47 protein-coding genes (1 of these 47 running past the window's edge) are annotated in these 57,671 nt (G+C 44.9%); 16 read left to right on the forward strand and 31 right to left on the reverse strand.

Annotated features, from left to right (window positions below; all coding sequences use genetic code 11):
- Positions 1-282: 282 nt before the first annotated feature.
- The 5 genes from ACX5KA_RS10755 to ACX5KA_RS10775 form a co-directional block, all read right to left on the reverse strand.
- Entirely contained in the window at positions 283-1,350 is a 1,068-nt protein-coding gene (locus tag ACX5KA_RS10755) for an MBL fold metallo-hydrolase (protein ID WP_084081741.1), read from the reverse strand.
- A gap of 243 nt (positions 1,351-1,593) precedes the next feature.
- Positions 1,594-4,641 (reverse strand): efflux RND transporter permease subunit, encoded by a 3,048-nt coding sequence (locus tag ACX5KA_RS10760; RefSeq protein ID WP_458731114.1) that lies wholly within the window; start codon positions 4,639-4,641, stop codon positions 1,594-1,596.
- Between the two features lie 3 nt (positions 4,642-4,644).
- Entirely contained in the window at positions 4,645-5,778 is a 1,134-nt protein-coding gene (locus ACX5KA_RS10765; protein WP_458731115.1) for an efflux RND transporter periplasmic adaptor subunit, read from the reverse strand.
- Positions 5,779-6,017: 239 nt separating this feature from the next.
- On the reverse strand, positions 6,018-7,982 hold the full coding sequence (locus ACX5KA_RS10770) for a monovalent cation:proton antiporter-2 (CPA2) family protein (RefSeq protein ID WP_458731116.1): 1,965 nt from the start codon (positions 7,980-7,982) through the stop codon (positions 6,018-6,020).
- Position 7,983: 1 nt separating this feature from the next.
- Entirely contained in the window at positions 7,984-8,622 is a 639-nt protein-coding gene (locus ACX5KA_RS10775; RefSeq protein ID WP_052235368.1) for an NAD(P)H-dependent oxidoreductase, read from the reverse strand.
- Positions 8,623-8,853: 231 nt separating this feature from the next.
- Here ACX5KA_RS10775 and ACX5KA_RS10780 point away from each other — a divergent pair, with 231 nt between their 5' ends.
- Entirely contained in the window at positions 8,854-9,348 is a 495-nt protein-coding gene (locus ACX5KA_RS10780) for an acyloxyacyl hydrolase (protein ID WP_458731117.1), read from the forward strand.
- A gap of 109 nt (positions 9,349-9,457) precedes the next feature.
- Here ACX5KA_RS10780 and ACX5KA_RS10785 read toward each other — a convergent pair whose 3' ends face one another.
- Both ACX5KA_RS10785 and ACX5KA_RS10790 read right to left on the reverse strand, forming a co-directional pair.
- The gene (locus tag ACX5KA_RS10785; RefSeq protein WP_458731118.1) at positions 9,458-11,755 is read right to left on the reverse strand and encodes a xanthine dehydrogenase family protein molybdopterin-binding subunit; all 2,298 of its coding nucleotides are present in this window, start codon (positions 11,753-11,755) and stop codon (positions 9,458-9,460) included.
- Positions 11,752-12,243, reverse strand: coding sequence for a (2Fe-2S)-binding protein (locus tag ACX5KA_RS10790; RefSeq protein WP_458731119.1), 492 nt, complete (start codon positions 12,241-12,243; stop codon positions 11,752-11,754). The genes ACX5KA_RS10785 and ACX5KA_RS10790 overlap by 4 nt, the downstream gene beginning before the upstream one ends.
- 232 nt (positions 12,244-12,475) lie before the next feature.
- Between ACX5KA_RS10790 and ACX5KA_RS10795 the strand changes: the two genes are divergently transcribed.
- A complete protein-coding gene (locus ACX5KA_RS10795) occupies positions 12,476-12,835 on the forward strand; it encodes a winged helix-turn-helix transcriptional regulator (RefSeq protein ID WP_039216197.1) in 360 nt (119 codons plus the stop codon).
- Positions 12,836-12,920: 85 nt separating this feature from the next.
- Here ACX5KA_RS10795 and ACX5KA_RS10800 read toward each other — a convergent pair whose 3' ends face one another.
- On the reverse strand, positions 12,921-13,196 hold the full coding sequence (locus ACX5KA_RS10800; RefSeq protein WP_458731120.1) for a putative quinol monooxygenase: 276 nt from the start codon (positions 13,194-13,196) through the stop codon (positions 12,921-12,923).
- Positions 13,197-13,493: 297 nt separating this feature from the next.
- Here ACX5KA_RS10800 and ACX5KA_RS10805 point away from each other — a divergent pair, with 297 nt between their 5' ends.
- A complete protein-coding gene (locus ACX5KA_RS10805; protein ID WP_458731121.1) occupies positions 13,494-14,801 on the forward strand; it encodes a diguanylate cyclase in 1,308 nt (435 codons plus the stop codon).
- Between the two features lie 45 nt (positions 14,802-14,846).
- On the opposite strand, the gene ACX5KA_RS10810 is transcribed toward ACX5KA_RS10805, so the two are convergent.
- From ACX5KA_RS10810 to xdhA, 7 genes are all read right to left on the reverse strand, one after another.
- Positions 14,847-16,136, reverse strand: coding sequence for a urate hydroxylase PuuD (locus ACX5KA_RS10810; RefSeq protein ID WP_458731122.1), 1,290 nt, complete (start codon positions 16,134-16,136; stop codon positions 14,847-14,849).
- A gap of 48 nt (positions 16,137-16,184) precedes the next feature.
- On the reverse strand, positions 16,185-17,477 hold the full coding sequence (guaD, locus tag ACX5KA_RS10815; RefSeq protein ID WP_342339439.1) for a guanine deaminase: 1,293 nt from the start codon (positions 17,475-17,477) through the stop codon (positions 16,185-16,187).
- 5 nt (positions 17,478-17,482) lie between these two features.
- Positions 17,483-17,809, reverse strand: a complete 327-nt coding sequence (uraH, locus tag ACX5KA_RS10820) for a hydroxyisourate hydrolase (protein ID WP_342339440.1) — start codon at positions 17,807-17,809, stop codon at positions 17,483-17,485.
- Between the two features lie 81 nt (positions 17,810-17,890).
- Positions 17,891-18,394, reverse strand: a complete 504-nt coding sequence (gene uraD, locus ACX5KA_RS10825; protein WP_342339441.1) for a 2-oxo-4-hydroxy-4-carboxy-5-ureidoimidazoline decarboxylase — start codon at positions 18,392-18,394, stop codon at positions 17,891-17,893.
- Entirely contained in the window at positions 18,384-19,283 is a 900-nt protein-coding gene (gene xdhC / locus ACX5KA_RS10830) for a xanthine dehydrogenase accessory protein XdhC (RefSeq protein ID WP_458731123.1), read from the reverse strand. The genes uraD and xdhC overlap by 11 nt, the downstream gene beginning before the upstream one ends.
- Complete coding sequence (gene xdhB, locus ACX5KA_RS10835; protein ID WP_458731124.1) at positions 19,280-21,646, reverse strand: xanthine dehydrogenase molybdopterin binding subunit; 2,367 nt, start codon at positions 21,644-21,646, stop codon at positions 19,280-19,282. Before xdhB ends, xdhC begins: the two co-directional genes overlap by 4 nt.
- Positions 21,639-23,084 carry a xanthine dehydrogenase small subunit gene (gene xdhA, locus ACX5KA_RS10840; protein ID WP_458731125.1) on the reverse strand — a complete coding sequence of 482 codons (1,446 nt, stop codon included), beginning with the start codon at positions 23,082-23,084 and terminating at the stop codon, positions 21,639-21,641. Before xdhA ends, xdhB begins: the two co-directional genes overlap by 8 nt.
- A gap of 408 nt (positions 23,085-23,492) precedes the next feature.
- On the opposite strand from xdhA, the gene ACX5KA_RS10845 reads away from it, so the two are divergent.
- From ACX5KA_RS10845 to ACX5KA_RS10855, 3 genes are all read left to right on the forward strand, one after another.
- A complete protein-coding gene (locus tag ACX5KA_RS10845) occupies positions 23,493-24,137 on the forward strand; it encodes a TetR family transcriptional regulator C-terminal domain-containing protein (RefSeq protein WP_458731126.1) in 645 nt (214 codons plus the stop codon).
- 1 nt (position 24,138) lies between these two features.
- Positions 24,139-25,068, forward strand: a complete 930-nt coding sequence (gene puuE / locus ACX5KA_RS10850; protein WP_458731127.1) for an allantoinase PuuE — start codon at positions 24,139-24,141, stop codon at positions 25,066-25,068.
- Between the two features lie 100 nt (positions 25,069-25,168).
- Positions 25,169-25,426: a lipoprotein gene (locus ACX5KA_RS10855; RefSeq protein WP_039216306.1), complete on the forward strand. Its 258-nt coding sequence runs from the start codon at positions 25,169-25,171 to the stop codon at positions 25,424-25,426.
- A gap of 121 nt (positions 25,427-25,547) precedes the next feature.
- Here the strand turns inward: ACX5KA_RS10855 and ACX5KA_RS10860 are convergent, their stop codons facing one another.
- The gene (locus ACX5KA_RS10860) at positions 25,548-26,879 is read right to left on the reverse strand and encodes an NCS2 family permease (protein WP_458731128.1); all 1,332 of its coding nucleotides are present in this window, start codon (positions 26,877-26,879) and stop codon (positions 25,548-25,550) included.
- 324 nt (positions 26,880-27,203) lie between these two features.
- On the opposite strand from ACX5KA_RS10860, the gene ACX5KA_RS10865 reads away from it, so the two are divergent.
- Positions 27,204-28,205, forward strand: coding sequence for an adenosine deaminase (locus ACX5KA_RS10865; RefSeq protein WP_458731129.1), 1,002 nt, complete (start codon positions 27,204-27,206; stop codon positions 28,203-28,205).
- Between the two features lie 56 nt (positions 28,206-28,261).
- On the opposite strand, the gene ACX5KA_RS10870 is transcribed toward ACX5KA_RS10865, so the two are convergent.
- Positions 28,262-28,624 carry an Hpt domain-containing protein gene (locus tag ACX5KA_RS10870; protein WP_458731130.1) on the reverse strand — a complete coding sequence of 121 codons (363 nt, stop codon included), beginning with the start codon at positions 28,622-28,624 and terminating at the stop codon, positions 28,262-28,264.
- 186 nt (positions 28,625-28,810) lie between these two features.
- Between ACX5KA_RS10870 and ACX5KA_RS10875 the strand changes: the two genes are divergently transcribed.
- The 4 genes from ACX5KA_RS10875 (at position 28,811) to ACX5KA_RS10890 (ending at position 34,214) form a co-directional block, all read left to right on the forward strand.
- Positions 28,811-29,257, forward strand: a complete 447-nt coding sequence (locus ACX5KA_RS10875; RefSeq protein WP_458731131.1) for a response regulator — start codon at positions 28,811-28,813, stop codon at positions 29,255-29,257.
- Positions 29,254-30,915 carry a putative bifunctional diguanylate cyclase/phosphodiesterase gene (locus ACX5KA_RS10880; RefSeq protein WP_458731132.1) on the forward strand — a complete coding sequence of 554 codons (1,662 nt, stop codon included), beginning with the start codon at positions 29,254-29,256 and terminating at the stop codon, positions 30,913-30,915. Before ACX5KA_RS10875 ends, ACX5KA_RS10880 begins: the two co-directional genes overlap by 4 nt.
- A gap of 198 nt (positions 30,916-31,113) precedes the next feature.
- The gene (locus tag ACX5KA_RS10885) at positions 31,114-32,034 is read left to right on the forward strand and encodes a diguanylate cyclase (protein ID WP_458731133.1); all 921 of its coding nucleotides are present in this window, start codon (positions 31,114-31,116) and stop codon (positions 32,032-32,034) included.
- A 176-nt stretch (positions 32,035-32,210) separates the two neighbouring features.
- Positions 32,211-34,214 carry an ATP-binding protein gene (locus tag ACX5KA_RS10890; RefSeq protein WP_039216182.1) on the forward strand — a complete coding sequence of 668 codons (2,004 nt, stop codon included), beginning with the start codon at positions 32,211-32,213 and terminating at the stop codon, positions 34,212-34,214.
- Between the two features lie 178 nt (positions 34,215-34,392).
- On the opposite strand, the gene ACX5KA_RS10895 is transcribed toward ACX5KA_RS10890, so the two are convergent.
- From ACX5KA_RS10895 to ACX5KA_RS10945, 11 genes are all read right to left on the reverse strand, one after another.
- The gene (locus tag ACX5KA_RS10895; RefSeq protein ID WP_458731134.1) at positions 34,393-35,559 is read right to left on the reverse strand and encodes a purine nucleoside permease; all 1,167 of its coding nucleotides are present in this window, start codon (positions 35,557-35,559) and stop codon (positions 34,393-34,395) included.
- A 128-nt stretch (positions 35,560-35,687) separates the two neighbouring features.
- A complete protein-coding gene (locus ACX5KA_RS10900; protein WP_458731135.1) occupies positions 35,688-38,105 on the reverse strand; it encodes a TonB-dependent siderophore receptor in 2,418 nt (805 codons plus the stop codon).
- Between the two features lie 241 nt (positions 38,106-38,346).
- On the reverse strand, positions 38,347-39,933 hold the full coding sequence (locus ACX5KA_RS10905; protein ID WP_458731136.1) for a uracil-xanthine permease family protein: 1,587 nt from the start codon (positions 39,931-39,933) through the stop codon (positions 38,347-38,349).
- Between the two features lie 214 nt (positions 39,934-40,147).
- Positions 40,148-40,513: an AraC family ligand binding domain-containing protein gene (locus tag ACX5KA_RS10910; RefSeq protein WP_039216179.1), complete on the reverse strand. Its 366-nt coding sequence runs from the start codon at positions 40,511-40,513 to the stop codon at positions 40,148-40,150.
- A gap of 36 nt (positions 40,514-40,549) precedes the next feature.
- Positions 40,550-41,794 carry an allantoate amidohydrolase gene (locus tag ACX5KA_RS10915; RefSeq protein WP_458731137.1) on the reverse strand — a complete coding sequence of 415 codons (1,245 nt, stop codon included), beginning with the start codon at positions 41,792-41,794 and terminating at the stop codon, positions 40,550-40,552.
- Positions 41,787-43,055, reverse strand: a complete 1,269-nt coding sequence (locus ACX5KA_RS10920; protein ID WP_458731138.1) for a pyridoxal-phosphate-dependent aminotransferase family protein — start codon at positions 43,053-43,055, stop codon at positions 41,787-41,789. The genes ACX5KA_RS10915 and ACX5KA_RS10920 overlap by 8 nt, the downstream gene beginning before the upstream one ends.
- A 10-nt stretch (positions 43,056-43,065) precedes the next feature.
- Complete coding sequence (locus ACX5KA_RS10925; protein WP_458731139.1) at positions 43,066-43,884, reverse strand: sulfite exporter TauE/SafE family protein; 819 nt, start codon at positions 43,882-43,884, stop codon at positions 43,066-43,068.
- Between the two features lie 148 nt (positions 43,885-44,032).
- Positions 44,033-45,610 (reverse strand): gamma-glutamyltransferase family protein, encoded by a 1,578-nt coding sequence (locus tag ACX5KA_RS10930; protein WP_458731140.1) that lies wholly within the window; start codon positions 45,608-45,610, stop codon positions 44,033-44,035.
- Between the two features lie 192 nt (positions 45,611-45,802).
- Entirely contained in the window at positions 45,803-47,086 is a 1,284-nt protein-coding gene (locus tag ACX5KA_RS10935) for an amidase (protein ID WP_039216174.1), read from the reverse strand.
- A 262-nt stretch (positions 47,087-47,348) separates the two neighbouring features.
- Positions 47,349-47,912, reverse strand: a complete 564-nt coding sequence (locus ACX5KA_RS10940; protein WP_039223719.1) for a DUF924 family protein — start codon at positions 47,910-47,912, stop codon at positions 47,349-47,351.
- 155 nt (positions 47,913-48,067) lie between these two features.
- A complete protein-coding gene (locus ACX5KA_RS10945; RefSeq protein WP_458731141.1) occupies positions 48,068-48,901 on the reverse strand; it encodes a MurR/RpiR family transcriptional regulator in 834 nt (277 codons plus the stop codon).
- Positions 48,902-49,326: 425 nt separating this feature from the next.
- Between ACX5KA_RS10945 and ACX5KA_RS10950 the strand changes: the two genes are divergently transcribed.
- Both ACX5KA_RS10950 and ACX5KA_RS10955 read left to right on the forward strand, forming a co-directional pair.
- Entirely contained in the window at positions 49,327-49,953 is a 627-nt protein-coding gene (locus tag ACX5KA_RS10950; protein ID WP_458731142.1) for a CPBP family intramembrane glutamic endopeptidase, read from the forward strand.
- Between the two features lie 47 nt (positions 49,954-50,000).
- Positions 50,001-51,347 carry a mechanosensitive ion channel family protein gene (locus ACX5KA_RS10955; RefSeq protein ID WP_458731143.1) on the forward strand — a complete coding sequence of 449 codons (1,347 nt, stop codon included), beginning with the start codon at positions 50,001-50,003 and terminating at the stop codon, positions 51,345-51,347.
- 134 nt (positions 51,348-51,481) lie between these two features.
- On the opposite strand, the gene ACX5KA_RS10960 is transcribed toward ACX5KA_RS10955, so the two are convergent.
- The 3 genes from ACX5KA_RS10960 to ACX5KA_RS10970 all read right to left on the reverse strand — a co-directional run bounded on the left by ACX5KA_RS10960 (position 51,482) and on the right by ACX5KA_RS10970 (position 54,482).
- Positions 51,482-52,669, reverse strand: coding sequence for a DUF3080 family protein (locus ACX5KA_RS10960; protein ID WP_458731144.1), 1,188 nt, complete (start codon positions 52,667-52,669; stop codon positions 51,482-51,484).
- Complete coding sequence (locus ACX5KA_RS10965; protein ID WP_458731145.1) at positions 52,666-53,427, reverse strand: pteridine reductase; 762 nt, start codon at positions 53,425-53,427, stop codon at positions 52,666-52,668. Before ACX5KA_RS10965 ends, ACX5KA_RS10960 begins: the two co-directional genes overlap by 4 nt.
- Positions 53,428-53,597: 170 nt before the next feature.
- Positions 53,598-54,482: a fructosamine kinase family protein gene (locus ACX5KA_RS10970; RefSeq protein WP_458731146.1), complete on the reverse strand. Its 885-nt coding sequence runs from the start codon at positions 54,480-54,482 to the stop codon at positions 53,598-53,600.
- 484 nt (positions 54,483-54,966) lie between these two features.
- Between ACX5KA_RS10970 and thrS the strand changes: the two genes are divergently transcribed.
- The 3 genes from thrS to rpmI all read left to right on the forward strand — a co-directional run.
- The gene (thrS, locus tag ACX5KA_RS10975) at positions 54,967-56,883 is read left to right on the forward strand and encodes a threonine--tRNA ligase (protein WP_458731147.1); all 1,917 of its coding nucleotides are present in this window, start codon (positions 54,967-54,969) and stop codon (positions 56,881-56,883) included.
- A gap of 111 nt (positions 56,884-56,994) precedes the next feature.
- Complete coding sequence (infC, locus tag ACX5KA_RS10980) at positions 56,995-57,534, forward strand: translation initiation factor IF-3 (RefSeq protein ID WP_239246306.1); 540 nt, start codon at positions 56,995-56,997, stop codon at positions 57,532-57,534.
- 118 nt (positions 57,535-57,652) lie between these two features.
- Positions 57,653-57,671, forward strand: the start of a protein-coding gene (gene rpmI, locus ACX5KA_RS10985; RefSeq protein ID WP_012518091.1) for a 50S ribosomal protein L35. It continues 179 nt past the right edge of the window; only the first 19 of its 198 coding nucleotides appear in the window; the start codon lies at positions 57,653-57,655; its stop codon lies beyond the right edge, outside the window.

Here is a 57,671-nt window from a genome sequence, read left to right on the forward strand (position 1 = left end):
ATGTACAGCAAAGATCAACAGACCCTAGCAGTTATCTCCTTTAACTGAGAAATTTAGGTTTGCTCAAACGGTTATTAGCAATAACATGTAACCATTTGAATAATTAAGTGACATTTAAGCTTCGTAGCGTTCCTCTTCTCACCGCTATTCGACGGAAGCGCAACGTATTATAAATGTAGCCTACAGAATATGTGAGTGCCACTTACACAATATAATCACAAATGTATAGCAAAACATAAAGTTAAGCGAGTGGTAATGAAGTCTTTATATTACCTTTACGCTTTATCTGTTATCTAACCACCAGGTTTTATTTGGGGCTTCGCCTGCACCCTTAACTGGAACAACTTCACCAAAGATAGGAATGCTGGTGGGAACACCCTTAGCACCAGCAAGGTCTGTGATTTTTATTAAAGGCTCATTCCAATTATGTAGTGCTAAATCAAAGGTACTGTTGTGCACGGGCATCATGACACTAGCTTGAATATCAATATGGGCTTGCAAGCTCTCTTCAGGCAGCATGTGAATGTCAGACCATAGCTCGTTGTACGCGCCGGTTTCAATCATAGATAAATCAAACGGACCGTACTTTTCACCAATGGCTTTAAATCCGTCAAAATAGCCCGAGTCACCGCTGTAAAAGATGTTGGTATTTGCAGATTTGATAACCCAACTTGCCCAAAGGGTTTCGTCTCTATCAAATAAACCCCGCCCTGAGAAATGCTGAGACGGTGTGGCTACTACTTCGATGTCGCTCACTTTTGTACTTTGCCACCAATTTAGCTCAATAACTTTATTTGCATCCACACCCCAGTCACGTAAATGATTGCCTACTTTTAGCGGTGTAATAAACACGTCGACCTTATTTTTTAGTATTTCAATACTGCCCTTATCTAAATGGTCGTAATGGTCGTGACTTATGATAACGGCATCTAATTTAGGCAAGTCTTCCAGTGAAATTGGCGCTTGGTGGAAACGCTTGGGTCCCATCCATTGGACGGGGGAAGCACGCTCACTAAAGACCGGATCGATCAATATATAACGCTCGGCAAGTTTCAATAGGGTAGTAGAGTGGCCCAGCTTTATCACGCTGTCTTCTGCAACTGCGTCAAGCATTTGTGGTGTAAGTGCCGACACGGGTATGTCAAACGTTGGCGTTGCAGCATCTCTATTGTCACGAAAATACGCTTTGGTGACTTTCCATATGTCTCGCCATGTCGTTTTATATTCAATAGAAGTATTAGTGAATTTTTCAGGTTTCGACGCGCTTCCAGCAAGGGTGTTTGAAGAACCACAGAAAGATGTCATAAATAAAACTCCAACAAGAAAGCGTGTGCGATTAAAAACGGGCATGCTCTCACCTTAAATAAAAAGTATACTGCACAGTGTAGTTTACTCATAATAAACTAATTAAGTTAAAAGTAAACTGGTGGGTGTAGTTTTTGTTGGGAAGGTTAGATTGCAGTTAAGCGATGTTATGTAGCCAGCATGAGTAGACTCTCCTCATGCTGGCTGTTAACAATATTAGGTCCGCCCCGTTTTTGCGCTACCTACACGAACTAGCGCACAACTAATCAAAATTGTTGCGCGTACTTTTTATTCTGACTTTATACCGTGGAACGTACAGTGCAGCACAGGCAATATGAGTAGTGTAAGCACGGTGGCGACGGTCAGGCCAAATACAATGACGACTGCCATTGATGCGAAGAACGCGTCAGAAAACAGCGGGATCATACCCAGTATGGTGGTGATGGCAGCCATTGAAACGGGACGTACACGAGATACTGACGCGGCTACTACGGCATCGAATGCGCCACTGTTACCCTTTGCCTGTACGTTTATTTCTTCCATCAATACAATACCGTTTTTAAGCACCATACCGATAAGACTTAAGCTGCCCAGCAGCGCCATAAAAGTAAAAGGTGCACCAACTAATACCAAGCCACCAATAATGCCGATGGTAGTAAGCGGTATTATGCCCCATATGGCTAACGCTTGGCGAAGCTTGCCAAACAACAATACGGTGATAATGAACATTCCCAATATACCAATAGGCATGCTGGCGAAGAGGGCACTTTGCGCGTCGGTTGAGGTTTCGTATTCGCCGCCCCATTCAATGCGATAGCCATCTGGCAGTTTAAGTTCTTCTACAAGAGGACGAACTTTCGCTTGCACGCTCGCTGCCGTCTCGCCTGACAAAGGCATGGGCTCAGCATAAACCGCCAGCATGCGCACCCGGTTACGGCGTTTGATGATAGGGTTATCCAGCGATACATCCACATTGCTAACAACGTCAGCCATGCTTATGTATTTACCTTGCTCTTGGCTCCATACGTTGAGTGAGGCAAGATTATCAATGTCGTAGCGCTGGTTTGGATCGTTGCGCATTACGATAGGAATTAAATCGCTGCCTTCTCGATAAAGGCCAACAGTTTCACCTTCATTGTTAAGTAAAAACGCAGTGTGAACAGCATCTCGCGTTACACCGATACGTCTGGCTTGTTCTTCCAGAAACACAGGTTCAATAAATGGGACTTTGTTGCTCCACGACAGTCGCACGCTGTCCATGGTTTTCTCTGCTTGAAATATGGCTTCAATGTCGCTGCTTATCTCACGCAAAACATCAGGCTCTGGCCCGTAGATTCTTGCTTCAATTGCCGCTTTTGCAGAAGGGCCTACTTGAAGTGCTTTTACCTTGTATTGCACATTAGGGAAGTCTTCTCGCACCAGCTCGATAATTTCGCGCATACGAGCATCACGAGACTCAACCGTGTTAGTTTCAACAATAAGCTGGCCATAACTGGCGTATCTGTCTTCTGGCGCATAGGTGAGGGTAAGGCGTTGTGCACCACCGCCTATCACGCTTGTAACGTTGGCGATATCTTCCATGCTTAACACATTGCTTTCTAAGCGGCGAATAGAACGCTCGGTGGTTAAGATGTCGCTTCCTTCGGGCAGCCACAAATCGACGAAAAACAGTGGAGTGGATGAATCTGGGAAAAACGCATTTTTTACGAATTTCCCTGACGCCATACTGCCTACTAATGCAACAAGTACTAGTACAATTGTCACGTAGCGATGATTGATGGCAGCAGTAAGTACACGCTTGTATACGGTGAAAATAATGCCTTTGTATGGGTCGTCGTCTTCATCACTGTTGCCGCGTTCTTTTTCAGTTTTAAATAACAAGTCGAAGAAGAAAGGCGTTATGGTAAGCGCGGTGATCCAACTTAAGAAAAGCGAAAAGCACAGTACCCAAAACAGCGAGCCGACGAATTCACCTGTGGCATCTGGCGATAGACCAATTGGCGCAAAAGCGGTGATGGCAATCACAGTCGCGCCGAGCAGCGGTAAACCGTTTTGCGACACCACGTCTTTTGCTGCCTGAAGCTTGGTTTGCCCTTTTCTCACACCAATCAACATGCCTTCGGTTACCACGATGGCGTTGTCGACCAACATGCCAAGAGCAATAATAAGCGCACCCAAGGAGATTTTTTGCAACTCAATGCCTTTTACCGACATCAATATAAAGGTGCCAAGAATGGTAAGCACAAGAATGAGCCCCATCAGCACGCCACTACGCCAGCCCATGAAAAGCAGCAGCACGAAAATAACGATGGCCACGGCTTCAGCAAGGTTAATCAAGAATCCGGTAACAGAATCGTCGACCACGGTAGGCTGGTTGTAAACGGTGTTGAGGCTCATGCCAAGGGGCATACGCTGCTCTAGCTCGGCAATTTTGCTATCAAGCCGTTTACCTACATCAACTACATTTACTGCCGATGCGAACGACACACCAATTGACAGGGCCGGCGTGCCAGAACTGTGATAAAGAATTGAAGGGGTATCGTTAAGCTTGCGCTCAATAGTCGCGATATCTGTTAAGCGAATAAGGCCGCTTGCAGGTGAGCCAATTACCACCTGACCTAACGCCTCTAGGTTATCAAATTCGCCAGTGGGCTGTATGGACAGGCGCTTGCCCTGAACCTTAATCGAACCCGCGTTGCCCACTACATTTTGCGCGGTTAAAAGGCCAGCAATGGATTCTGCAGAAACGTTTAGGGTTTTCATTTTATCGTGATCTAACGACACAATAATCTGTTCATTAACGGTACCGGCAATAGACACCTTTTTTACACCATCAACAAGCTGAATCTCTCGCTGCATTAAATCTGCAAAGTCTTCCATTTGCTTAAGGGAGTAGTCTTCGCTTTTAAGGGTAAGCAGCAGGCCAAAAACGTCACCAAAGTCATCATTCACAATCGAGGTGCTGGTGCCAGGTGGCAGTGATGCTTGTGCATCGCCCACTTTACGGCGCAAGTTGTCCCAGGATTGCTCTAGGTCCTTGGCCTGGACACTACTTTTAAGCTCAACAGTAATTTGCGATAGCCCAACCATGTTTACTGAGCTGATTCGTTTTACGTTGGGTATACGCTGAATCGCCTTTTCAAGCTGCAGCGTCACTTCTTCCTCAACTTGCTCAGGCGTTGCCCCTGGGTATTGAGTAATAACCAGAGCATTTCTAATGGTGAATTCGGGAAACTCTAGCTGACCTAAGCCAAGAAAAGTCACAATGCCGCCAACACCTAAAATGATGGCAACCATCCAGCTTATTACTTTTTGACGAAAGAAATACTCGACCATAATTTAAAGGCCTCCTTCTTTCGTCCACTCAGTAACCACTTGGCCTTCTTTTACTAGATGAGCACCTGCAGCAACGATTTTATCATCGTCGTTTAGCGGGCCTTCAACTAACAGACCGTTGGAAATACCGCGCGTAATCATCACTTCTACTGCTTCTACGGTGCCCCTCGTCGCGTCGTTATCACTGGGTTTAAAACGCCATACAATCGCTTTGTCTGGATTTGCATTGTCGGTAACCACCGCACCAAAAGGTACTAGCCAAAGCTTTGCGTTAGACTCAATGAGTTTCGACATATCAAGTAATACGGTGGCGCTCATGCCCGCTAGAACATTGATGTCGTCTGGTTCTGGCAGAGTAATTGTTACCTCATAGCTAAGCTCGCCTTGTCGCGTGGTGCTTTCGTGGTCTTTGTACATGGCAGCGTAGCGTTTTTCTGGCATGCCAGAAAAAGTGACCCACGCCATTTCCGATGTACGATTTTCGCGGGCCCGAGAACGATCAATCATACGCATTTTTTGCTCAGGTAGCTGAAACGTTACGTCGATAGCGCCTGGCATATGAAGCTCGGCAATGGTCTGCTGCGGTACAATGACTTGGTAATTTTCAACAGGAACAGACGCAATAAGCCCCGCAAACGGTGCGCGAAGCTCCGTATAGCTTAGCTGGTCCTGTGCGTTGGTCAGACTGGCTTTAGCGGCTAAAAAATTGGCTTTCGCTTCATCAAAAGTAGAGCGGCTTACCGCGCCTTTTTCAACGGAAGCCTCCATACGTTCAAACATAGCCGATGACACGTCAAACTGAGATTGGGCGGTGGCTAACTGTGCTTTCGCGTCTCTATCATCAAGTCTAGCGATAAGCTGGTTCTCTTTAACTTCCTCGCCCGCTTTTACTTTGAGTTCTTGGAGTTTGCCGCCAATGCGAAACGAAAGGTTTGAATACTCAGCCGCTTCCACTTGCCCCGGGAATTTGGCGATGGTTTCGTCTGAGTGCTGCACTTTATAAAGCGTTACCGGTGTTGATGAGACTGCTTTGGGAGGCGTGGGGGCTTCTTCACACGCACTTAATCCAGCAAGTGCAGTAAATACCATCACAGTGCGCAGGGCTAAGCTGTGAAAGAGACTTTTTTCAGACAACATGGTAACTCTCCATTTAAATAGACCACTTTTTATTCCCACTAAGGCAATGGGTTATCTTGTACAAGGCGCGTGTTAACTTCTGAACGTGAAAGATAAAAAGCCAATATACGACAAGTTTGATATACATACAGGTTATAGCGCTTTTTTTCCCTTTTCGATCAGCTTTTTGTTTATTTTTACAAGGCGATAGTATGCTACCACCCATAAATATTCGTGTGTGTCCGGTCACTATCAGACAATTACCTTCTCGAAATACCGCCGGCTAGTTCGCAATTCACCCTAATCAGGTTTTCATCGGGCGCAAGGCTTTCAGTATAGCCTTTAGGCGGCGGAGTCCAGCCACGCATTTTCGAATGCTTGTCGTGTAAATCTGCTTTTAGCGCATTTTCGATTAGCGACTCAAGTTCAATAAAGAGTTTCAGATAATTATTGTCTACTCGTTCTCCGCTGGCCTCATCCGCCCACGCGTGATACAGCACATCGTTTTGCTGAGCCTCAATATTTTTATACGCCATTTTTTGCCGTTCAACTTGGAAAGGGTGAATATTGAGTGAGCGAAGTGCCTCTGCGCCCATTTCAAGAGCGCTGTGGTACGTTTCAGACACCACAAAATCTGCGCCCAACTGGCGCAAGCGATACCCATGGCCGCGGTCAAAGGCACGCGCAAGCACTTTAATGTTAGGAAATGCGTGCTTGGCGTATTTCACCATTTCGGCAGCGGTTTCTTTATCGTCTATAGCAATAACTAATAGCGATGCTTCATGGGCGCCAGCAGTATGCAAAATGTCTGGTTTAGATGCATCGCCAAAATAGGCTTTGGTGCCAATCCGTCTGATAAGGTCTATTTGCTCAGAGCGAATATCAAGCACAACGGTATTTACATCGTTGGCCACTAAAAGACGGTTAATGATTTGTCCAAAGCGCCCAATTCCAGCAATAACGACGGTGCCTTTCTCGTCAATTTCATCTTCAGCTCGCTGTGATTTCGCGTTTTTGTAGCGAGGAATGATGGCCTTGTCGAAAAGAATAAAAAGTCCTGGTGTTAGGAACATTGAAATGGCAACAACAAGCGAGAGAACAGAAATAATGTCGCTGGGAAGCACATAGTTTTGCGAGGCAAAACTTAATAGCACAAAGCCAAATTCACCCGCCTGAGCAAGGCTTAATGTGAATAGCCATTTGTTAGTGCCTTTTATTTTAAAAATTAAGGCGATGATAAACAGCACAATGGCTTTCACAAGCATAACAGCTACGGTTAGCCCTGCTATTAGCATCGGGCTCTCACTAAGTACGGAAAAGTTAATGCCTGCGCCTACCGTTATGAAAAAGAGGCCTAACAATAAGCCTTTAAACGGCTCGATATTAGCTTCAAGTTCATGCCTGAATTCACTGTTTGCCAAAACTACACCGGCCAAGAATGCACCAAGGGCGGGAGACAGACCTACAAGTCCCATTAGTGCTGCAATTCCTATAATGAGCATGAGCGCTGTGGCGGTAAAAATTTCCCGTAAACCCGACGCAGCAACAAACTTAAATAAGGGGCGACTTAAGTAGTGTCCTCCAATGGTTAAAAAGGCAATTGAGCTAATGATCACAAGACCTGAAGCCCAAGGGGCAAGCCCGTCAACTAAATTAAAGCTATCGTGTGACCCTGTATCGACGCCATGTGCATTTCCTGCTTCGACCAGTTCTGGTATGGCAAGGAGGGGGATAAACGCTAGCATAGGAATTACAGCGATATCTTGAAATAGCAAAACAGAAAAAGCGCTTTTGCCACCCTCTGTTTTTTGCAGCCCTTTTTCTTGTAGTGTTTGTAAAACAATGGCGGTTGAAGAAAGCGCGAAAATAAGGCCTATGGTAAGGGCAATGCTAAAAGGCTGATCAAGCAATAGGGCTACGCCGGTGATAAGGGCGGTGGTTAACGCTAACTGCAGGCCGCCTAATCCCATAAGTTTAGCCTTCATTGCCCACAATGAGCGCGGTTCTAGCTCTAAGCCAACCAAAAACAACATCATGACCACACCGAATTCGGCAAAATGCTGTATGGCAACAGTTTCGTCACCAACCAAGCCGAATATTGGGCCTATGACAAGCCCAGCAATTAAATAGCCGAGTACAGATCCTAAGCCAAGGCGCTTCGCAATGGGCACTGCAATTACTGCTGCGACCAGATAGATAAATGCATATAAGAAGTAGCCAGTCACATTAATCCCCTTGCGCCGTACAAAGGTCTGCGAGGTTCTCGATGTTTTTTGCTTTTTCTAAATTGAGAGTGTTGGTGGTTAGCTTGTTCAGCAAAGTTACCCACTTCTCTTTGTGTTGAATTACTCGATGCTCTTCTTGGGCAGTACGCGAGCCAAATATTGCAAACGGAGCAATGTAGGTCATATGGGTAATTTGAGCCATTTGTTCTAAAGGCTGAAGCAGTTGCCTGATGGTGTAGTGATTGAAGCCGTTAGTTTGATAGGCTTCCTCCTTGCCACCCGCACTTAATGCACAAAGAAACAATTTATCTTTAAGTGCAGTACCTTCATGGCCGTAGGCGAATCCATATTCCAACACTAAATCTTGCCATTCTTTCAAAATGGAAGGTGTGGAGTACCAATACAGCGGAAACAGAAAAACAATGACATCATGATCAATTAAACGCTGCTGCTCTCGCTCAATATCAATATTAAAATCAGGATATTCTGCATACAGATCAACGGCAGTCACATGTTTATTTAGTTGAGCTTCATGAAAAAGCGGCACGTTCACCTCTGATCGAGTCTGCGCAGGGTGAGCAAAAAGGACCAGTACTTTCTTACTTCGTTTTGTGTCTTCTATGGCGTCTAGGTTGGTCATACTTCTCTTTTAATCTTTACTGCCCGTGTCTCTAAAAATTATCCTTGCCACTCTACTGTATAAAGCAACATAAACACTTAGAGCAAATCAGAATTTATATTTCTTCAAAGTTATATGGTTACCAATGTATAACAGGTTGAAAAAAGTAACCTAATTACCATTATGAACTTGAAGACGGATTATTGCTATGACGGAACACTATTTTTTAACTTTGCTTAGAACTATATAACCATGAAAACATCACTAAAAACACTCGTACTTGCATTATCGGTACTTTCTTCTTTTGTGTCGCTCTCTACCTATGCTCTGCCTCAAGGTAGTGAGCTCAAAGCGGGGGCTGCCGTTTGGAATCTGTTTGATGACGCAGATCGTTACGCATTGCACGTGGCCTACATACACAAACCGCTTGAGTCATTTTTCGGATTACGGCCTACCGTACTTTTAGTCAATGCAGACCAGGGCCAACATTATTTCGCAGCCGGTGTGGCAAAAGACATCTACGAGTACAACGACTTTTCCGTACGTGTTGCTTTTCATGCGGGCATCGTTGATGAGTCTGAAAACTTAGGTTATACAATAGAGTTTTATTCATCACTCGCCGGCCTATACAAGCTCACAGATTCATTTTCGATAGAAGCTGAAATCGGCCATATCTCTAACGGAGGGCTAGGGGATACAAACCCGGGGTCAGAGTCATTTGTTTTAAGCGCTCAGTATCTTTTCTAGTAATTTGTTATATCTGCTAAGTGTTCAGAACGCGCATCTTTCAAATAAAAAACAACCCGTCAAAATGCGGGTTGTTTTTATTTTTTCTTCTGCTTTCCGGTTTAACGTTTTAAGCGTTAAGTGCTTTTTTTACGTCGCTAGATAGCATCGGTAAATTGCGCAATCTAACGCCAACAGCATTATAAACAGCATTACCTACGGCTGGTGCCACGCCAATAACCCCCGGCTCACCCAATCCCACTGGAAACTCATTACTTTCAATATACTCAATGTCCATATCAGGTACGTCATTCATTCTCAGCGGTTGGTATGTGGTTAGGTTTTTCTTTGCCACATAACCGTTTTTAATCTCGTTGTGTTCAAATAGCGCAAGGCTAGTTCCCCAGAGCAACGCGCCTTCCATTTGCGCCATTGCGCCATCGGGGTGAACGATAATTCCTGCGTCTGCTACCACCCATAATTTTTTAAGCGTGATTTTTCCGCTGTTTTTATCTACGTGAACATGTGCTGCGGTAGCAAGCCATGCTGGCATAGTCCGTTCTTGGCCTGCGGTTACGCTAAACCCAATACCTTCGTTCTCACCTAGTTCAACGTTAGCAGTTTTGTCCTTAAGCTTTTTAAGGGTGTGGGCAAGACGAGTGGCACCACCAACGCTTTCAGGCGCTTTGCCCGCTTGCTTACCTTTGCCGTCAAGCATGGACAACCTAAAGTCCACGGGATTTTGGTTAGCTTTGTATGCTACTTCATCGATAAAGCTTTCTAATCCCCAAACTATCCAACCTTGACCCACTGAGCGAAGCCACCCCGGTGTGAAGGTATCCTGCGCAAGTTTGTTGTTGATCACTCGGGCTTGATGGTGCTGCATGGTGTACCAATGGTCTGCCCCTGAAGCTGAAAACGGGTCAACTTTTCCTTTTCCATCTACCCCGTCAGGCATAAAGCTAGGTGCCATTGCCAGCGTGGGCCAGCCTGCCGCCAAAGCGTGTTCCATACCAGTGAAATTACCCGAGTCGTCGAAATAGGCATTAAACAACGAAGTTGACGCAGAGCGAGGTTGGTCGAACATTGTATCGTCAGGGCGCATGAACAGCATTTTAACCGGCTGCCCGGCCGCTTTCGCGGTAAGCACTGCTGGAATTATCCAGTCACCAAACAAACGGCGGCCAAAGCCTCCACCAAGATAATATTGGTGAATAACGACGTCGGAATCAGGAACTTCTGCCGCTTTAGCAACGGCAGGTAGGGTAAGACCTTGCCACTGGTTACCCGTATGTATATGCCATTTACCTTCTTTAAATTCAGCGATCGCGTTTAGCGGCTCTAGTTGAAAGTGGCTAGCGGTCGCTGTGGTATATAGCGCTTCTATTGATTCAGCTGCCTGCTTTGCGGCATTTTGGATATTTCCTTCATCGACAAATAATGTGCCTTCACTTCGGTCGCGGCAAATTCGCTCGCCCTCTTTTTGAATGTCAGCTTCATTAACGTTCACCGTTTTGCCAGCGTTGTAGCTAACCTTTACTTTATCGATGGCCTTAATTGCGGTTGGGTAATCAGAAGCCAGTACAGCAACCCAGCCTTCTATCGTACCCGATGGATCACTCAGTACCTTATAACCTTTATACCCAGGGAGCGACTTCGCTTGACTGTCGTCTACCTTAGTGACTTTACTGCCATAGCGCGTGGGCGGAAGAATAGGGCGGGCATACAGCATGTTGTCTACTTCAACATCAATACCGTAAATTGCGGTGCCGTTGGTTTTAGGTGGAATATCCAGAGCTTTATACTCGTTACCCAAACCAATGAGGTGTTTTTTGTTCCCGGGTTTAATCGGTAGGCTTTCTAATTCGTCGGCCGAATAAACCTTATCAATATTGCCCTTAGCAACAATGTCGCCGTAGCTCACTTTCTTAGTGCCTGATACAACAAAACCCGCGTTAGCCTTACAGTTAGATACTGGTTCGCCTAACAGTGTAGCGCCAGCGTTAAGAAGCACTTGGCGTCCAGCTGCACCTGCTTGCGACATAGGTTTGTAAGTTTGGAAAACAGACCATGAGCCACCTGTTACCATATACCCCCATTTCGGGTCGGTATCTACGTGTACGATTGACACTTTGTCCCACTCGCACTCCAGTTCATCTGCCAAAATACGCGCTAGAGCAGTACCTACATGCTGTCCCATTTCAGCCTTGGCAATATTCACTGTTACACGGCCTTGTGTATCCATTTCAAACCAGACGCTAGGTGAAAACGACTTATTTTCAATGGCTTCTTTAGCAGACAGTATGGATGGAATTGCTGAAGCACCAAACGCCATGAAAAGTGACGTTTTCACAGAACCAGCCATAAATGAGCGACGAGACAGATTAATGGTGTCTTTTCTCTCTTTGGATAGATCTTTTATGCTCATGCGTTTTCACCTTCTGATGAAGCCTTGGGATCGTAATGCTGTACGGTAGAAGTCGCAGCGCGCTTTATCGCTTTTTTAATTCTAGTGTAAGCCATACAGCGACAATAATTACCATTCATGTGATTAACAATATCTTGATCGCTTGGGTTAGGGTTACTGTCAAGAAGTGTGGCAGCCTGCATTATTTGACCAGACTGACAGTATCCGCACTGGGGAACCTGCTCCTCCACCCATGCCGATTGCAAAGGGTGCTCGTTGTTAAGACTTTCTATTGTATTAACCTGTTTACCATTTACGAGAGAAACAGGATAAGAGCAAGAACGGATGGCATTGCCGTCAAGATGAACAGTACATACACCGCACATGGCTACACCGCACCCGAACTTGGTACCTTTAAGCCCAAATTCATCGCGAATTACCCACACGAGGGGAGTATCTGAGGCAGCATCCGTCTGCACTTTTTTTCCATTTAACGTAAATTCAATCATGGTAATCATCACCGTGAAGTTAGAGTCTAAATAGCTCTCACCAAGGTAAAGACTTGGTTTGAACGGTCTGGTTTGCCTGGTCTTTTGTGAACCTTTAACTTATAAAGTAGACTAATTGACTACAGGTATACGGCTGTTAGCCTAAATGGTTTATGTGGTATATTTTAGTTACCTTGTTCAACTAAGCAATTAGTTTACTTTTGGTTACTAGGTGCTTTTTCGAAGGACATCAATGAAAACAGAGATAAAAACAGACGCTAAGGGTAGAAAAACCGTTTTAAATACGTGTACAGAGCCGTGTGCTATTGAACGTGGTATGCGTTTGATAGGTGGAAAATGGACGGGTTCTATTATTTATCACTTAAAAGATGAACCTGTCAGGTTTAATGATTTGTGCAGAATGCTAGGTGGCGCAAGTCGGAAAATGGTCGACCAGCGCCTGAAAGAACTGGAAAACAACGGTATGGTCATTCGTAATGTTATCGACTCTCGCCCGATTGCTGTTGCTTACAGTCTCACCGATTTCGGGCGCTCAGCGTTAGATATTCTTGAACAGCTAAGAGTTTGGTCTGAAAAGCACACAGACGATTAGTTTCGTATATAAAAAATGCATAATAATGAAAACGGTGAGCGTTATAATTCACCGTTTTTCAACACTACCGCTTATAACTACCGTTCTAAACTTGTAAAAGGGGTAACTTAAGCACTTTCTCGACAAGTGCCCCCGCTTTCTCCTGAAAGGCTCTAAAATGCGCTGTCATTTCGTGGGCATCAAGCGCTTCTTGAGATTCCCATTTCTCAGTAATGACAAAAACACCCTCTTCGCATGAATGCAGGTCGTACATTACGGCGCCTTGTTCTGCGCGGCTAGCTTTGACCAAAGGCGTTAGCGCTTCTGACAGCTCGTTTTGATGATGAGGCTTAGAAAAGATAATGACTGAAAATTCGATCACATTGGACTCCCAATACTAAAGCGCTCAACATAAGTAAATTAGAATTCTTGTGTTAGCTGTAAGCGCCAATTTGCCCTTTTTATCAGATAAGAGGCACGCTGCCTTCTTTTATGGATTTACCCGTTTTCATAATAGCCTTGATAAACATTCTCTAAGCCTTTTTCTTAGCTATATTCATTAGCTAATAAATAAATTCAATCTATACTTACCATACTAAAGTATATATTGAGCTTGTTGTGGGTTAAGCACCACTTTGTTGAGGCGACGGAATGCAATCATTTAGCGGGGCAGTGCCCAATGTTTGAAAAAACCTTTCACTTTTGTCCAGTGGGGCTTGCTCACGTCAGTATGGATGGCAGCTTCATTCGCGTTAATAAACGCCTGTGTGATTTTTTAGGGTACTCAAATGAAAAGCTTACAAAACTCACGTTTCAAGAATTAACAGCGCCAGATTACTTGGATGAAGACCTCGACCATCTGGCGCGTCTGTTGAAAGGTGACATTGACGACTACTCAATAGAAAAGCGCTACCTTAGAAGTGATGGCGAGGAGGTTTGGGCTAAGCTTACGGTTTCACTTGTCAGGGACGGACGGGGCAATCCAGACTACTTTATTTCGGTTGTAGAGGATATTGACGAGAAAAAGCGTATTCAAGCGGAGTTATTTCAAGTCGATGCACTGTTCAGTAAAATTGTTAGTGCATTCTCTGACAGAACCTTCATTTGGGTAGCGACGCCTGATTTATCGCAGCTGAAATATGTGAATAACGGATATGAAAAAATTTTTGGTCGCAATGAATATGAACTTTACTGTAACCCCATTGGTTTTATTGACCATGTCCATGAAGATGATAAAGCGCGGGTACTAAAACAGTTCAGTCAGCGCCCTTTGAAAAATTGGGACATCCAATATCGTATTTATGATGCAAAAGGTGAGGTGAAATACCTGCATGACCGTGGAAGCTTGATTTATGATGACCGTGAAATGCATTCTCTTATCTTAGGTACAGCAGACGATATTACAAAAGAGAAAACACAGCAGCAAGCTCTAATGAGTGCGGTTACTAAGTTAGAGCATTTGTCGAAAACCGACTCGCTTACCGGGCTCGCCAATAGAAGAGAAATCTTTAGCCAGTTAAATGATGAAATCTCTCGCATGGGTAGAGGTCAACAAACTTCTACTCTTGTCTATATTGACCTAAACAAATTTAAAGAAATTAACGACAAATATGGCCACAAAATAGGTGATAAAGCATTGGTCGAGTTTTCCAACAGCATGAGCGGACTTTTACGTGAAAGCGATAGGTTTGGCCGTATCGGTGGCGATGAGTTTGTAATTATGCTTTACGGTACAGATGAAAACGAAACGGCTGCTTTTTTTGACAGAATTCAGCGCGAAAAATTTGAAGTTGAAGTCGATGGTAGTAACCTTGTCTCTATCGACTTCAGCGTTGGCTGGGTGCAGTGGAATGAGGGGATCAATTCTGTGCAAGAGTGGTTAGACCGAGCTGATGAGGTAATGTACGAAAAAAAGCAACAAGGGCAAGTTCAATCATCGACGGTTCAGAACAAAGCAGTAAATAATATAAGAACTAATGCAGTGTAGCGCGGTTGCTTTGGCGCATCACCGAGCTACACACACAAGTAAATGTTATTGACTTTTCTGGGCAAACCAGCGAGATATAACTTGCCTTTCTTCTTCTGTCATTTTTGTTTTGTTTAAAAATGGCATGTCTTTTGTCACTGTGGTTCTTCGAACCACTTGAGGCGCAAACCTTTCAATATCTTCCCATGAATCTAATACTACGCCCATGGGGGCTACTTTAAATATATCGTCGGTGGGCGTGCGCGAGTGGCAGCTTACACAGTGAGTGGTAACCAAGCCAGCGACGCGTTCATTACTAATTATTGACGCTTTTTCTTTTTCCATACCGTTAGAAGATGTTAAGGGGGCACTTGGTGCAGATTGCTTCGCTGACTCCGAGTTCATGGATGTAGAAGCCAGCGTATCATCATGACTCAACGGTTGCATTGACGAGGCTTGCGGCCAAGATACCCACAGCGCGATGGCAAGCATGGCAACGGCGCCCGATACTAAAATACTTGGCTTAGTGGTACCCACATGACGTAAGTTGAAGAAATGGCGTATCCAAGCCGCAGCAGCCATAATGGCGATAAGTACAAGCCAATTTTGCGGGTGCTGGTATGTCATGGGGTAGTGATTTGAAATCATGATAAACAGCAAGGGCAGTGTGAAATAGTTATTGTGCACAGAACGCAGTTTTGCGCTTGCGCCCCATGCTGGGTCGATCGCTTTCTTTTCAGCCACCGCCGCCACCATTTTGCGCTGGTTTGGCATAATATTGAAAAAGACATTTCCCGCCATGATAGTACCGATAAGCGCGCCTACATGAATATAAGCGCCGCGACCGCTAAACCATTGGGTAGACAGATAGCTAACAATACAAACAAGAGCAACTAACCCAATACCGAAAGCGAGAGGGTATTTTGCCAATGGGCTACGACAAGCAAACTCATAAACAGCTAGCCCACCAAAAATTAACCCAAGCCCTAGAGATATTGCCATTGCGGGCGTCATGGCGTTAACCGAAGGGTCGATAAGATAAGCGCTAGCGCCAAAGTAATAAACAATGATTAATAAGGCGAATCCTGACAGCCAAGTTGTGTACGCTTCCCACTTAAACCAGTGCAGGGTTTCGGGCATTTTTTCGGGACCATAAGCGTATTTGGCAACTTCATAGAACCCCCCGCCGTGAATAGCCCACAGATCGCCTTTAATACCTTTGTCCTGTTTCCATTTAGGCGGGGTTCGCAAGTTGTTGTCTAACCAAATAAAGTAAAACGACGCGCCAATCCACGCAACACCGGCCACAACGTGAAACCAACGTACAAATAAACTTATCCAATCTAGCCACGGCATTATTGTTCTCCTTATTTAGGGCCCTAAAGGCCCCACAGCAGCTTGTTATCAATTATGTTCTTTACGATAGCGACAGGCGCCGCTGATCCACGTTTGTTCGATAGCGCGGTCGTCACCTAAAATACTCAAAGCGAAAAACACATCGTCGAAGTCGGCATCTTCTTTTATTCTCAACTGTGTTAATTCGTCAAACCTTGGCTCAACAACGATGAAGTCAGCTGTAGAGCCTGGGTTTAAATTGCCAATTTCGTGGTCAAGCGCATGGGCAACGGCCGCCCCTTGGGTCATGAGGTAAAACCCTTCTAATGGGCTGATTGGCTCGTTGCGCAACTGACTGACCTTATAAGCATCGCCATACGTCTTAAACATATTGAACGTGGTGCCGGCACCAACATCTGTAGCCATAGCGACATGTACCTTGTTAGCACGCGCTGCGGTCATATCAAAAAGGCCACTGCCTAAAAACAAGTTGGACGTAGGGCAAAACGCGACGGTAGCGCCGCTTTCTCCAAGTCGAGCCCACTCATTAGGCGTAAGGTGAATACCATGACCAAACACCGCGCGTTCTCGCACAAGGTTATAAGTGTCGTAGACATCTAAGTAGCCGTCAGCGTTAGGGAATAAACTTTTTACCCAAGCGATTTCGTCTAAATTTTCAGACAAATGTGTTTGAATGAAAACGTCGGGATACTGCGTGGCAAGTTCACCTAATGCAGCAAGTTGTGCTTCTGTACTAGTAGGCGCAAAACGAGGGGTTAGCGCGTAGCGGTTACGGCCTTTGTTGTGCCAAGTTTCAATTAATGCTGCACTGTCAGCCTGTGCTGCAGCCGGGCAGTCATTGAGTGCGCTAGGGCAATTCCTGTCCATACATACTTTGCCCGCCACAATCGCCATATCAATTTCGCTTGCTGCGCTAAATAACGCTTCGCTACTGCTTTTATGAACCGTAGTAAAAACAAAACCTGTGGTTGTACCATTTTTAAGTAGCTGATTTAAAAATACTTTTGCAATGTTGTTGGCGTGCTCACTATCAGCAAACTGCATTTCTGTGGGAAACGTATAGTTTTCAAGCCAGCTAAGCAGTTGCTCTCCATAATGCGCGATGCTCTGTGTTTGCGGATAGTGTAAGTGGCTGTCAATCAATCCGGGTAAAATCCACTTACCCGTCAAGTCTGTTACATTGGCGGTAGGGTAACGTTCAGCAATGTCGTTAAACGAGCCAATGTCTTTTATTTCTTTGTTATCTAACAACAAACCACCGTCTTTAAAAATAGCGATGTCATTATCGAACTGTGTGGTTTGTTTAGGAAAGTGCGCAATGCTTGCACGAAAAAGCTGCATGTTTGTTAGCTGCCCCTGTAGCTGCTGAAACCGAATGGCGAGATAAGAAGTGGCACATGATAATGGCCGCCATTCTCATCAAGTTCAAATGTAATATCAATGTGTGGGTAGAAACTTTTGCCATGCGTTTCTACAAGGTAAGGCTTGCAGTGAAAGCGCAGGGTATAAACTCCCGCGGCAAAACCGTCTTCAACGCCCCAGTTTTTAAAGCGACCATCACTGTCTGTTTCACCGGAAAGAGTACTTCCGTTCGGTAGCGTGAGGGTAAGGGCAATGCCTTGTGCTGGTTTACCCAAAGTGGTGTCAAGTACGTGGCTTGAAAGGGTATTCATACTGTAATCCTTAAATAATTTTCAATTCGTATTACTGCTGCATATAGCGTAAGCGTTTTGGCTTTTCTATAACGCAGAGCACTAATCTAGTGCTTTATTAATACGTAAAAGGGTTATCTTTATTTGCTCTGCAGCTGCATTTGAGGCTTCTTGCTGCGTTGTATTTGGCAGTCTCGCTTGTAATGCTTCTAGCATGGCTTGCGCAGAAAGCCCGGTGGCGCAGATAATAAAAATAAATCCGTGCTTGTCTAAATAAGCGTGGTTGGCTTCTTTTAACTGATGTAAAACAGCTTCGGACGCGCTGGCTGTACCCGACTGCTCACCCGCAGCAATGGCTTTGGTATTTGCAAACTTTTTGCGCAACGAATCAACGTCGCCAATCATTGGGTGTGCCGTAAAAGCTTCGAGGTAGTCGTCATTACTGCACTTAGCCCACGCGTTCTTTGCTTGAATAACAAGTGTATCTTTGTCGCTATACGGGCGTGCTTCTACCATTTGGTAAATCCAGGTTTTCGCCGCGCAGCATTGTTCAAACCAAGCAGACGCCTCTTCAGCGCTAAGCGTATTTAGTTCATTAAGTGTCACTGATAGTGTCCTTTTCTCTGAGAAACGCTTTAATCGGCTTCTCACTGTCTTTGTTACTGTTGCCTGCCATTACTTCTTTTGCATGAAGACGTTCAATAATCTGCGCAGATATAGAAACGGCAACTTCAATAGGTTGCTTGCCTGGAATATCTCGATTACCTATAGGCGTAAATAGCCTTGCCAGCGCGTTTTCGTCAAACCCGCGCTGAGTCAGCTTGGTAACAAAGCGCTTTGCCTTTGTTTCTGAACCTATTAACCCAATGAAGGGTAGGGAAGGCTGTTTTAATGCCTGCTCTGTAATGCGATAGTCCAATTGATGGTCGTGGGTAAGTATAATTAGCCAACTGTCCTCATCTAGGTGTCTAACCTCGCTCTCTGGCGCTTCTTCCACCACTTTTTGCACGTTGGCTGGGAGTGATGATGGAAACAAATCATCGCGACTGTCTATCCACGAAATTCGTACGGGTAATTGAGCCAAAATAGGCACCAGTGCTTTTGCAACATGACCTGCGCCAAAGATGGCAATGTGCTGCTGATGAACGTTACACACGTCAAACAGCACCTTTACCGCACCGCCACAACACTGTCCTAAAGAACTGCTTAACGGGTAGCTGTGAACTTCGGTATGTACTTCGCCTTTAGCAAGAAATCCACGGGCGCGGGCAATAGCATCAAACTCAAGGTGTCCGCCGCCGATGGTATCAACGCTTTGTGAGGCAGTAACTACCATTTTGCTGCCCGGCTCACGAGGTGTAGAGCCAGCAGTGCCAACCACAGTCACAAGCACATAGCCTTCATTGCGCGCTTGGCATTCAGCTATTGCCTCATGCCAGTTCGTAGCGCGAAATGATTGGGGGGCGCGAAATGAGTTTGGATCCGAACGTGTCATATCGCACCGCCTCGGCAGTCCGACTGCTGTATCGCAGCTACCGCTTTCAACACGCGCTCTGGTGTAGCTGGCGTGTCTAATTGAGGGTCGACTGTGTAGCCAGAAAGGCTAGAAATGGCATCCTTTAGGGCGCACCACACTGAAATAGCTAGCATGAATGGTGGCTCTCCAACGGCTTTTGAGTGGTAAATGCTATCTTCAGCATTCTTTCTACCGAACAGCTTCACATTAAATTCCTTGGGCGTATCACCTATTGCAGGAATTTTATAAGTCGCCATATTTTCACTTATCAGCTTACCCGCTTCATTCCATTTAAGATCTTCGGTGGTAAGCCAACCCATACCTTGAATAAACGCGCCTTCTATTTGGCCAATATCAATGGCAGGGTTAAGACTGTTGCCCACATCGTGGATTACGTTCACTTTATCTACCGTGTATTCACCGGTCAGCGTATCCACCGACACTTCGCTCATCGAAACGCCGTAGGCAAAATAGAAAAACGGACGGCCTTCACCGGTGTCGCGGTTATACTGTAATTTTGGGGTTTTGTAGAAACCGCTTGAAGACAAAGATACACGAGCAAAATACGCTTTCTGCACAAGCTCGGTAAAGGTAATTTTGTGCTCATCCAATACCACGTGCTCATTAATGAATAGCACGTCGCCAGCGCGGTCCTCTAGACCTAAGCTTTTGGCAAAGCACTCGGCCAAACGGGCTTTTAGCGTAATACATGCATTTTGTACGGCTTTTCCGTTTAAGTCAGTGCCGCTTGAAGCTGCTGTTGGTGAAGTGTTAGGTACTTTGTCAGTGCGTGTTGCAGTGACTTCAATCATATCCAAATCTAGTCCAAATTCATTGGCTGCAATTTGGCCTATTTTGGTGTGAAGCCCTTGGCCCATTTCAGTACCACCATGGTTCACCTGAATACTACCATCAGTATAAATGTGCACTAAAGCGCCAGCTTGGTTTAAATGCTTCGCGGTAAATGAAATGCCAAACTTAACAGGCGTTAGCGCTAGACCTTTCTTAATCACCGGGCTTTCGCGGTTAAACGCTGCAATAGCTTCACGGCGCTGCCAATACTGAGCGGTTTCTTCAAGCTCTGCAATCATATCGGGCAGAAGGTTATGTTCTACCTTCATTCCGTAGGGGGTAAAACTACCTGTTGTTGGGCCGTATAAATTACGTTTTCTTACCGATAGGGGGTCGCTGCCAATAGCACGGGCAATTTTATCAATCATGGCTTCAGCCATAATCATACCTTGCGGTCCGCCAAAACCTCGATAAGCGGTGTGCGATACCATATTGGTTTGCAATCTGTGGCCAACAATGTCGCTATCACCTAAGAAATAACCGTTGTCCGCATGGAACATGGCTCTATCGACAATGGCGTCAGATAAATCAGGCGAGTGCCCACAAATACCATTGATTGTCATGCGGGTGGCTTCAATTTTACCTGTCTCGTCAAAGGCCACGTCGAACTCGTTTTCGAACGGGTGACGTTTGCCAGTAACATGCATATCGGTGAAGCGTGGTAAGCGAAGCTTAACCGCACATTGATTGCGCGATGCCAGTAGAGCCGCTATACAGGCCCATTGCGCGGCTTGCGTTTCTTTTCCGCCAAAGCCGCCGCCCATACGTCGCATGTCTACCATTACACGGTGCAATTTTACATCGAGTACTTCGGCAACGAGTTTTTGCACTTCACTGGGATGCTGACTAGAGGTGTAGATTTTCATGCGATCTTCTTCATCAGGGATCGCAAGGCTCACTTGCCCTTCAAGGTACATGTGCTCTTGGCCACCAATACTTAGCGTACCATGTGCTTGGTGTTGAGCATTTTTAAATGTACTTTCAACGCGGTCAGCATGCTGGCCAAACCGGTGTAGGGGACGCACGAACGTTTTCTGCTGGTGGGCAGCTTCTGCGGAAAGTATAGGTTTGGTTTCACTCACCTCTACTTTCCCTTTTAGCGCCGCTTGTCGGGCTAGGTTTACCGAAGTGGCAAGCACTGCAAATACAGGCTGGCCAAAGAATTTGATTTCGCCATCGGCGAGTAGCGGGTCGCCTTCGAATACAGGGCCAATATCTTTATGGCCGGGTACGTCATCAATCGTAACGACATCCACAACGCCCTCGCTTTGGCGAACAGCGTCAAGATTAATTGACTCAATCGTACCACTTGCACATTCGCTTACACCTACTGCTGAGTAAAGTGTACCCTGAGGTTCAGTGACATCGTCAACGTAATTTGCGCAACCTTGTACTTGGCGTGTTGCGCTCTCATGCTTTCTAGATACGTGAACAACGCCTAGTTTGTCGCTCTTTTCTAAAGGATTAGGAGCATCAATTAACTTACGCATGCTGCACCACCCGTGTTTCAATTTGGTTGACTGTTTGGTTCTCTAACCAGAAGCGATGCCATAGGTTGGCTAAAACGGTTTTGCGGTATTCAGCGGTAGCGCGCACATCGTCAATAGGTGAAAATGCATCGACCAAAACTTGTTTACCTAACGTTAAACATTCTTTGCTAGCGAATTGCTTACCTTTTAAAACGTTCTCCAACGCTTCACAGGTTGACGGAACGGCAGCTACACCACCAAAGCCGCTGGTAATAGCTTCAACCTTACCGTTGACGAGTGTGACATTAAATACCGCGCATACGGCCGATATATCATCTTCAAATCGCTTAGAAATTTTATAAGCGGAAAGTGACTGATTAGGGTTTGAAAACGGGATTTCTATCGCGCTTATCCATTCATCTTTCGCCAACATGGTTTCGCGATAGCCCTTAAAAAATTGGGTGATTGGGATCGTACGAATACTATCGCCGTTATCTAAATGCAGTATGGCATTCAATGCGAGTAATAACGGGGGCATGTCACCAATAGGCGAAGCGTTAGCCACGTTTCCGCCAATCGTTGCTTGATTGCGAATAGGCAGGGACGCAAAGCGCGTTACCAGTTCTGCGACTTGTGGAAATGCGTTTAGTAAAAGTGGCGCCGCATCGTTGAGCGGAACTGCTGCACCAATAATAAGAGAATGCTCGTTTTTGGTGCATTGTTTTAGTGCATCAATATGCGAAACGCTGATAAGCGTTTGCACATCTTTTAACTGTTGAGTGAACTGCAAACTTAAATCGGTACTGCCCGCAACCAGTTGTGCGTCAGGGTGTGCCTGAATCAGTGCTTTCAACTCTTCCCGCGATGTAGGCGTAAATATATTGCCTGTACCCGATGGCTTCTCACTAGATAGCGATAATAACGTGGCAAGAGTTGTATCTTGGCGCGCCGTGAACTGATCATCAGGTGTTTGTTCGCACACCGCCAGTGTTGCATCAATAATAGGGCGATAGCCTGTACAGCGACACAAGTTGCCTGATAAGGCGTGTAGCACATCGTCGCGATTTGGTTTTGTATTGCTGTGATATAAGGCAAACATCGACATGATAAACCCAGGCGTGCAAAAGCCACACTGAGAACCGTGGTGATCAACTAACGCCTGCTGTACGGGGTGTAAGTGTTTACCATCGTTTAAATGCTCAACAAATAAAAGCTGCTTCCCATGAACAGCACTCATTAACGTTATACAGCTATTCACTGTTCGGTAATTAAGTTCTGCCGAGCTATTTGAAGATGCTGGCTCCACAAGTACAACGGTACATGCGCCACAGTCTCCTGCTGCACAGCCTTCTTTAGTACCTGTTTTTTTGCGATGCTCGCGAATAAATTGTAGAAGGGTGAGGTCGGCCCGCGCTTCATTTAATTCAACGACATCGTTATTTATTAGAAAGCGAATCATACTCACACCTTCTTGTTATATTCATTCTTGTATTCATTAATATAGCTGTATTTTTTCAATAAAAGTAGACCATTTGGTCAATTTATTGCTTATAAAAAAAGGCCGAGTTCTAAAAGGCCATGATTTTGCGCAAATTTGATTGGAAAAAAAGAAGTGATACCTTTCTATTTTTCTTCTGCTAAGCACTACGTCGATTTGTTAATAAAGAATAAGGCAAGATTCGTGCAAGGTTTTGAACTATTCGCGTAATTCGTGTTTTAGTATGGTTAACACTCCCTGCATAGGGTATGTATGATCTATAAGAGCATAGCAACTCGTCGGCAATAAATGCTAACCTATCGAAAAGGCATGCAGCATTTATACTGCCCGTGCGCTTGCAAAGTAGATTGCAAAGGAATTTTAATAATAATGATGAAGGTAAAGAGCACTGACGCTGGCGTTGGCGCTATGAACAGAAGAAAAATACTCCAAGCCGCTGAAAAGTGTTTTGCACAATTTGGCTTCAAAGGCACAGCAGTTCAAAAAATTGCTGATGAAGCAGGACTACCCAAAACCAACGTTTTGTATTATTTCAAAACTAAACAAGAACTCTATGTCGCGGTATTAGAAGAAACCCTTTCATTGTGGAACTCCCGATTTGACAAAGCAACGGTGGAAGATGATCCCGCCGAAGTGCTTGCTAATTACATTGCTGAAAAAATGGAAGTATCCCGAACGCATCCCATGGCCTCAAAGATTTTTGCTATGGAAATCATCAACGGTGCGCAAAACCTCAGTGGCTACTTTGATGAAGAGCATGCGCTTTGGATGAAAGGGCGCCTTGCAGTAATAGAAGCGTGGATACAAGCAGGTAAACTTCCCCCGGTTGAAGGTGAGTACTTGCTTTACACTATTTGGGCAAGCACCCAGCATTACGCTGATTTTTCAGCGCAAATTACCCGATTGCGCGGTAAGAAAATGACAAAAGCAGATTTTGACGACGCTACAAAGCAAGTGGTTAAACTTGTGCTTGGCGGTTGCGGACTGTCTTTGCCAGAAAGTTTCGAGGTGTAGCATGGTAGACTCTGTGTATCCTCGCGATCTCATTGGGTACGGTGAACATGTGCCGCACGCTAATTGGCCAGATGAAGCAAAAATAGCTGTTCAGTTTGTCTTGAACTACGAAGAAGGCGGCGAAAACTGCGTGCTTCACGGCGACGAGGCGTCGGAAATATTTTTATCGGAAATTATAGGCGCACAAGCCTATAAAGACCGTCACCTTAGCATGGAATCTATTTACGAATACGGCAGTCGAGCAGGTTTTTGGCGTTTACACCGCTTGCTAAATAAGTACGACATACCTGTAACTGTATTTGGCGTTACCATGGCACTGCAGCGCCATCCTGACGCTGTAAAAGCAATGATGGAGTCCGGTTGGGAAATAGCCAGTCATGCCATGCGCTGGGTGCACTATCAAGATATGAGCGAGGAAGATGAGCGTAAGCAAATAGATGAAGCGATTATTCTTCACGAGCAGTTAACGGGTAGTAAACCTGCAGGATGGTATACAGGGAGAACCAGTCCTAACACATTGAAGTTAATCGCGGAGCGCGATGATATTTTATATTGCGCCGACTCTTATGCCGACGATTTGCCATATTACGACTGTCACTATAGCAAGCCGTTATTGATGGTGCCGTACACGTTGGATACCAATGATATGCGCTTTGCCACGCCTCAAGGTTTTAACAGTGGAGAACAGTTTTTCACCTACTTAAAAGATGCGTTTGATGTGTTGTATGAAGAAGGAGAAGAAGCGCCCAAAATGCTTTCTATCGGTCTTCATAATCGCATTATAGGCAGGCCTGCTCGACTCGCAGCACTTAAGCGTTTTATTGAATATGTAAAGTCACATGACAAAGTGTGGTTGGCCACCAGAGAACAAATTGCTCGTCATTGGTTGGAAACTCATCCTAAAGAAGGTAGTGACAAGGCGAGTATCTAGCGTTTACAGTACCCGCAAAGTATTAATAGTAGAGTAAAGCTAAGGAGGGAGAGTGAACCAAATGGAGAACTGCCGCCTTCGCTTAGTAGAGGACAAAACCATGAAAACAAAACTAGCAATTATTGCACTTGGGGCACTCGCCCTCACTGCATGCTCAAAGCTGACGAAAGAAAACTATGACAAGTTAGAAATGGGAATGACTCAGGATGAAGTTGAAGCAATCATTGGTTCAGCTGATAACTGTGGCAAAACAATGGGCGCTATGGCGTGCACGTGGGGTAACGAAGACAGCAAACACGTAAAAATTGTATTTATGGGTGATAAAGCCGTTACTTTCACTTACGACGGATTGAAGTAATCGGCTAGTCCATTGATATAGCTGATTAAAAAAGAAAGGTGGCATTAATTGCCACCTTTTTTGTATCTAAACCAAGGTTTTGTGTGCAATAGTGTACACGTTGCACCGACGCAGCGATAAATTATTTTAAATCTAATAAGTATCTCAGTAAGAAAACAATAGCCAATGCATAAGTCAGCGGGGTTACTTCCTTAAATTTTCCAGTGCCGACCTTAATGCCCACGTAGGTTATAAAACCAAGGGCAATACCTTCGCTTATGCTAAAGGTTAACGGCATAGCGATGAGCGCAACAGAGGCTGTGGCCAAGGCGCCTAAGTCGTCGAAATCAACCTGACGAATCGACTCCATCATTAAAATACCTACCATTAGTAATGCCGGAGTAGTAGCCATTAGCGGAATAACTTTCATCAATGGCGTAAGGAAAAGTGACAACAGGAAACATACAGAAACCACCACAGCGGTAAGCCCTGTTCGTCCACCCGCTGATACGCCAGTGGCAGATTCAACGTAGCTAGTTACTGGTGAAGTTCCTACGAATGCACCAGCAATGCTTGCTGATGCATCCGCCGTCATGGCCGGGCCAATTTTCGGTAGCTTGCCTTTTGAGTCTAGCAAGTTAGCTTTGCGTGAAACGCCGATTAACGTACCTATGGTATCGAACATGTTTACAAACATAAGTGCGAAAATAAGATCCCAGGTTTCGGCAAGATGGTCGATAGGGTACCAAAAGTCCATGGCCAAAAATGTGTTCGATATAGACTCTGGCATGCCCACAACAGCAGAAGGCGTGGCAGTTAACGTTCCGTTTTCGGTAGGGATAAACGCACCGATTAAAGTAAGGGTAACGATAGAAATTAAAATAGCCCCGGTAACGCGTTTAACCATAAGAACAATGGTAAAAATAATACCAACAAGGGCAAGCATCACTGCAGGCTCTGAAAGGTCACCAAGCTGCACAAAGGTTGCGGGGTTATCGACAATTAACCCAGCATTTTTAAGACCGATAAACGCGATGAATAAGCCAATGCCACACTGCACGCCAATCTTAAGAGACGGTGGTATAGATTCGGCGATCTTGGTTCGAACACCAGTAAGTGAAAGAATTAAAAAGAGAATACCGTTCCAAAAAACAATACCAAGCGCCGCTTCCCAAGGAATTTCGCGGCCAAGGCAAATAGTGAAAGCAAAAAATGCGTTTAAGCCCATTCCTGGCGCAAGTGCGATAGGGTAGTTGGTCATTAGCGCCATCATGAGCGTGCCAATACAAGCTGCGATTGCCGTCACTGTAATCAACCCTTCAACGGGCATCCCGCTTAACCCTAGAATACCTGGGTTCACCACGAGGATATAAGACATAGCCGCAAACGTGGTAAGGCCTGCGATGATCTCAGTTCTTACTGTAGTTCCGTGTTCCTGCAGCTTAAATAGCCGTTCAATTACGTTGTTGGACATCAAGAGTTCTCTGTTTTTGTTTCATTAAGTATTTTGTGCGTTTGAAAGCAAAAAACTGACCAGTTAGTCAACTTGTTGGTGTGTTTTGTGCTAACTTATTTTTCAGTGCAATGATTAAAAAGCAATCATTGCGTGACTCAAGGTCACTAGCCAGGCGGCACAAAGCCAGCCAAACGGTTAGTAATCAACATAGATGATGTTAAAAAAACCGCAAACAAAACCTAAATGAGCAATAGAACTCGTTTACAGATAGCATTAAAGATAAACTATTACGCACCAATTAAATGCTATTGCATCGTTATGGTGCAAAATAAGTGAGGGGCCATGTCGCTGTCATCAATAATTAAAAACATTCCAAAGGCCGAACTGCATCTGCATATAGAAGGTAGCTTAACGCCTGAACTCATGTGGCGCCTAGCTGAAAAGCACAGTGTATCACTTCCTTATGCTAGCGTGGAAGAGACTGAAGCCGCATATAATTTCAAAGACTTACAAAGCTTTCTTGACCTCTATTACGCAGGGGCCGGGGTATTAAGAGACGAAGACGACTTCTTCATACTAATGTGGGAATACTTAACTCGGTGCGCTGAAGAAAATATCGTACATACCGAAATTATGTTTGACCCTCAAACCCATACCGAGCGGGGTATAGGCTTTGATGTGTTCATGCCTGGCTTCTTGCGGGCTATACAAAAGGCAGAAACTGAATACGGCATAAGTAGCTATTTGATCATGTCCTTTCTACGTCACTTACCCGAAAGCGAAGCATATCAAACACTGGAAGCGGCAAAACCTTATTATCAGCACATTAAAGCGGTAGGACTTGATAGTTCAGAGTTAGGGCATCCGCCTTCTAAGTTTGAGCGCGTATTCAAAAAGGCGAGGTCGCTAGGTTTCAAAATTGTTGCTCATGCGGGAGAGGAAGGGCCAGCGTCCTATATTTGGGAAGCGATTGAACTGCTTGATGTGGACCGCATTGATCATGGTGTTCGCTGCCAAGAAGACCAAGCACTTATGGCGTATTTAAAGGAAAAACAAATACCACTTACCGTATGCCCATTAAGTAACTTGAAACTATGCGTGATAGACGATATGAAAGAGCATAATATCGTGCAGCTGCTTGATGCTGGATTATTGGTTACCGTGAATTCTGACGATCCCACTTATTTCGGCGGTTTTTTGAATGAAAATTTTGAAGCGCTTCATACTGCGCTAAACATAGATGAGAGTACGATTCGTGCGCTAGCCGCAAACAGTTTTAGAGCAAGCTTTTTACCAGCGGAAAGGAAAAAGGCTTTAATCGAGCAAGTCGAAATTGCTATTTAGCGTCTAAAAGTAAAAGTATACTCGGGTCCAGGCAAGAGTGCCGACGTGGCTTAATATTAAGATTGCATTTCCGTAATGGTGCGTTCTATTAAGCCGTCTAGCTCTTGCATGTCCAGCGCTATCTCAGTCAAATCGTCACGCTTGGCCTTGTTCTCAATAGACGATGCTTTTTCGCGAATAGCGTCGGCGCCCACGTCTCCTGAAACTCCTTTCATTGCGTGGCTAGTGAAACGAACGCCTTCAATATCTTGCTCAGTAACCGCTTTTTGTAATGCCTGTTGCTTCTCGGTAATTTGAGCTAAAAACATTTCTACGATACGGTTAAGTAAACCTTCGTTACCACCTAGCCGGCTTAGAGCAGCTTCCTTATTCCAAAGCGGCTTTTCAAAAGCGCTATGTTGAGTATTTAACGTATCCATTTTTATTACCAAGGAATCGAGATGATATTGGAATGTACATTAATTGTGCGTGACTTAAAGCATTACTGTCAAATGGTTACCTGTAAAATTCTTCCTAAATTAGGCAAAGTAGACTAAAGGCTAATTTTTTTAAAGTATGTCAGACGATACTACTTATTGTTCTTATCAAGTTATGTGTTATTTCTCATGGAAGCTGAGACACAAAAGGCAGTCATCATTGACGATGAACCAACAACACTCTTGTTACTAGAAAGTGCAGTAGAATCTTTAACAGATGTTGTTACGGTTTCGCAAAGCGTTAATGCATTTTCGATAGTCAAAGCGCAACAACCTGACCTAGTCATTTTAGACATCAGCATGCCCGTACTCTCAGGGTTCGAAGTGTGCAAACAGCTTAAAGCATGTCCAAGCATTGCTTCAATCCCTGTAATATTCGTCACTTCTCACAGCTATTCAGACAACGAACACAGCGCGCTGTCGCTTGGCGCGATAGATTTTATTTCAAAGCCTATCGATGTGGAAATGTGCCGAATGAGGGTGAAAAATCATCTCACGCTTCAATCTCAAAAAGCCTTACTGAAAAAAGTAAACCAAGAGCTTGAGGCGGAAAAAAACAGCTTGCTATTACATTGAAATCCATAGCTGACGGTGTCATTTCGATTAACGCTGCAGGAGATATAACATTCATTAATCCCGTGGCACAAAGGCTAACTGGTTATAGTGGGGAAAGTGCCATAGGTAGGCCTATTGATGAAATAATGAACTTGCGAGATGCTTCAAGTCATGAACCGCTGTTAAACTCGGCGCTTTACGCACTAGAAGTAAAGCGCCCCGTGGCTATGTCTTATAATGCGACACTCGTTAGCCGGCATAAACAGATTTTTAGGGTTGAAGATAGTGCGTCGCCGATTATAGACGATGAAGGAAACATTATTGGTGCTGTGATGGTCTTCCAAGATGTTTCAGAAGCCGTTGAGATGGCGGTAAAAATGACTCACCTCACCAATCATGACCAACTTACCGGTTTGCCCAATCGCGTACTGCTTCACGACCGTGTTGTACAAGCGATAGCAAGAAGCTTTACCAGCAAACAAAGCAGTGCCTTACTGTTAATTGATATTGATAATTTCAAATACCTCAACGATAGCTTGGGGCATCAGGTTGGCGACTATGTTATATCAATAATTGCAAAACGACTTTCTAATACCCTCGGCCAGAATGCAACCCTTGCCCGCGTTGGCGGAGACGAGTTTGCTTGTTTGTTGTCTGATCTCGGTTCTGGATTCAGTGCAGATAGTATTGCCATGGCATGTTTGCAGGCAGCTAGGGAGCCTATTGAAATAGATAGAAAGTCCCATCAACTGAGTTTAAGCATAGGAATAAGCTTGTATCCACAGGGTGCCGTTAATGCTGAAGAGATGATGCGACACGCAGATTCAGCAATGTATCGCGCTAAATCAAAAGGGAAGGATACATTTAGCTTTTTCTCGAAAGACCTGCAGCACGCCATGCATCACAGGGTTGAAATTGAGATTAAACTTAGGCAAGCCATTGAAAATAACAGTTTAGCTATTTACCTTCAGCCAAAATACGATTTTAACAACAAAGAAGTTAGCGGAGCTGAATGTTTAGTCAGAATAGTCGAAGAAAACGGTAACGTTATTGGGCCTTACGAATTTATTCCTCTCGCTGAGGAAACAGGATTAATTCATCAGCTCGGAAGACAAGTGCTTCAAAAAAGCTGTGAGTTCATTGCACGTTGTAACAACGAACATCAAGACGTTAAAGTAGCGGTTAATGTTGCGGCAAAACAGCTTGCAAATCCTGGTTTTGCAGATGAGGTTGCAGAAATAATTCGTTCAACGGGGATTGAAGCTTCGTCATTAGAATTAGAGGTGACAGAGTCTGCGTTGATGCACGATTTTGAACAAACCCGCGATATCCTCATCGCATTAACATCACTGGGGGTTACCATAACGCTTGATGATTTTGGCACTGGCTATTCAAGCTTATCCTATCTACGTCAATTTCCACTTCATGTACTAAAAATAGACCGCTCATTTGTTATTGATATGGATGAAGAACAGCAGGCACATGATATTGTTACCGCAATTGTGCACCTGGCCTTAAGTTTGAATTTGACTATAGTTGCCGAAGGGATAGAGACTCAATCACATTTCAATAGCTTGAAAGCGCTTGGTTGCCACCTAGGACAAGGATATTTTATGTGTCGCCCCGTAGCGCTGAACGACTTTTTTATTCAGTTTATCAGTAATGAAGAAGTCGTCTAACGTAAAGCCGCAGCCAGCTTTGGAACATTTCAGCCTTTCGACTTAGGTGTATTTTATAATACCTAAAGCTCGTCAAAAGTTAACCTTTTCAATATACATCTATCCCTAAGGTGTTAGACTGTTAGATATTAAAAAATATAAAAAAATCGTTATGTTACAATGAAAAACAGTAGCGCGACGTACTTGTATTAGAAAGCAATGGACAGAAAAGAAATTAAACCCTACTCACAGTGTAAAGTGCTTATTGTTGATGATGAACCAATGAGCCGATTGCTGCTACAGTCAATACTTGAAAGTGAATTTCAATGCACTACTGTAGAGTCTGGAAGCGACGCCATATCGCATTGTGGCGAAGCGCTGCCCGATTTAGTCTTACTAGATATGAACATGCCAGATATCAGCGGTTTAGAAGTGTGTGCAGCATTAAAATCGGCGCCAGAAACCAAAGACATACCGGTCATTTTTGTAACCTCAACCATGGATATCAAAAGTGAAAACGCATGTTGGGAAGTGGGTGCATCAGACTTTGTTATGAAGCCGGTAAATGCCTCAACGCTTATTCATCGTGTAAAGACACACCTTCAGAACAAGCTTCGTACTGAATATCTTGAAATGATGACGTTTCATGATCAACTTACCAGCCTTTACAATCGCATGTACCTCACGAAAGAGATCCCTCTGTTAATAAAGCAGGTGGCGAGAGATAAAGGTAGTGTAGGTGCAATAATGATCGATATTGATTATTTTAAACTTTTTAATGACACGTACGGCCATCTTGAAGGCGATTTATGCTTGCAGAAAGTTGCTGAAATAGTATCCGATAACGTTAAGCGCCCTAAAGACGCTGTAATACGGTTTGGCGGCGAAGAGTTTCTAATTATTCTACCTTACAGCGATTATAAAGGTACAAAGCTTGTGGCAAATCAGCTTGTAGGTGAAGTAGCCAAGGCAAAAATACCTCATGGGAAAGGCATTGAAAATCGCGTGTCTATTAGTGCAGGGTTTGCAGCCCGGACGGCTGAGGACGTGGTAAAAGATGACATTTCCGCATTAATTGAAGATGCAGATGTATCCTTATTTGAGGCAAAAGAGTCAGGTAGAAATCGGGCCAAAGGTTAGTTTGTGCAATACTTAAAAATTAGCCTATCTTTAGCACCCCTAAACTATCCTATTGTTTAATGTCGAAACCGTTAATACCACGCTATCATCAAGAGTGATTACGTATTATTTTCGATATTTTTGAAAGCGCGGGTTAGTACTCTTCTTTTACGAGTTTGAGACTTAGGTAAAGAACAATGGTTTATTTCGACGAGCAATCGAGTTTGAATGTTAAGCTGGAAGCGCAGTTAAAGGCATCGCTATCTCAGTTAGTGCAACGTGGTTGTGACTCTTTAGGCATTTTTCAAGGCTTGCTTTTGCATCTTGACCAGGACACCGTCAACATTCTTGTAAGAGCATCATCAGCTTATCCACCCAGTTTTAAATCAATCCCTTCTTACGCAAATTGCTCACCGGTAGACAATTGTTTCCCCGTAAGCAGTGCTAAGTGTTCGACTGCATTTAAACGGTGGTTTAGTACCTATTTCAACGCGGAAAAATACATAAGAGGCCAAGTCCACAACCTCGACGGTGGGCAGGTCTGCCTAGTGTTCATCAACGCATGCCCCGAACAGTCAAATAATGTAGATAAAGTGACATTGCTCGACGATTGGTTATCTGTCATTTTAGAAAAATTTCACGTAGAGAAAGCTGAAACAAAACAAAACACGCTCTACGAAAAACTGCAAAGTGTTGCAAACGTAGGGACGTGGGAGGTTGACCTTATTACCAATGAGCTAACTTGGTCATCTCAAACTCGTATCATTCATGAAGTAGACGACAGCTACACGCCCTCGCTAGAAACTGCAATTAACTTCTACAAAGAAGGGTTCGATAGAGATGAAATAAGCCGCATTGTTTCTCATAGCACCCAGACTGGGGAGCCTTGGAGCTCAACCCTCGAGCTTACAACCGCAAAAGGCAATTCGGTATGGATAGAAACCCATGGCATGGCAGAAATGAAGCATGGTAAGTGCGTTCGCTTGTTTGGTACCTGTCAAAATGTTAATAAATCGGTTCAACTTAGGTTAGAGTTGGATGCGCGACGTAAAGAAGCAGAAGCTGCATCCAGAGAGCGTGGAATGTTGCTTTCACGCATAAGCCACGAGTTAAAAACACCGCTGAACGGCATTACCGGAATGCTTCAGGCCATAAAATTTGAAACAAAAGATAACGTTCGAATTAGAAAAGCCGACATTGCATTACATAGTGCAGATCGCTTGTTATCACTCATCAACGATGTACTGGATTACACGTCGATTATAAACGGTGAATTCACGTTAAACCACAGTGATTTCTGCGTTCGGTCTTTATGCGAAGACATTGTCGATGTGTTCAAAACAAAGTGTGCAGAAAAGGGCGTACGGTTCTATGCAGTGCTGTCTTTTGATGAAAAGACCTATGTGCATAGTGACGCGGCAAGGATAAGTCAGGTAATAACCAACTTGTTGTCGAATGCCGTAAAGTTCACCGCAAAAGGCTACATTTCAGTGCAGGTTACGCTTAAACATCAAGGCGACGTTCCTATTCTGCTGGCTTCAGTCGAAGACACCGGGGTAGGCATGAGTAATGACATTCTATCGCGGGTGTTCCGGCCGTTCCAAAACGATACCGGCAGTGCTCGTGAAGAACTCAATGGAAATGGATTAGGTCTTTCGATAGTGAGCCAGCTTGTTGAAAAAATGGATGGTGAACTTGAGGTGCGCTCGACGGTAGGCAAAGGAACCTGCTTTGACATTGCCATTCCAGTTGAAATGGCAACACTAAACGAAACGTCTAATGGAGAGATAACGCTTTCTTCTGAACTTTTAAGTGTGCCGTTAAATATTTTGGTTGTTGATGACAATGACATAAACCGCCTGGTTTTAGGGTCTATGCTAGAAAAGTTCAATTACATACCTGATGAAGCTGAAAACGGCGAAGTAGCGGTACAAATGGCGAGGGCCAAAAAATACGACATTATTTTCATGGACTGTGCTATGCCGGTGCTTGATGGTGTTAGCGCAACGAAAATTATACTGCAAGAAGCGTTAATGCCTAAGCATGGGCGCATTATCGCGGTTACTGCTAACACCACAGCTGAAGATAAATCCAGTTGCAGCGAAGCGGGCATGCAAGACTTTCTGGCAAAGCCTGTTGTACAAAATGATGTAACTTCACAGCTTAAGTTAGCGCTAGATGCAAAATCTGTAGTGGCTTAGGGGCAGTTCAGTACTTTTAAATGCATTTAAAAGCATTGAACAGCCTGTCAAAATCAGGTGACTAAACACCCGTGTTAACGCTAGCAGAATTAATAATAAACAAGATTTGGCAGTTTGATTAATACCAACTTAGTTAATTCCAACTAAGATATTGTACTTAAATCAATTGTTCTGAATGTTAGTCAGAACCGGGAATAGTGTGTTTTGCAGACTCCCAGTTTTCAACAATAGCATTAACAACACCTGAGCCAACGTTGTAAGCAGCTTCAATTGCTGCGCTCATTGCTGCATAGCCTTCTCCGGAGCTTTCTAATTTCAAATTTTGTGCAGCGCCTAACGATGGAGGTTGCATAGTAAAGTTGCTCGCCGTTCTTAGTATCATCAAGCGCTCTTTGTCTACTAACCCCGCATTATCTAAATACGTTAAACTTTGAAGCGTAGCTGAGTCTTCCATGCCCGATGTGACGAAGTTTCCTTTGCCTTGCGTCCAGTAAGCTACCCAATCGTTTGCCCAGGTATTAAGTTTTTCCCCGTGCCAAAAAGTAGACGCAGATAGATGTGCTCCCATAGAAACATTAGGAAGTGCTTTTGCATTAGGTGAGAGAGTATATTTTGCTCTTAGCGTATCCATTGCTTCATTGTTTAAAAGCTTGGTATCTTTTGTAAGAGAATAGGCCCATTTCGCCAATGGTAGGTTAAGGGTGTAAACCTCTCCATTTGGGCTGTTGTTTACGTCAACTGACTCGGCGTTTTCATAAGGTTCATGAGTAAAAAGAGGAAAGTAACCTGTTGGCCACTGTGAAGGAATTTCTCTTGCATCAATGTGATGTGCAAGGTCACCATCTACAACGTAATCAGTCCAAATAGCACTTCCGATAGTGTTATCGGCAGGGTCGACACCAGCGATGCCTGCTACTAGCCAATAGGCTTTCGACAAATCAAAGCGAGGGTCAAGGCCCAGCGCCATTATTGCTGCTGAAGCACGCGCAGTGCCCATACCCGTCACTATGCCAATTACGCCCGTTTCAGTATTTGCATACACATCGTGAAAGCCGTGGGGTAGCGGGTATTTTGTTGTAAGCTTTTGACGTGCCTTCCACAACTGAAATTCGCCTGGTGCGTCGCCTTCATCATCGCCTATTTCAAACATACTGACTACTACCACCTTTACTTCCATCGGCTTTTCTTCGCCATTAGCGTAAGCATGGGTAGATAAAACACTTATTACTAAGCCTATCAAAACAGCCAACACAGAGGGTTTACTAAAAGCTGAATTGCGGCTGTTTTTAGCAGTACTCAATGGCGGTTGCTGTGAAAAGAGGCGAATGAAATGGGGTAGAGACATAAAAAACTCCTAAAAAAAAGCCCAGATTTAAAAAACTGAGCTCTTTATTAAACGTAATTAAAGTGAATGATGGTAACGCGCTTCCAATAACCATCGGAAGCGAGGTGCCATTCACACGCTAAGCATACTTAGAATGAGTAAGTAACTTTAGCATTAAAGTGACGCGGTAGTTCAGGAAGAACGATTTGGCTACCGAATAGATCAGGGAAGTTAGAACGGAAATAACGTTCATCAGTTAGGTTTTTAACGGTTAAGTTAAATGACCAGTCTTCAGCCTGATAAGATAAGCCAGCATTCACTAGCGTGTAAGCCGGTAGCGTGACAGCAGCAGAGAAACCTGATGCTACTTCTTCAACATCTACCACGCTTACGTTAGCCGCATAACCATTTTGGAAATCGTAAGTCGCAGTTAGTGTATAGATGTTTTCAGGGATACCTGCTTTACGTCCATCTGTATTATTAAAGCCTTCACCGATAAGGTTAAGACCAATCACGTTACCACCGAAGATCAATGAAGGATCTTCAAGGTTCACTAAGTCTTCAGCACCCAAGAAACCAAACTGGTTACCATTTTCAAGTGCTGTAAGGTTAATAACCTTAATGTTGGTGTAACCTGCAGATACAACAAGGTTATCGTTTACTACCCAGCGAAGTTCAAACTCAGTACCTTTGTTGTTGGTGGTATTATTAGTTACCGTGTTTTGCGCGTTAAAATCGGTACGCTCTTGCTCAAACGATGAAAGCGCAAAATACAATGTGTCTTCTAACAGCGAGCCCTTTATACCAAACTCGATAAGCTCAGACGTATCGAACGCACTGCCGTCGCCAAGTTGGCCAACGCCAATTTCTGCACCTTGACCTGCAACAAGTGTGGCTTGCTCTGCAGCGGTTACATATGGAATTAGGCCAAACTCGAACTCGTATGAAAGGCTTGCGTTCCATGACCATCCGTCTACTGTCTCTTCAGCATAAACTGGCGTTTCATCACCTGTAGCACCTAACAAAAGGTCGGTACGTGATGTACTTTCAATATCAATGGTATCGTAACGCAGACCAAGTACTAGGTTTAAACCCCAATCCCAAGTTAAATCTGTCATTGCAGCAACACCTAGGTCTAGGTAGTTACCTACGTCATAGTTATCAAAGTTTTTACCTGAGCGGGTAGATAATAAACGACGATCAAGAGCCGAAGAGGGCATGGTTAGATCGCGACGGTTGAAATATTCGTACGTGAAATCATCGCCGTGTTCGAAATCGGTATAACGAACAGAAGGTGAGAATTGAAACTGTGCAAACAGACCGTCATTTTCATACTCTGTTGCGAAAATAAGCTTGTCTTCAACAACCCAGCTGTCGTGGAATTGTGAGAAACCGTAAGCATTTTCGTTGATGTTGTCGTAGGCATCATAGAAAAACTGGTTGCGAATTTCCCAGTTATCCGTGTAGTAAATGGTATCGAAATACAGCGTAATGGCTTCGTTGCCTAGCTGATCATCAGGCGCAACCAACACTTGGTTTCCACTAAGGGTTGTTGTGCCTACATTTTGTAATTGCATCAATGCTGTTGCTTCATCGTCTGTGAAGCTTGACGCTGGTACATAGAAAAAGCTTTCACCGGCAATGTTTACAGCACCGTACTCTTCGTGGCTAATTTGGCCGTCGCCATCTGTATCCAGTGGCTGTGCCGTACCAGTAATATAAGTACCGTCATCTACCAATTCTTGTGTTAGTCGGTTCCAGCCTGCGACTTGGTTACCATCATAGTCGTGATACATACCACCAAATTCGAAGCGAAGGTTGTCGGTAATATCAATGTTAAATGACGCTTGGAGTACGGTTTGATCAGTCTGCGTATTGTCGTAATAGCTGTCTGAATTTTCTAGCTCACCGTAGATGTAATAGCCCATTTCCTTTCCAGCTAAGCTAGTTGGGCCACCAACCTCGGCGGTCAAAATGCTTTTATCCCATGAACCAGTGGTGTATGACAAAGCACCCGTTGGCGCATCTAGATACTGGCCGCCAGAAGCACGCGCAGATTTAGGATTAAAGTTTAGGTAACCACCAATTTTAGAGGGACCGTAAATAGGCGATGCAGGGCCACGGACGATGTCGATTCGACTTGAAGCACCAATTGGTGTCGGGTAGTTGCCAGGATTATCCAGACGCTTAACGCCACGGAAATAGGTTTCACCAGGCGTACCACGTACGTCAAGAGAGCCCGCAACGCCAAAGAAAGACTGGGTAAATGTTCCCGGTGCAAACGCTACCAGTTCATCAATGTCAGAAACGTTAAAACGCTCCATTTGCTCTTGAGATATAGTTGATGCAGAACGTGGCGTTTCAAGAATAGACTTACCAAAGCCAAACACAGACTCTACGTCTTGGCCTGGAAGACTGCCAAGCGAACCCGTTACTTGGATCTTCTCAACGTCTTTTTCTTTTACCTCTGTCTCTTCCTGAGCTAAAGCTTGTGACGACAGCGCAACCGCAGTGGTCATCGCAAACGCTTTTGCTAGAGGAGATAATTTGAATGTAGTGTTTTTCATGGTTTCCTCATTATTTTTAGTTACCCTTTTTTTGGGCTTTTTAACGAATTATTTTTATGGTTCTTGTCGTTGGCAAGAGAGTTAGCAGGATAGGTGCCAACTACTTGTCCAGTTGGTCAAGTTTTGACCTGTGTTTAAGTCGCTGAATTATATTGATAAAAAAATATAATGTTGTTCTTATATTGTTATTTTTATGTAAACGCTCTATGTCTTTAAAGCACTTGCACCATCAGTGTGATTTTTAACGAATTTTTGCACCAAATAGAGGAGGTGTGCTATCAGCGTGCCTTTTTATGCCTAAGATTGTGTTAAGGGGTTGAGGCAGTGATACAGCTTCTAGGTTTTTGTCATTATCGCTACGCCTGTTTGGAGAATGTCTTGCATTGCCAGCGTCTTTATTTTTACGGCTAGTGATTGCGTCATTGGTAGAAGAAATAAGAGAGATGTCTTCAGGGCTTAGCTGTGACTTTGTATCTGAACTTTTTGCCTTACTCGACGGTTTTTTACCTGGCAGCGTTAGTTCTAAAATTACGGCAGTAAGGCCGGCAGATGTGACGGGGGAAAGAAGAATATTTTCTAGCCACGTTGGCAATTCAGAAAGGGCTTCTGGAACCATCATTACGCCTATTGCCATTCCAAGCGCGCAAGCAGTTACAAGGCTGCTGCGCCTATCAAGTGCGTAGCTGGCAAGAAGCTTTAAGCCGCCTACTGCTACCATAGCAAACATAACGAGAGTCGCTCCGCCTAATACCGGCTTAGGAATAGCCTGCAGCACCCCGCCAACAATTGGAAAACAGCCGATAAGAACAAATAGCGCAGCAACAAAAAAGCCCACTTTTCGGCTAGCAATACCGGTTAACTGAATAACGCCATTGTTTTGGCCAAATGTGGTATTTGGAAACGTGTTGAACATGCCGGCAAGTAAAGAGTTGACGCCGTCACCCAAAATACCGCCCTTCACCCGCGCAAAATAAACGGGGCCGCTCACAGGTTGCTTGCAAAAAAGGCTGTTTGCCGTTAAATCTCCCGCCGTTTCTATTGCGCTAAACAAGTAAATAAGCGCAATAGGTAAAAACAAGTTAATGTCAAAGGCTATGCCAAACGCAAATGGGGTAGGGACTGCCACTAGTGAGAGCGGAGCGAGCCCGGAGAAATCAAGACCTTTTGTAAAGCCGACATACGTTGCGCCTATGGCCATGCCAATAAAAATAGCGCTTAAGCGAAGCCAATGATTGGTAGACGCGTTCAAGAATACGATAACCAGTAGTACACCAAGGCCGACTGCTAAGTTCTCAGTGCTGGCAAAGTCAGCAGCATGAAAGCCTCCTGCAAGGTCGGTCATACCTACGTTTATCAAGCTAAGCCCTATAGCGGTGATCACTATACCCGTAGTCAAAGGCGTAATAATGCGCTTAAGTTTATCTACGAATAGGCTGAAAACCACTTCAACTAATGCCCCAGCCATCGTGAGTCCAAACAATAGGGCTAAAATATCTTCTTGCGTTCCGCCATTCGCCTTCACTTGGTTTCCCGCCAAAATCAACGCACTAATGAACGCAAAGCTAGTTCCTTGAATGGCGACAAGGCCGCTGCCTACTGGGCCTATACGTTTTGTTTGAATTGCTGTGCCAAGGCCGCTAACAAATAGCGCCATACTAATAAGGTAAGGTGTGTATTCAGTAAGGCCTAGCGTTGATGTAACAATAAGAGTAGGGGTTATAACACCAACGAAGCTCGCTAATAAATGCTGGAATGCCGCGGTAAGAGAGGGAAGAAATGCCGGGCTATCATGTAAGTCGTAAAGTAATTCGCTGTGATTTGAAGACATGAGCAATTTTTCTTGATGACAGTTGCTTGTTAGCTGCAAGATGTTGACCAATTAGTCTGCTTCGTGTTACGTTTTTAACGTATTGTTTTTGATATGGTTTTTAAATTTAACGAATGGAGGTAAAAGCGGAGAGAACTGATTGAGCCCCAATTTGGTGCCTAAACAAAAAAATGCGCTAAATTAGCGCATTTTGTAAAGGTGTGTTGAGGTCAATTTAAAAGGTAACCCCTTCATCTAGCGTCACAAAAATAGAGTGGCGAACTTCATTGTACATAGCCCGTGAACAGTGACCTTCACCTTCGGTATCTTCCAGTAACAGCACGTCGCCCGCCCCAAATACATGACGCTCGCCGTTAGACACGGTAAATTCTGCGCGCCCTTTTAAAATGAAAAGCAACTGTCGCGCGGGGGCTGGGTGCCATTTAAAATCATAATCTGCGGGGGTTTCGCGAAAGATAATTTTATCTGCACCAAATTTTTCTGACAGCATCCCAATTGGGCCACCGTCTTTTAGCGGTATTTCAACTTCGCCAAAGTGGCTTTTGCCCGCCTCATCGTTGTAAATCCTTGTTATTTTCATTATTAACCCTTAATTAAAACTTTACTGATAAGAACATTACGCGTGCTTAAGCGCACTGATCGTTCTATAAAGCACCGACAAACTGGCTGCCACATCATCACCGGTTATAGACTCAGCAGGGTGATGGCTGATACCGCCCTTACAGCGCGTGAACAGCATGGCCACAGGGCTAATATCTGCAATAGCCATGGCATCGTGTCCTGCACCAGATGCAAGAATTCGAGGAGCAATACCGCTTTCCTCAACGCCACGAACTAGCGCGTCTTTTAACTGGCTATCGCAATGCACTGCAGGCGCACTGTGCGTTTGCTCACGAGTGATGGCGACTTGTCTAGATTGCGCAATGTCGTCAAATTTTTGCAATATTTCTGCCAATACGGAATCGCGTAAATCGTCATCTTCGCTTCGAATATCTAAGGAAAATCGTGTGCGCCCAGAAATCACGTTTACGCCGTTAGGTGCGTTTTCAATTTTCCCAACGGTTGCTACCACTCCCGGGCGTTGTAAGCTAATACTCTCAACAGCGAGTAGCATTTCTGCACTCGCACATAGGGCGTCACGACGCATCGACATAGGCACAGTACCGGCGTGGCCCGCCATACCTTCAACCGTAAAGTTAAAGCGTTTCGCGCCAGCAATGGCACTTACTACTCCTACAGGCAGGTTTTCTTGCTCTAAAACAGGGCCTTGTTCAATATGAAGCTCTATGTAGCCTAAAATGTCAGTGCGAGAAATTGTTGCACTGTTTACTGCATCGAAATTAAGCCCAAAGTTCGCCATAGCTTGTTCAAGGCTTACGCCATTTTCATCTTTTAAATGGCGCCATTGTTCTTGCCATTTTCCTGTTAAGGCGCGGCTGCCTAACAGCGTGGTGCCAAACCGCGTGCCTTCCTCGTCACAAAAACCGACAATGTCGATGTGAAAAGGGAACTTAGTTTGTGTGCCGTCAAACATCGCCACCAGTGATATTGCAGCGACCACGCCAAGCATGCCATCGTATTTTCCGCCATTAGGTACAGTATCGAGGTGGCTGCCCAAAATTAATCGCGGCGCATTAGGTACACTTGACGTATAGCGCCCCCAGATATTACCTACGGCGTCTTGCCACGTAGTCATACCCGCTTCAATCATCCAACCCGAGGCCAGTTGATTCGCAAGCTTGTGCTGTTCAGTTAAATAGCGCCTGTCTAGACAGGTTGGGTCTTGGCTTAAGGTGCCTAATGTTTCGCACCTTGCCATAACTTGCGTAGCCAGTTCAGCAAACTCTGCGAACTTACCCATTCGCGACTCCCGCCGCTTTAGCCCTAGCGTAAACGCTAAGCGCTGCATCTACCCCTTTACCCGCAGGTAACTCAAAACCTTGCATACGAAGCACAGTTTCAAGTGACTGAAGGGTATGCAAAACGGCATCTTCTCTGGCGTTGTAGCCCATAGTGCCAATGCGCCAAATCTTACCTTTTAATGGCCCAAAGCTGGTGCCGATTTCGATATTAAAGCGCAGCAATAGGGTTTCGCGAACTTCTTCGCCGTGCACACCGTCAGGAATATGAACACCTACCACGTTGTACATTTTGTGTTTCAGGTCACCGAATGGCTCTAGCCCCATAGCCTGAATACCCGCTAGCATGGCGTCGCCAGCCACTTTATGACGTGCGATAACGTTTTGCTGGCCTTCTTCTAAATGTAGGCGCGCGCATTCACGAGCACAATAAAGCATGCTGGCCGCTTCTGTGTGGTGGTTTAACCGCTCTTCGCCCCAATAATCCATGATCATCGGTAAGTCGAAATAGTTTGAGCGAATTTTAGGGCCGCGGGCGGCCTCGTGATGCGCATCGCGAATACCGGCTTCAACGTGATGGCGAGTTCGCACGGTTCTAACAAATTTGTCGCTCAGGGTAATAGGAGCGCTACCCGAAGGGCCACCTAAACATTTTTGCAGTCCAACTGATACCGCATCTAACTTCCATGCGTCTACGTCTAGTGGGTTTCCGCCTATTGACGCTGTAGCGTCACAGTAGAATAAAACATCGTGCGCTTCACAAATAGCACCAATATGCTCAAGTGGTTGAAGCATGGTAGTAGACGTATCGCCTTGCACAATGGCAAGTAGCTTAGGTTTTACTTCTTTTACCGCGGCTTCAATTTGTTCAGGCGTAAAGACTTCGCCCCAAGGAACTTCTATGGTGTGTACTTCAGCGTCAGCGCGCTCTGCAATTTCAGCAAGCAAGTGACCAAAACGCCCGAATATAGGTACGAGCACTTTGTCGCCTGGTTCTATCGCTGATACCAAAACGGCTTCAATGCCAGCTCGTGATGTGCCATCAACCAGAAAAGTTTGCTGGTTCTTGGTATTAAAGACATCACGGTACAGCTGCATTACTTCATTCATATAGCCAGTCATCACCGGGTCGTACTGGCCCACTAACTGGGTAGACATGGCACTTAATACACGTGGGTAGCAGTTAATTGGGCCCGGACCCATTAGCAAGCGAGGTGGTGGAGAAAGTGGTGCGAAAGTACTTGTAGTCGCTTCTTTAGACATATGGGCGCTCCTAGATAAGCACTTGCGCTAACATGCGCAAGCCAGTGATGATAAGAACAACAGCGAAGATTTTCTTGAGTAAACCTGCGTCTAGCTTGTTGGCAATGGTTGCTCCGACCGGTGCGAACAAAACGGTAAGCGGAACAATGCAGGCAAAACCTAGTAAATTGACGTAGCCGTAAGTTGCAAAAGGTGCATCGGCAGGTGTAGTACCTACAAATAGCAAGGTAAGCGCAGCCGGAAGCGAAATAATGAGGCCAACCGCTGCAGCAGTGCCTACTGCTTTGTGTGCTGGGTAGTTACAAAATGTAAGGGTAGGTACAGTTAGCGTGCCGCCGCCAATGCCAACCATAGAGCTAAATAACCCAATACAGGTTGCCATAACCGACTGACCCGCACGGCCAGGAAGCCCTTTAAATAGCGCATCATTTTTGCCAATAAGCATATTAACCGCTGACAAGGTAGCAATAATGCCAAACAGCAAAGTCAGAAACGTGGGGTTCACCACGGTTACCGCATAGCTACCTGCAAGCACGCCAATTAAAATGAACACGGCCCAGGCTTTAAGCAGCGCAAAATCTACATTGCCTTTACTATGGTGAGCGCGAATAGAGCTCACTGACGTAGGGACGATAGTTGCCAATGATGTGGCCGTGGCAATAACCATGGCGCTTTCAGGCGATACGCCAAGGGCTTGAAATAAGAAAAACAGTACTGGCACTATAACAATGCCGCCACCTACGCCAAGCATACCTGCTAGTATGCCAGCGAATACGCCCGTCCCTGCGAGCGATAATATAACCGTTAGGTTATCCATTAAGAACTGCATGTGATTTCTTTCTCTTTAACAATTGTTGTTTATTTGATTTTGTAAGCGTTTAACTAAAATACGTCTTTGCAGACCCATTCCGGTAAACGCTGCTTAGGTAACGCACCCTAGTTTGTGCGTTTACAAAGTTATCTCTTGCGGTAAAAAACTAGCGATGGCCTAAATAGGCTTTACCATCACTTCTAGGATCGCTTGCGCCGCTCACTGTGCCTTCTGTGTTGCGAATAATCGCCCCAGCGTGACCCATAAGTTCGTTGCAAGGGTCTACCGTAACCATATCGTGGCCCCTTGCCAGTAAGCTCTCGCCCACATATTCAACTAGGTCTCGCTCTGCTTTTAAATTGTGACTTTGATCGCCCCAGGTTCTACCAAGTAACCAGCGGCCAAGAGAAATCGCTTTATCGATAGGCTGTCCGTGGTAGATATGTCTGGCGAAAAGCGCAGCCTGAGTCTGGGGCTGACCTTCACCGCCCATGGTTCCGTAGCTCATGCGGCGGCCATCGATAAGTTCTGCAAACGCTGGGTTTAATGTGTGGAATGGTTTCAACCCCGGCGCTAAAAATTGATTACTGTTCGGGTCTAGCGAGAACGAGGTACCTCGGTTGTTCCAAACAATACCCGTTTGCGGGCTTACTATTCCCGAACCAAATTCCCAATAAAGCGATTGTATGTAGCTGACCATGCGCCCTTCTGAATCGCAGCAGCCCATCCAAATGGTATCGCCGTGCTTGGCTTCATGAGGCCATGGCAGAGCTTTGTCTAACGAAATGTTTTTCACCATCTCGTCAAGCTCGTTATCGCTTAGCAGGCTTTGTAAACTCACCGGCGTGCGAGAAGGGTCGGTTACGTTTGCGTTACGGGCAATAAAGGCTTGTTTCGTACACTCAATAAGTAAGTGCACCATGTCGGCGTCGGTGTTGCCTAAATGCTGAACTCTGTCATAAAGCGCCAAAATAATAAGCGACGCGACACCTTGGGTAGGGGCCGGCAGGTTATAAAGCTTGCCCTTGCTGGTAGAAACTGACAATGGCTCTACAATTGTTGCTCTATAGTTGTTGAAATCTTCAAGGCGAATGGGGGAGCCTGCTGCTTCCAAATCTTCAGAGAGTTTTGCTGCTAATTCACCGTGGTAAAAATCATCCAGCCCTTTTTCTGCTAAGTGTTTTAAGGTTTCTGAAAGCTTTGTAAGTTTTAGTATTTTACCTTTTTTAAGGGCCTTACCTTTAATCAAAAACTGGGCAAAATTTTCATCCAAGCTTAATTCATCAAAGGTTTTATTGCTGGCATCCACTAAGCTTTGAGTAACTTCAATTCCCCAATTGGCTTGACTTATCGCCGTATCGAACAATGTGCTCAACGGCATACCATTTTGCCATTCATGGCTTATTTCAAGGGCAGCTTTCCAGCCCGCAACGGCGCCCGCCATAGTTAACGCAGACTTGCCACCACGGCTAGGGATGGCATCGCATCCTTCGTAAAATGATGGCGTTGCACCTCTTGCTGCTACGCCAGATGCATCAATACCAATAGGCTTTTTGCCCGGCTCACTAATTAGCCAAAACCCATCGCCACCCATACCGTTCATGTGCGGGTATTCAACCGCAATAGAGGCAGCTGCCGCCACCATAGCTTCAATCGCAGTACCGCCTTTTTCTAGTATGTTTAAACCAACTTGCGATGCAGCAAAGTGAGGGGCAGTGAACGCGATGTTTGGTTTTTCACTCATATTTATTTCCTTCTAAAAATCAGCAACCACGCCGTCAGCTTTAGCCTTAGCTAGTCAAGAGCCAGGCAAATTGACGCGAGTTAAGGTCTTACTTCCGCTTTCTACTTTCAACTTGAATGCGATAGTACGCTTTATGCCCTATTTAAGTGCGATTTAACTGTGACTCAAATAAGGCCAGCACACTGTGCACGTTTAGCGAGTGGTTAGCTTTTTTGCCAACGCGAGAAGTGCAAGATCGTTGCCTTTTTTGCCCACAAGCGATAATCCGCACGGGGCGTTGTGTAGGGTAAACAACGGCAAATGAAGCTGGGGTAAACCCGCAAGCCCTGCTATGGCAGTAAGTGCAAGCAGAGCGTTTCTATCATTTGCCAGAGTCGTTTCATCAGCATCGCAACGAGGTGCAACACCGGGTGTTGTGGGAATAACCAAAACATCTATTTTTTCAAATAGCGCATTTAAATTATTTATTACCACGGTTTGTTGCGCTTTTGCGTGTTGTATATCTTGGGTTGTTATGGTTTTACACCAATCCAAGCGCGACATAATGTCGTCAGCGATATCGGGTTGAGTATCTTCAATCCATTCGCCATGTTGCTGCCAAATTTCACCGCCTTGTAAGGTGCGAAATGTAGCGGCGGTTTCTAACGTATTTAAATTTAGCTGTGCTTCTGACAACTCAATGCAGTCGCTGTGTTCAGCAAGCGCCGCAAGCCAGGTTTTACATAGCGAGTTGTGAGATGTTTGTTCGAACAAATGTGCTGCTATACCAAATTTTGGTGCTTCTGATATTGTGCTTTGCGTAGCGCTATTCAGACAAACGTTTGCAACCTTAGTTAGCGTGTCTAGGTCGCGGGTCATCCAACCTACGGTATCGAACGAAGGCGCAAGCGCTACCATATTGTCACACGTGACTGCCCCATGGGTTGTGCGAAGTCCCCATAACCCTTGGTAGCTAGACGGTACCCGAATAGAGCCGCCCGTATCTGTGCCAAGACCAATGTCGGCAAGGTGGGCGCTAACCGCCACTGCAGAGCCCGACGAAGAACCACCCGGAATATGGGCCGGTGCCACTGGGTTTACTAGAGCTCCGTAATGCTTATTTTGCCCATGTAAGCTATAAGCCAACTCATCGGTAATGGTTTTACCTTTAAACACGGCACCTGCTTTAAGTATATTCGCCACACAGCTATTGGTATTTTCGGCTATAGAGTGGGTTGCCAACCAGTCTGGGTTGCCCGCAGCAGTCGGTAAACCTTGAATATGAAACAAATCCTTCACCGCAAGCCCTAATCCGCTAAGCGGCTTTGCGGCATAACGCGCATCCGTTGAACCCTCGATTTCCTCTTGGTTTGCCGTGTTTTTTGACGAAGACGCCTTGCCTTCACCGTTATAAATGGCATCAATGGTTACTTCAATATTTTCAATTGCCTGTGTGAACCTTGCATCACAGGGCTTTAGTACAAAAGGAGAGCTCACAGCGCGTTACTTATTGGTTATTGATTCTTTATTCGTCTTTACTTTATGAAACATCTGTTTCATTAGAAAGTCAAGAGAAACGATTGTTACTTTGTAATGATAAAAATAACCGTGCAATTACATCAAGCAATATTTAAAGGCGCAACTTGCCAAGTTTGCTAGATGGCGAACCAAAGAGTGTAAGCTTAAACGGAAAGGGCGGCAGCCGTTGGCGTCAAGGCTGAATGATAAAACCAGGTTCAATAGTGAAGACAAAGCAGTGTTAGAAACCTTGAGGTGTCTTCTTTAGGAAAGCAACTTCGTCAGAGGTAGACTCGCGCCCAAGGATTGTATTTCGGTGTGGGTAACGTCCAAACCTTTCAATAACCTGTTGATGGCGTTTTTCAAACGTAAATTCCCGTTCTAATCCTTCTTGTGAGAACAGCTCCATTGCCACATCGTGAATAGCTAGTGATTCACTATGCATAAATGGCATGTAAAGAAAGGCTAGTTGTTGTGGTGTTAGCACTTTGTCGGCTTCTACGCTTACCGCTTCTTGAGCAAGCACTAGCGCGATACTGTCAGCACTGAATGCGTCAGGATGGTTGCGATAGATGTTTCGTGAAAATTGATCGAGAACGATAATTTCGGCTAGCCTGCCTGATGCAGTAGCACGCCAAGGCCAGAGTTCACCGCGCGTCGCTGCTTTGTGTAATGAAGAAAATCGCGATGTAATTGTTTTATCTAGTGCGGCATCTTCCGTAAACCATTGTTCAGGCGATAATTCGCCAAACCAAAAGTCTAATACACCGTTAGCTTCTTCCATAACCACTTGCGTTTTTTCCATATCTACTCCAACAACACGCTCAAAGCAGTAAAATTAAAGTCATCTAGACTTATACTTGACTTCGAGCAAAAAAGTTCCGTTTTTGCTTGCAAAATAGCAATCATCTGCTAGCAGTTATTGCATAGTATTGCTTAAAAAGTGTGCTGTGGGAAGGGCTAACGTTTTAGGCTTTCTAGTTCATCCATCTGAATGTAGATATCAGTAATGGCGTCAACACGGTCGGCAGCCTTGCTACCTAATACTTCATAGGTCAGGTTACACAGTGATGCTACTAGACTCATTGGCGCAGCATAGCTATCAAAAGGCGAGTCACTGCCGATGTGGGTTACAACTAAGTGGTCGACATCGTTACGATAACCTTGGCCCGTGGGGTCAGTAATAAGTACGGTTTTACAGTGCTTGATACTATTTAAAACAAACTTGAATTGGCGGGTTCTGCGGCGAAAGCCAAAAAGTACCACCAGGTCATTTTCGGTTAAGTCGATAATATCTTCGCTGAGCGTTTGACCTGGCTGAGGGAGTACGCGAACCGATGCCCTAATCTGTTTTAGCTGCTGCCTAAAATGAAGGGCTATGGGATAAGCGTTGCGAAACCCAATCAAAGTAACTTGACCCGCCGAGGCAAGCAATTTAGCTATATCACTTAATGCTTCAGACGATGTGCCTTCAAACGTGTTGGCTAGGTTTTTACTATCACTTTCGTGTTGTAAAACGCCGCTTGACGGGCTTATTACAGGTACGCCTTGCTCACGTAACTGCACAAGAGCTTCTTTGGCTTGTTGGTGAGAATCGAAGCCAAGCTGACGAAAGAACCGACTTACGGTCGCTTTCGACGTCCCTGTTTTATCAGCAATGAGCGATGTGGATTGACTTAACACGGCAATGGGGTTTTGCTGTATATAATGCGCGATGGATTTGCCCGAAGGAGATAACGAGGCATAGTGTTTTTCGATTTGTTGTAAAACGTCGCTAGGGCTACTTTTTGTCATTGGTATCGCCTTTTACATCTAACGCAATTATTTCACGACTTTTGTGCGATATACAAACACAACGTGAAATCTTCCGTCTCTCACCTTCAAATACGGATAAAGTGGAAGGTAAAACGACCTTGCATTAAGCGTATCTATTTCTTAAATCTGGGTACAACAAGCACTATCTAGTACCTTCGAAAATAAAAAGTTTAAATCTTATAATAGGTTACGCAAATAGCGTATTTTATAGGGCTAAAGTATCACCTAATTAATAATTCAAACCCCGCAAATTGGCACTACACTTTCATACATAGTAACCGTAAAAATTCATAAAAGTGTCATCGGTTGGTAATTATGTTGTTGGTCTTACTTGGGTCTCGAAAGCGTAAATTTTTTGCAGATCGTAGAGCAGCGGCGACGTAACATAGAGAAAGAGGTGAGTTGTGGCAAAGCTTTGGTCTGAATTGATCTTGCTATTTGTAGCAGTTCCTTTTGCTGTTCTCTACTGGATTAAGCATTTTGCAGATTATCTCATGCCCATCTTAGGGGTAATGGGGCTTTGCTGTTTAGCTGTCTTGTTAGCAGATAAACAATTTAAACGTGTTAAATTGTGGCATTGGGAAGACTATCGAACACATTTTAAAAGTACGCTTAGGTTATTTCTGCCATGGGCAAGTTTACTGGCGCTGGTGGTGTACTTTTTAAAGCCTGAATTATTTCTGCACTGGCCTATGAACCAGCCGTGGATGTGGGTGGCTACCCTGCTGATTTACCCCATTGTTTCGGTGATCCCCCAAGAGATTATTTTTCGCACCTATTTCTTTCATCGCTACAAGCAAATCTTGCCCTCAAAATACACGAGGTGGGCATTAAGTACTTTTTTATTCGGTCTCGCACATTTAGTGTACGGTAACTGGGTAGCGGTAGTGGTTTCTTGGATTGGCGGTGCCATATTTGGTTACCGATATATGCAAACAAAATCAACGCCCGTTGTGGTGATCGAGCATGCCTTGTGGGGAAGCTTTTTGTTCACTATTGGGTTGGGATCTTATTTGGTTATTGCGTCGTAGATATTTGTAGTAAAAATCAATACACATGAACGCCAAGGAGTGAGGTGATGTTCAGTGCTCAGCAAATATTATTACCCGGTATTCTAAACAAGCGAGTAGGGCTTTCTTTTACGCAAACCGATACACCTTTAAGCGAACGCTTTATACAAACTTTGCTTCAACAAAGCGAAGAGGGTGGCGCAATAAGCAGTTTATCAAGCGCACAGTCGCTACTTTCTCAGCTTTGGGAGAGCTTTGTTTATCGTTTACCAGGCTTGGCGCTCGGCATAGTTATCATGGTGGCGTTTATACTTTTAGCGCCACATATTGCAAACGTATTCGTCAAGCCGCTTACCAAAACTACCACGTCACCATTATTGCGTTCAGTAATTCAAAGAAGCGTTAGCCTAATTTTAATGCTGCTTGGTATTTATCTTTTTCTGTTTTTAGCTGGGCTGACCGGGTTTGCCATTGCGGTGGTAAGTGGCACAGGGGTAGTAGGGCTTATTCTTGGCTTTGCCTTTCGCGATATTGCAGAGAACTTTATATCAAGCTTACTACTTACTATTCAACGTCCATTCAAAATAGGCGATATCGTTCAAATAAACGACTTTACTGGCATTATTCAAAAAGTCACGGCACGTGCCACTACCTTGGTTGACTTCGATGGTAATCATATTCAAATACCCAATGCCACCATATACAAAGGGGTCATTAAAAACCTAACGGCCAACCCGCTTATGCGGGGGCAGTTTGTTATTGGCGTGGGCTACGATGCAGACATACAAGAGGCTCAGCGAATTGCGCTGGAAATTACAGTGGGGCAAGAAAATGTATTAAACGACCCTGAACCGCAAGTGTTAATAGATGAACTTGGCTCCTCTACATACAACGTTAAGGTGTATTTTTGGGTGGATGTAGAGAGAACCAGTGTGTTGAAAATGGCGTCTGTGCTAATGCGTAACATCACACAAGCGTTTTTAGACGCCAATATTAGTATGCCTGACGATGCTCGTGAGCGCATATTCCCAGAAGGCATGCAGCTTCGTATTGAGCAAACAGAAAGCACAGGTTCAAAGAGTGCAGAAGCTAGCCCAGTGAATCAATTAGAAGGCCAAGAAAGCTTATCCACGGGAGGCGCTGGCAGCAAGTCTGGTATCAAGGATTTGGCCAATGAAAACAGGGGAGATAGTGCAACTAATGAAAATTGTCGGGCTAAAAGCAATCAAAGTGCGAACCCGTTAGGCCATGACGCTGCCGGTGATTATGGGTTTGAACCTGAAGGTGCTAAAGAGCACGATAACAAGCACAAACGGCGAACGCCAACGCAAGATGACACATCTTCTGAAGCGCATGAAATAAGAGAACAGGCCCGCAGGTCAAGGGATCCAGAGGCCGGTGAGAATATTCTATAAAGCAAAGTGCTGCTGTGGGTTTAACCTTGCTGGAAACAATAAAGTCGTTTCGCTAAATATGCTTCAGAAGGCTTAAAGTATCAAAGGAGTGCTACTTTAAGCCTGCGATAACCTATCCATTATGGGCAGCAGGATTATACAGGTGGTACAGGCGAAAGGTTACATCTGCCAAGAAAATCTTGCCATAGGTTTACATGGGCTTTCATGGTACGACTGTATTTATCAAAACCGTCTTGCGACTGTTGTCTTATATAGCGTTTGAATTCGTCGTGTAGCGACGGCTGTTCAAGCCAGTCTTCCCACAACGGTGCAAGCTTGTAATGGTACTGGTTTACCAGGCTACCTACGGGCTGTATTTCTTCAATGAAAAACAAGTAAAACACGTTGCGCAGTATTTCGGCTTTGTCGCTGGCACGGCCCTGTGGGCAATTTACAGTATCGAGTTCGGTAGCAAGCATATCTGTAAGTAGAGAAAGGTTTTGCGTTAAGGTTTGTTGGGTGTGCCAAAGGGTAGCGGGTAATCTTGCAGAGCGTATAATTTGTAGCTGCTGCTCTAGCTCGCTACTGTCTATTGGGGTTTGGTTTTGTATATGTAAACTGTCAAGATAATACAGCGCGTTCACGCTGGAAAGAGCGTCTTTATTGTGTTCAACTGACATTAGACGCTCAGGAGTATTCAGCGCTAAACGCAATTCTTGGCTGCCTTGAATTAGGTTTGCCCATGTTTTGCTGTAGTCTTGTGTTTTTTGTTCACGCCACGATGCGATGGTTGCTGCCAGCGCGACGTTATGTTTATCCGTCTCGTCGTCTTCCGAGAGCGCTGCTTCACAGCTTTTAAGTACAGTCAGCAGCTTACTTTCGTATACTAACCTTTGTGATGGCAGCTGGCTTTTGCCTAACGACGTATTGCGCTCGGCCACAACAGTACCCAACTCACAATCTTGCAGCGCATAAAACTCACGCAGGTTTATGCTCACGCCTTCAACTGTGTGCTTCAACGTGGTCGAGTCGGCAAGTTTGGGAAGCGGTGTGGTGATGTTATTGTTGAATGTATCTGGTAGCGGGGTATCAATCACACGAGAAAGACGCTGCGCATAATCTTCAATACTGTGTTTTACGGTATTGCCACCAAAGCAGCCTAGCAGCGTAAATAAGCTAGCGCTGATAATTCCAACGTGGCACCAATTTCTTGCTTCAAAACTAAATGCGCTTTTAAGCTGCAAGGTTTGCTGCTTAAGATGGGGAAGCCACAATCGTTTAAGTCGCAAAGCAGGTTGCCGGCCAGCGTTGGGATTCATTGTTTTTTGTTGAATGACTTTCACGCGGATGCTCCGGTATAAAGGCCGCGCCCACCATCAACGTAAATGATTTGCCCAGTGATGTACGAAGCCGATGTTAAAAATGACAAGGTATTTGCGATATCTTCAGGCGTGCCGAGCTCGCCTAGAGGAATACTCGATAAAAGCTTGTCTTTCTCCTCGTCATCCATTTCGCGCTCAGGCCACAATATTGCCCCTGGCGCAATACCATTAACGCGAACATGGGGCGCTAAGTCTATCGCTAAAGATTGAGTGAGCGAGGCAAGGCCTGATTTGGCGATTAAATAAACGCTATGCTTGGGAAGTGGGCGGTCAATGTGCATATCGACCATATTAATAATGCAGCCCTTGCTTTCCTGTAACGCTGGCGCCAGTGCTTGAGACAAAAACAGCGGGCCTTTTACGTTGCTGCCAACTAGCGATGTCCAATCGTCTTGGGAAATTTCGCCAACAGGCGTTGGGTAAAAGCTAGACGCATTGTTCACTAAAACATTAATCTGGCCCCAAACACGTAATGCTTGCTGGCCAAGCGCATTTACCTCGTCGGTGTTACATAGGTTGGCTTGTAAGCAGGCAGCGGAATCTGCACGCCGACTATTAAGCTTGTCGGCCAGTGCAAAAGCATCGTCTTTAGAGTGCCCATAGTGAATGATAATGCGGTAGCCTTCGCTATGAAGCTTACATGCCATGGCGGCGCCTATGCGTTTTGCTGCCCCTGTAATCAATGCAACAGGAAGCGCACCAGGGCCTGAGTTTTTCATAATAAAAGCTTCTCTCTATTTTAAATCTGTTTATGGCTAATTACAGCCTGCGATGATTTTCATTACGCACCTTGTATAACCACATGCAAACGCTTTTGCAGCAGTTCGCTGGTAAAGCGGTTGGTATACAAAACAAGCGGGTTAGGTTGCATGTCGCTTCCATTACTGCACTAGTGGCTGTAGATGTCGTCTACTACTTGTCTGGCTTGCGCAATGTAATGCGCGCCGAATAATAACCCGTGATTTAAAATATGGTAAAGCTGGTAAATTGGTTTTCTTAATTGGTAATTTTTTTCAATTGGCGTGTGCTGGTTGTAGCCTTCAAAGAAGGTTTGCGGAAAGCCTCCAAAGAGTTCTGCCATGGCAAGGTCAGTTTCGGCGTCACCGACATACACGGCAGGGTCGAATAACACCGGCCCTTTTTTGTTAAAGCCCACATTGCCGGCCCATAGATCGCCGTGCAAGAGTGAAGGATGGGGCTGATGCAGACTTAAAAGATGCTTCACTTTGGTAACAATACGTTCTATGTCACCGCTCTCTTTCGACCATAGCCCATTTGAAGCCAAGCGTTCAAGCATGCTACCGATGCGTTTTTCGGCAAAGAAGTCAGCCCACGACGCCATGCGCCCGTTGGTTTGCACGCTTGCGCCTATGTAATTGTCATGGGGCCAGCCATAGCTGGTGTAGGCGTTAACTGCGTGCAGCGCAGCAAGCTGCTGCCCTAAAGTGAAATAGTCAGGCACGGTAGGTTCAACAAATCTAACATGCGAAAGTACCAAATATTCCATGTTCGGCGTTTCGTTAACAGTTATGCCGTGACAGATGACCCGCGGTGTTGATATGGTTTGGGTGTTAGCTATGGCGTTAATACCCTCGGCTTCATGGGACAATTGTTGGGTGTCGTCATACTTTCGGGTTTTAACGAAGTAGCGATGAGTGGAGTCTTTTATAATGTAACTGTCGTGGGTATCTCCACCACTGACGCGATCGGCTTTCTGGCAGCTGAAAAATTGCTGGGTCTCATCTGAAATATGCTCGCTGATAAAATGCCACATAATGCACGCTCTGCTTGGTTTAATGCTTTGGTCCAATGCGCTTATTTAGCGAGAATGCACTCGTGTTGCATTGCAGTAAAAAGTGCATGCTAAACGCACTGCAAAATTCAGTAACCTGCCCACTACAGCCAGTGGCCTCGCGTTAAACTAAAGTATGGGTTAAAAATAGTGAAACGCATAAATTCCTCTACCAAAATCTTGCCTATCGGAAAACAAACCTGCACTAATTAGTCAATTCGGGCTTTTCAATATTGAAGTTGACCATACTCTAGTTATAATCCACCACTTGCTTTATGCGAGACTGTTAGCGGTTGTGTTATATGTACTCATCAATAGGTGCAAACGCCGTTCATTTAAAACAAGCCTCTAAAAAAATAAAGCAAGTTTCGAGTGCTCGGGCCTTTTGACCCTCGATAGCACGCTTAAATTTTTCAAAAATATGCATGTGGCGCAGAGTAGGCGTCACCACTGTAAAGGAATTAAAATGCCTGTAATTACCCTTCCTGATGGAAGCCAACGCGCTTTCGATAACGCTGTTTCTGTACTAGACGTTGCAAACGACATTGGCCCTGGTTTAGCCAAAGCAACCATTGCAGGAAAAGTAAACGGTGAGTTAGTTGACGCCGTTGATATGATTGACGCGGACGCACAACTTCAAATAATCACTGCAAAAGACGATGAAGGTTTAGAAATTCTTCGTCACAGTTGCGCGCACTTGTTAGGTCACGCTATTAAACAACTTTGGCCTAACACCAAAATGGCTATCGGCCCAGTTATCGACAACGGTTTTTATTACGATGTTGATATGGAAGAAAGCCTAACCCAGGAAGATTTAGCCAAACTAGAAAAGCGTATGCTTGAACTGGCTAAAACCAATTACAACGTGGTTAAAAACAAAGTTAGCTGGCAAGAAGCTCGCGATGCATTTGAAGCACGCGGCGAAAGCTACAAAATGGAAATTCTTGATGAGAACATCAGCAAGGACGACCGCCCAGCACTATATCACCACGAAGAATACACAGATATGTGTCGTGGTCCTCACGTGCCAAACATGAAGTTCTGTCACCACTTCAAACTAATGAAAGTGGCAGGCGCTTACTGGCGTGGCGACAGCGACAACAAAATGCTTCAGCGTATTTACGGTACGGCATGGGCTGACAAGAAGCAGCTTAAATCTTACCTACAGCGCCTAGAAGAAGCGGAAAAGCGTGACCACCGTAAAATTGGTAAAGCACTAAACCTTTTCCATTGGCAAGAAGAAGCACCAGGCATGGTGTTTTGGCACAACGATGGTTGGTCAATTTACACCGAGTTAGAAAGCTACGTGCGTAAGAAGCTTCGTGAATACGGTTACGATGAAGTAAAAGGCCCATTAATGATGGACCGCTCGCTTTGGGAAAAATCAGGTCACTGGGACAAGTACGCTGAAAACATGTTCACCACAGAATCTGAAAAGCGTGAATATGCCGTTAAGCCAATGAACTGCCCAGGCCACGTACAAATTTTCAACCAAGGTTTGAAATCGTACCGCGACCTGCCTCTTCGTATGGCTGAGTTTGGTTGCTGTCACCGTAATGAACCATCGGGTGCACTACACGGCCTAATGCGTGTTCGTGGCTTTACCCAAGACGATGCTCACATTTTTTGTACAGAAGAACAGATCCTAGAAGAGGTGAGTGGCTGTATTAAGATGGTGTACGAGACATACGCTGCGTTTGGTTTTGAAAATATCAAAGTTAAGCTGTCTACTCGCCCAGAAAAGCGCGTAGGTGCTGACGAAATTTGGGATAAATCTGAAGCTGCGCTTGCGGAAGCACTTAAAGCTAATGATATCGAGTTCGATTATCAGCCGGGCGAAGGTGCGTTCTACGGGCCGAAAATTGAGTTTACGCTGCACGATTGCTTAGACCGTGCATGGCAGTGCGGAACCGTACAGCTAGATTTCTCAATGCCAGGTCGCTTAGGCTCTACCTATGTAGCAGAAGATGGCGAACGCAAAGTGCCGGTTATGATTCACCGCGCTATCTTGGGTTCACTAGAACGCTTCATTGGAATATTGACCGAAGAATTTGCAGGTTTCTTCCCGCTCTGGTTGGCTCCTCAGCAGGTTGTGGTAATGAATATTACCGACAAACAAGCTGAATATGCCTCAGATTGTGTAAAAAAACTGCAAGAATTAGGTTTTAGAGCAAAGTCTGACTTGCGAAATGAGAAGATCGGCTTTAAAATCCGCGAGCACACTTTGAAGCGTATTCCGTATATGCTAGTTGTGGGCGATAAAGAAATGGAAGCGGGCGAAGTAGCAGTGCGCTCTCGTCGCGGCGACGACCTAGGCAAAATGCGCCTGGAAGACTTTATTGCCATGGCTCAACAAGAAGTTGTTGAAAAGACGATTAAGTAGTTGAGCAAATTGTGTATAATACACAATCAAGGTGTCTGCTTTTGGTTTTACTTTGGGTCAACCGACCTACCAAAAGCAGACAAAAGAATTAAATGTTTGGAGGAATAGCACATTAAAGGCGCTAACAACAAGGCTCAGGGCGACAAAGCCCGCATTAACGATGAGATTAAAGCCAGAGAAGTAAGATTAATTGGCAAAGACGGTGAACAGGTTGGTGTGGTTTCTCTAGCAGAAGCTACTCGTAACGCAGAAGAAGCGGGCCTAGATCTAGTAGAAATCAGTCCGAATGCCGAGCCGCCAGTCTGTAAAGTTATGGACTATGGCAAATTCCTCTTCGAAAAAAGTAAAGCTCAGAAAGAGCAGAAGAAAAAACAGAAGCAAATTCAGGTCAAGGAGATTAAATTTCGCCCTGGCACTGATGAAGGCGATTACCAGGTAAAACTGCGCAACCTGCGTCGCTTTCTTGAAGGTGGTGATAAAGCCAAAGTTACGATCCGCTTCCGCGGTCGTGAAATGGCGCACCAAGACATCGGTATCGATCTACTAAACCGCGTTAGAACCGATTTAGAAGATATCGCTACATGCGAGTCATTCCCACGTCGTGTGGAAGGCCGTCAGATGATCATGGTGCTAGCCCCAAATAAGAAGTAGTAACGGTCTAAAGTTTTAAGGAATCTGCACCCTTAAACACCTTGCTGCTAAACATTAACCGGTATGAAGTGACTGCAACACGAAAAATACCGATATTAAACAATGCGGAGTTTTAGCAATGCCTAAAATGAAAACTG

Source organism: Alteromonas alvinellae, assembly GCF_902705805.1.

Excerpts from the sequence above, each read along its gene's own strand:
- ACX5KA_RS10755 (WP_084081741.1), bottom strand. The coding sequence starts at position 1,350 with ATGCCCGTTTTTAATCGCACACGCTTTCTTGTTGGAGTTTTATTTATG.
- ACX5KA_RS10760 (WP_458731114.1), bottom strand. The coding sequence starts at position 4,641 with ATGGTCGAGTATTTCTTTCGTCAAAAAGTAATAAGCTGGATGGTTGCC.
- ACX5KA_RS10765 (WP_458731115.1), bottom strand. The coding sequence starts at position 5,778 with ATGTTGTCTGAAAAAAGTCTCTTTCACAGCTTAGCCCTGCGCACTGTG.
- ACX5KA_RS10775 (WP_052235368.1), bottom strand. The coding sequence starts at position 8,622 with ATGACCAACCTAGACGCCATAGAAGACACAAAACGAAGTAAGAAAGTA.
- ACX5KA_RS10780 (WP_458731117.1), top strand. The coding sequence starts at position 8,854 with ATGAAAACATCACTAAAAACACTCGTACTTGCATTATCGGTACTTTCT.
- ACX5KA_RS10785 (WP_458731118.1), bottom strand. The coding sequence starts at position 11,755 with ATGAGCATAAAAGATCTATCCAAAGAGAGAAAAGACACCATTAATCTG.
- ACX5KA_RS10790 (WP_458731119.1), bottom strand. The coding sequence starts at position 12,243 with ATGATTGAATTTACGTTAAATGGAAAAAAAGTGCAGACGGATGCTGCC.
- ACX5KA_RS10795 (WP_039216197.1), top strand. The coding sequence starts at position 12,476 with ATGAAAACAGAGATAAAAACAGACGCTAAGGGTAGAAAAACCGTTTTA.
- ACX5KA_RS10805 (WP_458731121.1), top strand. The coding sequence starts at position 13,494 with ATGTTTGAAAAAACCTTTCACTTTTGTCCAGTGGGGCTTGCTCACGTC.
- ACX5KA_RS10810 (WP_458731122.1), bottom strand. The coding sequence starts at position 16,136 with ATGCCGTGGCTAGATTGGATAAGTTTATTTGTACGTTGGTTTCACGTT.
- guaD (WP_342339439.1), bottom strand. The coding sequence starts at position 17,477 with ATGCAGCTTTTTCGTGCAAGCATTGCGCACTTTCCTAAACAAACCACA.
- uraH (WP_342339440.1), bottom strand. The coding sequence starts at position 17,809 with ATGAATACCCTTTCAAGCCACGTACTTGACACCACTTTGGGTAAACCA.
- xdhC (WP_458731123.1), bottom strand. The coding sequence starts at position 19,283 with ATGACACGTTCGGATCCAAACTCATTTCGCGCCCCCCAATCATTTCGC.
- xdhB (WP_458731124.1), bottom strand. The coding sequence starts at position 21,646 with ATGCGTAAGTTAATTGATGCTCCTAATCCTTTAGAAAAGAGCGACAAA.
- xdhA (WP_458731125.1), bottom strand. The coding sequence starts at position 23,084 with ATGATTCGCTTTCTAATAAATAACGATGTCGTTGAATTAAATGAAGCG.
- ACX5KA_RS10845 (WP_458731126.1), top strand. The coding sequence starts at position 23,493 with ATGATGAAGGTAAAGAGCACTGACGCTGGCGTTGGCGCTATGAACAGA.
- puuE (WP_458731127.1), top strand. The coding sequence starts at position 24,139 with ATGGTAGACTCTGTGTATCCTCGCGATCTCATTGGGTACGGTGAACAT.
- ACX5KA_RS10855 (WP_039216306.1), top strand. The coding sequence starts at position 25,169 with ATGAAAACAAAACTAGCAATTATTGCACTTGGGGCACTCGCCCTCACT.
- ACX5KA_RS10860 (WP_458731128.1), bottom strand. The coding sequence starts at position 26,879 with ATGTCCAACAACGTAATTGAACGGCTATTTAAGCTGCAGGAACACGGA.
- ACX5KA_RS10865 (WP_458731129.1), top strand. The coding sequence starts at position 27,204 with ATGTCGCTGTCATCAATAATTAAAAACATTCCAAAGGCCGAACTGCAT.
- ACX5KA_RS10870 (WP_458731130.1), bottom strand. The coding sequence starts at position 28,624 with ATGGATACGTTAAATACTCAACATAGCGCTTTTGAAAAGCCGCTTTGG.
- ACX5KA_RS10875 (WP_458731131.1), top strand. The coding sequence starts at position 28,811 with ATGGAAGCTGAGACACAAAAGGCAGTCATCATTGACGATGAACCAACA.
- ACX5KA_RS10885 (WP_458731133.1), top strand. The coding sequence starts at position 31,114 with ATGGACAGAAAAGAAATTAAACCCTACTCACAGTGTAAAGTGCTTATT.
- ACX5KA_RS10890 (WP_039216182.1), top strand. The coding sequence starts at position 32,211 with ATGGTTTATTTCGACGAGCAATCGAGTTTGAATGTTAAGCTGGAAGCG.
- ACX5KA_RS10895 (WP_458731134.1), bottom strand. The coding sequence starts at position 35,559 with ATGTCTCTACCCCATTTCATTCGCCTCTTTTCACAGCAACCGCCATTG.
- ACX5KA_RS10900 (WP_458731135.1), bottom strand. The coding sequence starts at position 38,105 with ATGAAAAACACTACATTCAAATTATCTCCTCTAGCAAAAGCGTTTGCG.
- ACX5KA_RS10905 (WP_458731136.1), bottom strand. The coding sequence starts at position 39,933 with ATGTCTTCAAATCACAGCGAATTACTTTACGACTTACATGATAGCCCG.
- ACX5KA_RS10910 (WP_039216179.1), bottom strand. The coding sequence starts at position 40,513 with ATGAAAATAACAAGGATTTACAACGATGAGGCGGGCAAAAGCCACTTT.
- ACX5KA_RS10915 (WP_458731137.1), bottom strand. The coding sequence starts at position 41,794 with ATGGGTAAGTTCGCAGAGTTTGCTGAACTGGCTACGCAAGTTATGGCA.
- ACX5KA_RS10920 (WP_458731138.1), bottom strand. The coding sequence starts at position 43,055 with ATGTCTAAAGAAGCGACTACAAGTACTTTCGCACCACTTTCTCCACCA.
- ACX5KA_RS10925 (WP_458731139.1), bottom strand. The coding sequence starts at position 43,884 with ATGCAGTTCTTAATGGATAACCTAACGGTTATATTATCGCTCGCAGGG.
- ACX5KA_RS10930 (WP_458731140.1), bottom strand. The coding sequence starts at position 45,610 with ATGAGTGAAAAACCAAACATCGCGTTCACTGCCCCTCACTTTGCTGCA.
- ACX5KA_RS10940 (WP_039223719.1), bottom strand. The coding sequence starts at position 47,912 with ATGGAAAAAACGCAAGTGGTTATGGAAGAAGCTAACGGTGTATTAGAC.
- ACX5KA_RS10945 (WP_458731141.1), bottom strand. The coding sequence starts at position 48,901 with ATGACAAAAAGTAGCCCTAGCGACGTTTTACAACAAATCGAAAAACAC.
- ACX5KA_RS10955 (WP_458731143.1), top strand. The coding sequence starts at position 50,001 with ATGTTCAGTGCTCAGCAAATATTATTACCCGGTATTCTAAACAAGCGA.
- ACX5KA_RS10965 (WP_458731145.1), bottom strand. The coding sequence starts at position 53,427 with ATGAAAAACTCAGGCCCTGGTGCGCTTCCTGTTGCATTGATTACAGGG.
- ACX5KA_RS10970 (WP_458731146.1), bottom strand. The coding sequence starts at position 54,482 with ATGTGGCATTTTATCAGCGAGCATATTTCAGATGAGACCCAGCAATTT.
- thrS (WP_458731147.1), top strand. The coding sequence starts at position 54,967 with ATGCCTGTAATTACCCTTCCTGATGGAAGCCAACGCGCTTTCGATAAC.